This is a genomic window from Curtobacterium citreum, from assembly GCF_006715175.1.
Taxonomy (GTDB): Bacteria; Actinomycetota; Actinomycetes; order Actinomycetales; family Microbacteriaceae; genus Curtobacterium; species Curtobacterium citreum.
The window spans coordinates 3,255,795-3,313,465 of sequence record NZ_VFMQ01000001.1 but is presented as its reverse complement, the minus strand read 5'-3'; the positions used below and the strand labels follow the sequence as shown (position 1 = coordinate 3,313,465).

Below are 57,671 nucleotides of genomic sequence, written 5' to 3'. Positions count from 1 at the left end.
GGAGACCTCAGCATGACCCGCCACTTCCTCCGGGACGACGACCTCACCCAGGCCGAGCAGTCCGCGATCCTCGACCTCGCCGCGCGCATGAAGGCCGACCGCTGGGGCGAGAAGCCGCTCGCCGGCCCGCAGTCGGTCGCGGTGATCTTCGACAAGTCGTCCACCCGCACCCGGGTGTCCTTCCACGTCGGGATCTCCGACCTCGGCGGCAGCCCGCTCGTGATCACCACGGCGAACAGCCAGCTCGGCGGCAAGGAGACCCCGTCGGACACGGCTCGCGTGCTCGAGCGCATGGTGTCGGCGATCGTGTGGCGCACCTACGCCCAGTCCGGGCTCGAGGAGATGGCCGAGGGTACCCGCGTGCCCGTCGTCAACGCGCTGTCCGACGACTTCCACCCGTGCCAGCTCCTCGCCGACCTGCTCACCATCCGCGAGCACCGCGGTGCCCTGGCCGGACAGACGGTCGCCTTCGTCGGCGACGGCGCGAGCAACATGGCGCAGTCGTACCTGCTCGCGGGTGCCACCGCCGGCATGCACGTCCGCGTCGCCGCCCCCGCGGCCTTCAGCCCGGAAGCCGTGGTCGTCAGCGACGCCGAGCGCCGAGCCGCCGAGACGGGCGGGTCGGTCCTCGTCGTGACGGACCCGGTCGCCGCGGTCGCCGATGCGGACGTCGTCGTGACCGACACATGGGTCTCGATGGGCAAGGAGGACGAGAAGCAGTCGCGCCTCGAGACCTTCGCGGGCTACCGCGTGGACGACGAACTGCTCGCGCACGCCGCGGACGACGCCGTCTTCATGCACTGCCTGCCGGCGGACCGTGGGTACGAGGTGACCGCAGAGGTCATCGACGGTCCGCGCAGCATCATCTGGGACGAGGCGGAGAACCGGCTGCACGCCCAGAAGGCCCTGCTCGCCTGGCTGCTCGCCGCCGCCTGATCCGCCCCGCGGCACCAGCCCCGCGGAGCCAGCCCCGCAGACCCCGTCCCGCCCGTCCGGAAGGAGCCCCGTGACCGACCGCATCGTCGTGGCGGCCTCAGCCGGCGTCGATCCCGCCGAGGCCGTCGCCCGGCTCGCCCACAGCGGCCCCGCGGACGACCACACTGCGCTCGGCCCGTCCGACCGCGAGGTCATCGCGCTCGTCGTCGACGTCGGCGGGCGGAGCCGCGACGTCGATCAGGTGCGGGACCGCGCCCGAGCGGCCGGAGCCGTCGACGCGATCGTCGTCGACGCGAAGACGGAGTACGCCGAGCGGTACGTGGTTCCCGCCCTGCGCGCGAACGCCCTCGACACGGGGCGCTCGCTCGTCCCCGCGCTCCGACGGCCCCTCGTCGCCGCCCACCTGGTGACGACCGCCCGGCAGCTCGGCGCCGGGCTGGTCGCACACGCGACGGCCGCCCCGGACGAGCCGGCCCTCGCCGCCCTGGTCGGCGGCGTGGACCCGGACCTCGAGGTCGTGCCGGTGCCGCCGGACGCGGTCCCGACGGGGGCGGAGCAGGACCTGTGGGGCCGACTCGTCCCGGCGACCGGCACGACCGGCCCGGCGGCGGGACCGCCGACCGGCACGGCGACCGACCCCGCGGACGACCCCTGGACCGCGCCGACCGACACCGGGTGGCTGCGCACGCAGGACCCCGTCACCGTCCCGGACCCCGACGAGGTCACCGTGACGTTCGAGCACGGCGTCCCCGTCGCCCTGGACGGTCAGCGCTTCGGGATCGTCCGGCTCCTGCAGGAACTCGACGCCCTCGCGGGACGGCACGGGATCGGCCGGCACGACGTGGTCGTGGACCTGCGTGACGGCCGCAAGGCCCGGCACGTCGCCGAGACCCCGGCCGCGACGGCCCTGACGGTCGCGCACCGGGACCTCGAACGGCTCACGCTCGAGCGGGACGTCGCCGTGTTCTCCCGCGGTGTCGAAGCCGAGTGGGCACGGCTCGTCGTCGACGGCGCATGGAACTCGGGGCTCCGCCGGGGCCTCGACGCGTTCCTGGAGCAGACCCAGCAGCACGTCTCCGGCGAGGTCCGGCTCCGGCTGCACGGCGGCGGAGCGGTGGTCACCGGACGCCGCTCGGAGCAGAGCCTCTACGACTTCGAGCTCGCCGCGGCCCCGGGTGCGACGAGCCTCGCCGACGCCTGGGCCCGCCCGGGCAGGACCGCCGCCCGACGCAACCGGGCCAACTGACCCCCCCCGACCAGCGCCCGGCCAGAGCACGACACGACCACTCCAGACCCCGCACCACCGAACGACGCAGGACGACATGAGCGACGCGAACCAGCCGACCAAGACCGACGCCACCAACACGGGCGCCCTCTGGGGTGCCCGCTTCGCCGACGGGCCGAGCGCCGAGCTCGCCGCGCTGTCCCGATCGACGCAGTTCGACTGGCAGCTCGCCCCGTACGACATCGCCGGGTCCCGGGCTCACGCCCGTGCCCTGCACACCGCTGGGTACCTGACCGCGGACGAACTCGAGCGGATGCTCGCGGGACTGGACCGCCTCGAGACCGCCCACGCCGACGGCTCGCTGCAGCCCGCGGACGGCGACGAGGACGTGCACGGCGCCCTCGAACGCCTGCTCATCGCCGACCTCGGCCCGGAGCTCGGCGGCAAGCTCCGCGCCGGCCGCAGCCGGAACGACCAGATCGCGACGCTGGGGCGCATGCACATGCTCGACCACGCGCGCCGGATCGGGCACCTCGTGATCGACCTGGTCGACGCGCTCAGCCAGCAGGCCAACGAGCACCCCGGCGCGATCATGCCCGGCCGGACCCACCTGCAGCACGCGCAGCCCGTGCTCCTCGCGCACCACCTGCTCGCGCACGCGTGGCCGCTCGTCCGCGACCTCGAACGCCTCCGCGACTGGGCCGACCGCGCGAGCGTCAGCCCGTACGGCGCCGGGGCCCTCGCCGGCAGCTCGCTCGGGCTCGACCCGACGGCCATCGCGCACGAGCTCGGCTTCGCCCGCCCGGCGGACAACTCGATCGACGCCACGGCCGCTCGCGACGTCGTCGCCGAGTTCGCGTTCGTGCTCGCGCAGGTCGGCATCGACGTCTCCCGCCTGGCCGAGGAGGTCATCCTCTGGAACACGAAGGAGTTCGGCTTCGTCCGGCTGCACGACGCGTTCTCGACCGGGTCGAGCATCATGCCGCAGAAGAAGAACCCGGACATCGCCGAGCTCGCACGCGGCAAGTCCGGGCGCCTCGTCGGCAACCTCACCGGGCTGCTCGCGACGCTGAAGGGCCTGCCGCTCGCGTACAACCGTGACCTGCAGGAGGACAAGGAGCCCGTGTTCGACTCGGTCGCGCAGCTCGAGGTCCTGCTCCCGGCGTTCACCGGCATGATCGCGACGCTCACCTTCGACACCGACCGCATGGCCGCCCTCGCGCCGCAGGGCTTCTCGCTCGCGACCGACGTCGCCGAGTGGCTCGTCCGCCAGGGGGTGCCGTTCCGTGACGCGCACGAGGTCTCCGGCGCCCTCGTGCGGCACTGCGAGGAACGCGGCATCGAGCTCGACGAGCCGACCGACGACGAGTACCGCGCGGTGTCCCCGCACCTCACGCCCGAGGTCCGCGGCGTCCTGACGATCGAGGGCAGCGTCGCGTCGCGGTCCGGCGTCGGCGGCACCGCGCCCGACCGGGTCGCCGAGCAGCTCGCGTCGCTGACCCGGCGCGTCCACGACCTCGCCGCGGGGGCGCCGTTCGCGCGATGACCTCGCCGCTCCACGCCCTGCTCGAGCTGCCGGCGCCGACCTCGGCGCCGGCGCTCCTCGGCGCGACGATCACGGGCAAGGGCGTCGCCCTCCGCATCACCGAGGTCGAGGCGTACTGGGGTCCTTCCGACCCGGGCTCGCACGGGCACCGCGGCATGACCGAGCGCAACCGGCACCTGTTCGGCGCCCCGGGGACCCTCTACGCCTACCGCTCGTACGGCATCCACACGTGCGTCAACGTCGTGAGCGGCCCCGAGGGCACCTCCTCGGGGTCGCTCCTGCGGGCCGCCGAGGTCGTGGACGGCGTCCCGGTAGCGCGTGGCCGCCGCGGTGACCGCCCGGCGGACACGGCGTTGGCCCGTGGCCCCGGCAACCTCGGCACCGCGCTCGGCGCGGTCCTCGGGACGGACGACGGCACGTCACTGCTCGACGGCTCCGGCCCCTACGTGCTCGCCCTGGCACCCGGCCTGGAGGCGCGGATCACCGCCGACGGGCCCGCTGCGGTCGTCGACGCGCTCCTGTCCGCAGGATCCGGCGCGGCCGGGCCGCGCATCGCGCGCGGGCCGCGGACGGGCGTCGGCGGCGTCGCCGGCGGCGCCGCCTTCCCCTGGCGCTTCTGGCTGGCGGGCGACCCCACGGTGTCCGCGTACCGACGACACAAGGGTGCCCTCGACTGACGGAGCCGCCCCGTGCCTCCAGTCCGGATCCCGGTGCGCGCCCGCGCGCCGCTACGATCGTCGTGTGTCCAGCGCAACCGATCACGATGTCCTGACACGTCAGCGGAACGACCCCACCTTCGCCTCGGTGTGGGACGAACTGCGCTGGCGTGGTCTGGTGCACGTCTCCACCGACGAGACGGCACTCAAGGAGGCCCTCGACGGCGAGCCGGTCACCTACTACTGCGGCTTCGACCCGACCGCCCCGTCGCTGCACTGCGGCAACCTGCTGCAGCTGCTGACCATGCGGCGGCTGCAGCTCGCCGGGCACCGGCCCCTCGCGCTCGTCGGCGGGTCGACCGGACTCATCGGTGACCCGCGCCCGACGGCAGAGCGCACGCTGAACACCCGCGAGACCGTCGCGGACTGGGTGTCGCGGCTGCAGGCCCAGGTGTCGCGGTTCCTCAGCGCGGACGGCGACAACGGCGTCCGGCTCGTGAACAACCTCGACTGGACGTCGCCGCTGACGGCGATCGACTTCCTGCGCGAGGTCGGCAAGTACTTCCGCGTCAACAGCATGCTCAAGAAGGACGCCGTCGCCGCGCGCCTGAACTCCGATGCGGGCATCAGCTACACGGAGTTCAGCTACCAGATCCTGCAGGGACTCGACTACCGCGAGCTGTACCGGCAGTACGGGTGCACGCTCCAGACGGGCGGCTCCGACCAGTGGGGCAACCTGACGTCGGGCACGGAACTGATCCGGCGGTCCGAGGGTGCCTCGGTGCACGCCATCGGGACGCCGCTCATCACGAACTCCGACGGCACGAAGTTCGGCAAGAGCGAGGGCAACGCGATCTGGCTCGACCCGGAGATGACGTCGCCGTACGCCTTCTACCAGTTCTGGCTCAACACCGCGGACGCGGACGTGATCGACCGGCTGCGGGAGTTCACGTTCCTGTCCCGCGAGGAGATCGAGCGGCTCGAGCGCGCCGTCGCCGACGAGCCCTTCCGACGCGAGGCCCAGCGGACGCTGGCGTACGACGTCACCGCGACCGTGCACGGGCACGACGCCACCCAGGCCGCGATCGACGCCTCGGCCGCGCTGTTCGGCAACGGCGACCTCGCGGCACTGGACGCGGAGACCCTGGGGGCCGCGGTGGCCGAGCTGCCCGGTTCGGTGGCACTCGAGGGTGACGCCGACGTGGCACGCGCCCTCGTCGAGACCGGACTCGTCAAGTCCCTGGGCGAGGCGCGACGCGCGATCGACCAGGGCGGTGTGTACGTGAACAACGCACGCGCCGAGGACGCGACCGCACCGCTGTCCGGGCTCGCGCTCCCCGGTGGCGTGGTCGTCCTGCGCCGGGGGAAGAAGACGCTCGCCGGCGTGACCCTGTCCTGATCGGATCCCGGAGCGTGTTGCAGAACGCGACACGCCCGGGAGCGGACACGGTTGGCGCTCGTCGGGATCCCTGCGTAGAGTTCTTACTCGTCACCCCAAAGGTGCGGCGGAGCGGCTGGAGCGAGAGCCCAGAGCCTGCCGGCCTCAAGCGGGGGCCATCCTCCACCGAAGTTCGATCCGTGTCTTGTGCTCGGTCGCTTCGACGCTTAGGATGAACACTCCACCGGCCCTCTCCCACGGGATGAGCCACAGGACCTCGGTCCGACGCGTTGCCGGTGACAACCAAGATCGAAAGCCCCTCTGTTGAGGTCCGGTGTTTGTCGGGCTGATTGGTGGGTGCGTCTGGTCCTTGAGAACTCAACAGCGTGCACATTGTCAATGCCAATTATTTTGACCCCGTGCGATCGTGGCTCTTTTGGGGGCCACGGTTGTCGGAGACAATTCCTTTTGGATTGAATTGATTGTCAGTAGACAGTCTTTACGGTCAGTTTCAACTCGCTGACACTTTCGGGTGTTGGTTGTATTTTTTTACGGAGAGTTTGATCCTGGCTCAGGACGAACGCTGGCGGCGTGCTTAACACATGCAAGTCGAACGATGATGCCCAGCTTGCTGGGTGGATTAGTGGCGAACGGGTGAGTAACACGTGAGTAACCTGCCCCTGACTCTGGGATAAGCGTTGGAAACGACGTCTAATACTGGATATGACTGCCGGCCGCATGGTCTGGTGGTGGAAAGATTTTTTGGTTGGGGATGGACTCGCGGCCTATCAGCTTGTTGGTGAGGTAATGGCTCACCAAGGCGACGACGGGTAGCCGGCCTGAGAGGGTGACCGGCCACACTGGGACTGAGACACGGCCCAGACTCCTACGGGAGGCAGCAGTGGGGAATATTGCACAATGGGCGAAAGCCTGATGCAGCAACGCCGCGTGAGGGATGACGGCCTTCGGGTTGTAAACCTCTTTTAGTAGGGAAGAAGCGTAAGTGACGGTACCTGCAGAAAAAGCACCGGCTAACTACGTGCCAGCAGCCGCGGTAATACGTAGGGTGCAAGCGTTGTCCGGAATTATTGGGCGTAAAGAGCTCGTAGGCGGTTTGTCGCGTCTGCTGTGAAATCCCGAGGCTCAACCTCGGGCTTGCAGTGGGTACGGGCAGACTAGAGTGCGGTAGGGGAGATTGGAATTCCTGGTGTAGCGGTGGAATGCGCAGATATCAGGAGGAACACCGATGGCGAAGGCAGATCTCTGGGCCGTAACTGACGCTGAGGAGCGAAAGCGTGGGGAGCGAACAGGATTAGATACCCTGGTAGTCCACGCCGTAAACGTTGGGCGCTAGATGTAGGGACCTTTCCACGGTTTCTGTGTCGTAGCTAACGCATTAAGCGCCCCGCCTGGGGAGTACGGCCGCAAGGCTAAAACTCAAAGGAATTGACGGGGGCCCGCACAAGCGGCGGAGCATGCGGATTAATTCGATGCAACGCGAAGAACCTTACCAAGGCTTGACATACACCGGAAACGGCCAGAGATGGTTGCCCCCTTGTGGTCGGTGTACAGGTGGTGCATGGTTGTCGTCAGCTCGTGTCGTGAGATGTTGGGTTAAGTCCCGCAACGAGCGCAACCCTCGTTCTATGTTGCCAGCGCGTTATGGCGGGGACTCATAGGAGACTGCCGGGGTCAACTCGGAGGAAGGTGGGGATGACGTCAAATCATCATGCCCCTTATGTCTTGGGCTTCACGCATGCTACAATGGCCGGTACAAAGGGCTGCGATACCGTAAGGTGGAGCGAATCCCAAAAAGCCGGTCTCAGTTCGGATTGAGGTCTGCAACTCGACCTCATGAAGTCGGAGTCGCTAGTAATCGCAGATCAGCAACGCTGCGGTGAATACGTTCCCGGGCCTTGTACACACCGCCCGTCAAGTCATGAAAGTCGGTAACACCCGAAGCCGGTGGCCTAACCCTTGTGGAAGGAGCCGTCGAAGGTGGGATCGGTGATTAGGACTAAGTCGTAACAAGGTAGCCGTACCGGAAGGTGCGGCTGGATCACCTCCTTTCTAAGGAGCATCTGGCTCGTCCCCGTGTCTGCAGTAGGCAGGTGTGGGGTGGGTCCAGGCGCCTGGTTCGGACCGAACGTGTCCGACGGGTAGCTCATGGGTGGAACATTGACAGTGCAGTCGGGAGCGCAGCTTCCGGCCCTAGTACGCCAGCTTGCTGGTTGGGACGGGTCGGTGGTGAGCGGGTCGGCTGGTGCACGTTGTTGGGTCCTGAGGGACCAGGCTTCCCGGTCGCTGCCCCAGTGTGGGTGGTGGTGCCGGGGGTTGAGCCGGCGGAGTGATCCGTCAGGGTTCTTCGGTGGGCCACATGATGGCAGGCGGTTTCGTCTGGTGGAGTGTGGTGCCGATCGTATGTTGAGAACTACACAGTGGACGCGAGCATCTTTGAAATCGCTTGCAATGGTTGGTCGGCCTTCGGGTGGGCTTGTCGTTGTGAGTGGATTGCAATTTTTAATCTTTGTGGTCAAGTTTCTAAGAGCAAACGGTGGATGCCTTGGCATCTGGAGCCGAAGAAGGACGTAGAAATCTGCGATAAGCCTCGGGGAGCTGATAATCGAGCTGTGAGCCGAGGATTTCCGAATGGGGAAACCCCGCCAGGCGCTTTTGTGACCTGGTGACTCCCGCCTGAATATATAGGGCGGGTAGAGGGAACGTGGGGAAGTGAAACATCTCAGTACCCACAGGAAGAGAAAACAACATGTGATTCCGTGAGTAGTGGCGAGCGAAAGCGGATGAGGCTAAACCGATCATGTGTGATAGCCGGCGGGCGTTGCATGGTCGGGGTTGTGGGACACGTCGCTCAGTTCTGCCGGACTGGGGCGGTTACAGCGCATCATAGTCGAACCGGTTTGAAAGCCGGGCCGTAGTGGGTGCCAGCCCCGTAGACGAAATGGTGTTATGGCCGGATGTGTATCCCAAGTAGCACGGGGCCCGAGAAATCCCGTGTGAATCTGTCAGGACCACCTGATAAGCCTAAATACTCCCAGATGACCGATAGCGGACAAGTACCGTGAGGGAAAGGTGAAAAGTACCCCGGGAGGGGAGTGAAATAGTACCTGAAACCGTTTGCTTACAAACCGTCGGAGCCTCCTTGTAGGGGTGACGGCGTGCCTTTTGAAGAATGAGCCTGCGAGTTAGTGATATGTGGCGAGGTTAACCCGTGTGGGGCAGCCGTAGCGAAAGCGAGTCTGAATAGGGCGATACAGTCGCATGTCCTAGACCCGAAGCGAAGTGATCTATCCATGGCCAGGTTGAAGCGACGGTAAGACGTCGTGGAGGACCGAACCCACTTCAGTTGAAAATGGAGGGGATGAGCTGTGGATAGGGGTGAAAGGCCAATCAAACTTCGTGATAGCTGGTTCTCTCCGAAATGCATTTAGGTGCAGCGTTGCGTGTTTCTCGCCGGAGGTAGAGCTACTGGATGGCCGATGGGCCTCAACAGGTTACTGACGTCAGCCAAACTCCGAATGCCGGTGAGTGAGAGCGCAGCAGTGAGACGGTGGGGGATAAGCTTCATCGTCGAGAGGGAAACAACCCAGACTACCAACTAAGGCCCCTAAGCGTGTGCTAAGTGGGAAAGGATGTGGAGTTGCACAGACAACCAGGAGGTTGGCTTAGAAGCAGCCACCCTTGAAAGAGTGCGTAATAGCTCACTGGTCAAGTGATTCCGCGCCGACAATGTAACGGGGCTCAAGCACACCGCCGAAGTTGTAGATTTCGCACACCGATTAGCCTTCGTGGTTCAGTCGTGCGGAGTGGTAGGAGAGCGTCGTGTGGCGAGTGAAGCGGCGGAGTAATCCAGCCGTGGACGCCACACGAGTGAGAATGCAGGCATGAGTAGCGAAAGACGGGTGAGAAACCCGTCCTCCGAAAGACCAAGGGTTCCAGGGCCAGGTTAATCCGCCCTGGGTAAGTCGGGACCTAAGGCGAGGCCGACAGGCGTAGTCGATGGACAACGGGTTGATATTCCCGTACCGGCGAACAACCGCCCAAGCTAATCCAGTGGTGCTAAGAGTCCTAACCCGGGCTTACCGGATCCCTTCGGGGTGATGGTGTCCGGTCTAACGCTCGACCCCATGCTGGTGCGGCTAGCGTATGAACAGGTGTGACGCAGGAAGGTAGCTGAGCCAGGCGATGGTATCCGTAAGGTGAACCTGGTGTAAGGATGTAGGGCTGACGATAGGCAAATCCGTCGTCTGTGTGCCTGAGATCCGACGCGTACCCGTTTGGGGAAATCAGTGATCCTATGCTGCCGAGAAAAGCATCGACGCGAGGTTGCAGCCGCCCGTACCCGAAACCGACTCAGGTGGTCAGGTAGAGAATACCAAGGAGATCGAGAGAATCGTGGTTAAGGAACTCGGCAAAATGCCCCCGTAACTTCGGGAGAAGGGGGGCCGGACACGTGATACGAACTTGCTTTGTTGAGCGTTGAAGGCCGCAGAGACCAGTGGGAAGCGACTGTTTACTAAAAACACAGGTCCGTGCGAAGTCGCAAGACGATGTATACGGACTGACGCCTGCCCGGTGCTGGAAGGTTAAGAGGAAGGGTTAGCCTTTGGGCGAAGCTCTGAATTTAAGCCCCAGTAAACGGCGGTGGTAACTATAACCATCCTAAGGTAGCGAAATTCCTTGTCGGGTAAGTTCCGACCTGCACGAATGGCGTAACGACTTCCCAGCTGTCTCAACCGCGAACTCGGCGAAATTGCACTACGAGTAAAGATGCTCGTTACGCGCAGCAGGACGGAAAGACCCCGTGACCTTTACTACAGTTTGGTATTGGTGTTCGGAGTGGCTTGTGTAGGATAGGTGGGAGACTGTGAAGCGGGCACGCTAGTGTTCGTGGAGTCATTGTTGAAATACCACTCTGGTCACTTTGGATGTCTAACGTAGGACCCTGATCGGGTTCATGGACAGTGCCTGATGGGTAGTTTAACTGGGGCGGTTGCCTCCCAAAGAGTAACGGAGGCGCCCAAAGGTTCCCTCAACCTGGTTGGCAATCAGGTGGCGAGTGTAAGTGCACAAGGGAGCTTGACTGTGAGACTGACAGGTCGAGCAGGGACGAAAGTCGGGACTAGTGATCCGGCAGTGGCTTGTGGAAGCGCTGTCGCTCAACGGATAAAAGGTACCTCGGGGATAACAGGCTGATCTTGCCCAAGAGTCCATATCGACGGCATGGTTTGGCACCTCGATGTCGGCTCGTCGCATCCTGGGGCTGGAGTAGGTCCCAAGGGTTGGGCTGTTCGCCCATTAAAGCGGTACGCGAGCTGGGTTTAGAACGTCGTGAGACAGTTCGGTCCCTATCCGCTGCGCGCGTTGGAAATTTGAGAAGATCTATCCCTAGTACGAGAGGACCGGGATGGACGAACCTCTGGTGTGTCAGTTGTTCTGCCAAGGGCACCGCTGATTAGCTACGTTCGGACCGGATAACCGCTGAAAGCATCTAAGCGGGAAGCCGTCTTCGAGATGAGATTTCCATGCACCTTGAGTGTGAGAGGCTCCCAGCAGACTACTGGGTTGATAGGCCGGATGTGGAAGCGGGGACTAACGACCCGTGGAGCTGACCGGTACTAATAAGCCGAAGACTTGACAACACACTTTTTACCCACACCATTCGTGGTGTGGGGCTCGCGTCCACTTTGTGGTTCCCGACAGACGATCGGGAACATGAAACTGAACACCGCGCATGCGCGGGACAGCTTTCTTGATCCGATGGGTCAAGTCGAAGGTGTTCCGGTGGTCATAGCGAGAGGGAAACGCCCGGTCACATTCCGAACCCGGAAGCTAAGCCTCTCAGCGCCGATGGTACTGCAAGGGGGACCTTGTGGGAGAGTAGGACGCCGCCGGACTCAACGTTGGTAACACCAGGGAACCCCTGACCATGACTGGTCAGGGGTTTCCTGCGTTAACGGGGAAGTTGTCGCCCGGCAGCCAGGACGTCATCATCGATGCATGACGCACTTGGGGGACCTGTTCATCGACGAGCCCACCGCCTGGGGGAGTCGTGGCGATCCGTGGCTGTGGCGGGAGCTCGGCGATCGTTTCGCCGGCGTCGCGTTGCCCGCGCGTCGGGGGGCTCTGGCCGCTGCGATCCGACGTGCTGCCGCTGACGCGATCGGGGCGCCGCTGACGTCGCCGGACCCGGCGTCGGTTTTCGTCGAGCGGTTCGCCCACGGCGGGATGTCGTCCGGGATGGTGTCGCTGGCGTGGTGGCGGGAGACGGGGCTGCCGGTCTTGCTCGAGCGGGCGGGCTTCTCAGGCGACGCCGTCCGCCTGCGGGTCACGTACGAGGACGACTGGGCCGCGGTGCGTGACCTGCGGCTCCGCAATGCGTCGGAGAACCCGATCGCGTACGGTGCGACGTTCGTGACGACGCTCGGGATGACGGAGGACGACTGGCGGCTCCGCGCACGACGTGGGACCGCAGCGGACAGCACGAGCGTCGTGGCGGTCGCTGAGGACGGGCGCTGGCTCGGGATGATGGCCTGCCAGTCCGCCGTCGAGGGCGATGTGCTGCTCACGGGGGTGTACGTCGAACCGGATGCCCGAGGACCAGTACTGGGCGTCGCGGACGAACTGCTCGGTGAAGTCCTGGCGTGGGCATCGATGCACGGCGACCGGATGCGCCTGTGGGTCGATGCCGGCCGCGGTGGCACCCCTGCAAGATCCTTCTACGCGCGCAACGAGTTCCACGCGTCCGGGGCCCGGCAACCGCTGCAGGACGCGTTCTCCGGGGAGCAACTCGAGATGGTCCGGAGGACCGCGGGATGAGGCTGCGTCAGCAGCGGCGGAACCGGATCCTGCGGTCGATGCGCGTTCATCGGCGGGACGGGGCGGGTGGCGTCGGCTCCCGCTCGTCGCGCTTCCTGCTCGAGGTCGAGCGCGATCCTGGGTCTCCGGTCGGGGAGTGGCTCGTCCCGGAGCTGAGCACGAGGTCGGCGGACGTCCGTGGCAACCAGTACCGAGGCCGGGTGGTACGTCGGCGGTCCTGACCGGCGGTGAGGGTCGAGATGACGCGACCCACGACCGGTACCCCGATCCCCGGAGATCTGCAGGGAAGTCGGGCACGACACGCCCGGGAGTGAGCACGGTTGGCGATGGCGGGATGTGCCGCGTAAGGTTGTACCTCGTTGCCGCTGAGGCGGAGAACGGAACGGCCGGTTGGTTCGGTTCCGAGTCTCGCCCGGGCAGCGAACTTCCAGCCCCTCTGTTGAGGTCCGGTGTTTGTCGGGCTGATTGGTGGGTGCGTCTGGTCCTTGAGAACTCAACAGCGTGCACATTGTCAATGCCAATTATTTTGACCCCGTGCGATCGTGGCTCTTTTGGGGGCCACGGTTGTCGGAGACAATTCCTTTTGGATTGAATTGATTGTCAGTAGACAGTCTTTACGGTCAGTTTCAACTCGCTGACACTTTCGGGTGTTGGTTGTATTTTTTTACGGAGAGTTTGATCCTGGCTCAGGACGAACGCTGGCGGCGTGCTTAACACATGCAAGTCGAACGATGATGCCCAGCTTGCTGGGTGGATTAGTGGCGAACGGGTGAGTAACACGTGAGTAACCTGCCCCTGACTCTGGGATAAGCGTTGGAAACGACGTCTAATACTGGATATGACTGCTGGCCGCATGGTCTGGTGGTGGAAAGATTTTTTGGTTGGGGATGGACTCGCGGCCTATCAGCTTGTTGGTGAGGTAATGGCTCACCAAGGCGACGACGGGTAGCCGGCCTGAGAGGGTGACCGGCCACACTGGGACTGAGACACGGCCCAGACTCCTACGGGAGGCAGCAGTGGGGAATATTGCACAATGGGCGAAAGCCTGATGCAGCAACGCCGCGTGAGGGATGACGGCCTTCGGGTTGTAAACCTCTTTTAGTAGGGAAGAAGCGTAAGTGACGGTACCTGCAGAAAAAGCACCGGCTAACTACGTGCCAGCAGCCGCGGTAATACGTAGGGTGCAAGCGTTGTCCGGAATTATTGGGCGTAAAGAGCTCGTAGGCGGTTTGTCGCGTCTGCTGTGAAATCCCGAGGCTCAACCTCGGGCTTGCAGTGGGTACGGGCAGACTAGAGTGCGGTAGGGGAGATTGGAATTCCTGGTGTAGCGGTGGAATGCGCAGATATCAGGAGGAACACCGATGGCGAAGGCAGATCTCTGGGCCGTAACTGACGCTGAGGAGCGAAAGCGTGGGGAGCGAACAGGATTAGATACCCTGGTAGTCCACGCCGTAAACGTTGGGCGCTAGATGTAGGGACCTTTCCACGGTTTCTGTGTCGTAGCTAACGCATTAAGCGCCCCGCCTGGGGAGTACGGCCGCAAGGCTAAAACTCAAAGGAATTGACGGGGGCCCGCACAAGCGGCGGAGCATGCGGATTAATTCGATGCAACGCGAAGAACCTTACCAAGGCTTGACATACACCGGAAACGGCCAGAGATGGTTGCCCCCTTGTGGTCGGTGTACAGGTGGTGCATGGTTGTCGTCAGCTCGTGTCGTGAGATGTTGGGTTAAGTCCCGCAACGAGCGCAACCCTCGTTCTATGTTGCCAGCGCGTTATGGCGGGGACTCATAGGAGACTGCCGGGGTCAACTCGGAGGAAGGTGGGGATGACGTCAAATCATCATGCCCCTTATGTCTTGGGCTTCACGCATGCTACAATGGCCGGTACAAAGGGCTGCGATACCGTAAGGTGGAGCGAATCCCAAAAAGCCGGTCTCAGTTCGGATTGAGGTCTGCAACTCGACCTCGTGAAGTCGGAGTCGCTAGTAATCGCAGATCAGCAACGCTGCGGTGAATACGTTCCCGGGCCTTGTACACACCGCCCGTCAAGTCATGAAAGTCGGTAACACCCGAAGCCGGTGGCCTAACCCTTGTGGAAGGAGCCGTCGAAGGTGGGATCGGTGATTAGGACTAAGTCGTAACAAGGTAGCCGTACCGGAAGGTGCGGCTGGATCACCTCCTTTCTAAGGAGCATCTGGCTCGTCCCCGTGTCTGCAGTAGGCAGGTGTGGGGTGGGTCCAGGCGCCTGGTTCGGACCGAACGTGTCCGACGGGTAGCTCATGGGTGGAACATTGACAGTGCAGTCGGGAGCGCAGCTTCCGGCCCTAGTACGCCAGCTTGCTGGTTGGGACGGGTCGGTGGTGAGCGGGTCGGCTGGTGCACGTTGTTGGGTCCTGAGGGACCAGGCTTCCCGGTCGCTGCCCCAGTGTGGGTGGTGGTGCCGGGGGTTGAGCCGGCGGAGTGATCCGTCAGGGTTCTTCGGTGGGCCACATGATGGCAGGCGGTTTCGTCTGGTGGAGTGTGGTGCCGATCGTATGTTGAGAACTACACAGTGGACGCGAGCATCTTTGAAATCGCTTGCAATGGTTGGTCGGCCTTCGGGTGGGCTTGTCGTTGTGAGTGGATTGCAATTTTTAATCTTTGTGGTCAAGTTTCTAAGAGCAAACGGTGGATGCCTTGGCATCTGGAGCCGAAGAAGGACGTAGAAATCTGCGATAAGCCTCGGGGAGCTGATAATCGAGCTGTGAGCCGAGGATTTCCGAATGGGGAAACCCCGCCAGGCGCTTTTGTGACCTGGTGACTCCCGCCTGAATATATAGGGCGGGTAGAGGGAACGTGGGGAAGTGAAACATCTCAGTACCCACAGGAAGAGAAAACAACATGTGATTCCGTGAGTAGTGGCGAGCGAAAGCGGATGAGGCTAAACCGATCATGTGTGATAGCCGGCGGGCGTTGCATGGTCGGGGTTGTGGGACACGTCGCTCAGTTCTGCCGGACTGGGGCGGTTACAGCGCATCATAGTCGAACCGGTTTGAAAGCCGGGCCGTAGTGGGTGCCAGCCCCGTAGACGAAATGGTGTTATGGCCGGATGTGTATCCCAAGTAGCACGGGGCCCGAGAAATCCCGTGTGAATCTGTCAGGACCACCTGATAAGCCTAAATACTCCCAGATGACCGATAGCGGACAAGTACCGTGAGGGAAAGGTGAAAAGTACCCCGGGAGGGGAGTGAAATAGTACCTGAAACCGTTTGCTTACAAACCGTCGGAGCCTCCTTGTAGGGGTGACGGCGTGCCTTTTGAAGAATGAGCCTGCGAGTTAGTGATATGTGGCGAGGTTAACCCGTGTGGGGCAGCCGTAGCGAAAGCGAGTCTGAATAGGGCGATACAGTCGCATGTCCTAGACCCGAAGCGAAGTGATCTATCCATGGCCAGGTTGAAGCGACGGTAAGACGTCGTGGAGGACCGAACCCACTTCAGTTGAAAATGGAGGGGATGAGCTGTGGATAGGGGTGAAAGGCCAATCAAACTTCGTGATAGCTGGTTCTCTCCGAAATGCATTTAGGTGCAGCGTTGCGTGTTTCTCGCCGGAGGTAGAGCTACTGGATGGCCGATGGGCCTCAACAGGTTACTGACGTCAGCCAAACTCCGAATGCCGGTGAGTGAGAGCGCAGCAGTGAGACGGTGGGGGATAAGCTTCATCGTCGAGAGGGAAACAACCCAGACTACCAACTAAGGCCCCTAAGCGTGTGCTAAGTGGGAAAGGATGTGGAGTTGCACAGACAACCAGGAGGTTGGCTTAGAAGCAGCCACCCTTGAAAGAGTGCGTAATAGCTCACTGGTCAAGTGATTCCGCGCCGACAATGTAACGGGGCTCAAGCACACCGCCGAAGTTGTAGATTTCGCACACCGATTAGCCTTCGTGGTTCAGTCGTGCGGAGTGGTAGGAGAGCGTCGTGTGGCGAGTGAAGCGGCGGAGTAATCCAGCCGTGGACGCCACACGAGTGAGAATGCAGGCATGAGTAGCGAAAGACGGGTGAGAAACCCGTCCTCCGAAAGACCAAGGGTTCCAGGGCCAGGTTAATCCGCCCTGGGTAAGTCGGGACCTAAGGCGAGGCCGACAGGCGTAGTCGATGGACAACGGGTTGATATTCCCGTACCGGCGAACAACCGCCCAAGCTAATCCAGTGGTGCTAAGAGTCCTAACCCGGGCTTACTGGATCCCTTCGGGGTGATGGTGTCCGGTCTAACGCTCGACCCCATGCTGGTGCGGCTAGCGTATGAACAGGTGTGACGCAGGAAGGTAGCTGAGCCAGGCGATGGTATCCGTAAGGTGAACCTGGTGTAAGGATGTAGGGCTGACGATAGGCAAATCCGTCGTCTGTGTGCCTGAGATCCGACGCGTACCCGTTTGGGGAAATCAGTGATCCTATGCTGCCGAGAAAAGCATCGACGCGAGGTTGCAGCCGCCCGTACCCGAAACCGACTCAGGTGGTCAGGTAGAGAATACCAAGGAGATCGAGAGAATCGTGGTTAAGGAACTCGGCAAAATGCCCCCGTAACTTCGGGAGAAGGGGGGCCGGACACGTGATACGAACTTGCTTTGTTGAGCGTTGAAGGCCGCAGAGACCAGTGGGAAGCGACTGTTTACTAAAAACACAGGTCCGTGCGAAGTCGCAAGACGATGTATACGGACTGACGCCTGCCCGGTGCTGGAAGGTTAAGAGGAAGGGTTAGCCTTTGGGCGAAGCTCTGAATTTAAGCCCCAGTAAACGGCGGTGGTAACTATAACCATCCTAAGGTAGCGAAATTCCTTGTCGGGTAAGTTCCGACCTGCACGAATGGCGTAACGACTTCCCAGCTGTCTCAACCGCGAACTCGGCGAAATTGCACTACGAGTAAAGATGCTCGTTACGCGCAGCAGGACGGAAAGACCCCGTGACCTTTACTACAGTTTGGTATTGGTGTTCGGAGTGGCTTGTGTAGGATAGGTGGGAGACTGTGAAGCGGGCACGCTAGTGTTCGTGGAGTCATTGTTGAAATACCACTCTGGTCACTTTGGATGTCTAACGTAGGACCCTGATCGGGTTCATGGACAGTGCCTGATGGGTAGTTTAACTGGGGCGGTTGCCTCCCAAAGAGTAACGGAGGCGCCCAAAGGTTCCCTCAACCTGGTTGGCAATCAGGTGGCGAGTGTAAGTGCACAAGGGAGCTTGACTGTGAGACTGACAGGTCGAGCAGGGACGAAAGTCGGGACTAGTGATCCGGCAGTGGCTTGTGGAAGCGCTGTCGCTCAACGGATAAAAGGTACCTCGGGGATAACAGGCTGATCTTGCCCAAGAGTCCATATCGACGGCATGGTTTGGCACCTCGATGTCGGCTCGTCGCATCCTGGGGCTGGAGTAGGTCCCAAGGGTTGGGCTGTTCGCCCATTAAAGCGGTACGCGAGCTGGGTTTAGAACGTCGTGAGACAGTTCGGTCCCTATCCGCTGCGCGCGTTGGAAATTTGAGAAGATCTATCCCTAGTACGAGAGGACCGGGATGGACGAACCTCTGGTGTGTCAGTTGTTCTGCCAAGGGCACCGCTGATTAGCTACGTTCGGACCGGATAACCGCTGAAAGCATCTAAGCGGGAAGCCGTCTTCGAGATGAGATTTCCATGCACCTTGAGTGTGAGAGGCTCCCAGCAGACTACTGGGTTGATAGGCCGGATGTGGAAGCGGGGACTAACGACCCGTGGAGCTGACCGGTACTAATAAGCCGAAGACTTGACAACACACTTTTTACCCACACCATTCGTGGTGTGGGGCTCGCGTCCACTTTGTGGTTCCCGACAGACGATCGGGAACATGAAACTGAACACCGCGCATGCGCGGGACAGCTTTCTTGATCCGATGGGTCAAGTCGAAGGTGTTCCGGTGGTCATAGCGAGAGGGAAACGCCCGGTCACATTCCGAACCCGGAAGCTAAGCCTCTCAGCGCCGATGGTACTGCAAGGGGGACCTTGTGGGAGAGTAGGACGCCGCCGGACTCAACGTAAGTGATGTGGCCATCGGCCCTCCATCGAGAACTCGTAGGGGAGACCCTCGTTCTCGGGAGGCCGGTGGCCACATCTGTTTCTGCTGCAGGTCGCTCGACTCACCGGCCGGTTCGTGATGGACTGGGACGGTGCGGCGGCCCGACCGGCAGCGCCTGTACACACAACGACACAGTGGACGATTCCCAGGGCCTCGGGCCCGGGCACGCAACGAGGAGCAACGGTGGCGAACGACGACGAGCAGCGACGCAACGACGGGGATCGTACGGGCCGTCCCGACAACGGTCGTGGCCGTGGTCCTCGTCGGGACAACGGACCCCGTGGCTCCGGAGATCGCTGGGCTTCGGGCCCGCGTGACTTCGAGCGGCGTGAGGGTGACCGTGGGTCTCGCGACGGCGATCGTCCGGCCGGCGGCTCGGGCGGTCGGTCCTTCCGCGACGGCGACCGTTCGGTCCGGGACGGTGGGCGGCGCCCCGCGTGGCGCGGCGAGCGTGACGGGGCGCGTCCGCCCCGTGGGGACGGGCCCCGTGGCGCCGACCGCGGCGACCGCACCGACCGACCGCGCCGGGATGGCGACCGTCCGTTCCGCGGCGGGGATGACCGTCGTCCGCAGCGAGACGGTGAGCGTCGGCCGTTCCGCGGGGGTGACGATCGTCGCCCGCAGCGTGATGGCGACCGTGCGTTCCGTGGTGGTGACCGGCCGTTCCGGGGGAACGATGACCGTCGTCCGCAGCGTGATGGTCACCGTCCGTTCCGTGGAGGTGATGAGCGTCGTCCGCAGCGTGACGGTGAGCGTCGGCCGTTCCACGGTGGTGATGATCGTCGCCCGCAGCGTGATGGCGACCGTGCGTTCCGTGGTGGTGACCGGCCGTTCCGTGCTGGCGATGATCGTCGTCCGCAGCGCGATGGCGACCGGCCGTTCCGTGGTGGCGATGATCGTCGTCTGCAGCGCGATGGCGACCGGCCGTTCCGTGGTGGTGACGACCGTCGTCCGCAGCGCGATGGCGACCGGCCGTTCCGTGGTGGTGACGACCGTCGTCCGCAGCGCGATGGCGACCGCTCGTTCCGTGGTGGCGACGACCGCCCCCGTCGCGACGACCGCGGCGGCGACCGTCCGCGCTTCGGGGACGGCAGCCGTCACGCCGGCGCCAGGTTCGGCGAGGCCGCCCGTGACGACTGGGAAGACCGCGACCCGTACGGCACGCGTTCGATCCGCCCGCGGCACGACGACCCGGAGATCGACGAGAGCGTCAGTGCACGCGACCTCGACCCCGCGGCGCGTGCCGAGCTCAAGACGCTCAGCAAGGACAACGCCGAGTGGGTCGCGAAGCACCTCGTCATGGCGGCGCTGCTCGTGGACGAGGACCCGGAGACGGCCAACCTCCACGCGCTGAGTGCCGCACGTCGAGCCGGACGTGTCGCGGTCGTCCGCGAGACCGCTGCGATCACGGCCTACCGGACCGGTGACTTCGCGACGGCCCTCCGTGAGCTGCGGACCTACCGTCGGATCTCGGGGCGGAACGACCAGCTGCCGATGATGGTTGACTGCGAGCGGGGACTCGGCCGTCCGGAGCGCGCGCTCGAACTCGGGCGTTCGGTGGACCGCGCAGCACTGGAGACGCCGGTGCAGGTGGAGCTCGCGATCGCGATGTCGGGTGCACGACTCGACCTCGGGAACCCCACAGCCGCGCTCGGCGAGCTGGAGATTCCACAGCTCGACCCGAGCACGGCCTACAGCTGGTCACCGGCGCTCTACAGTGCTTACGCGGCCACGCTCGAGGAGCTCGGCCGCCAGGACGAGGCCGACGAGTGGTGGGCGCGGGTCGACCGCGCCGCCGCTGCGCTCGAGGAAGCGGCCGACGACAACGCATGGGAGACGGTTGATGTGGTCGAGGAAGAAGTCGAAGGACACGACGAGCACGGCGCCGGCGGGATCGACGACACCGAGCAGCTCGGGGACGACACCGACGAGCGTGACGACGCCGACCAGCTCGGCGGCGACACCGCCGAGCTCGACGATCCCGACGACGAGCTCGGCGAGATCGACGACGACAACCCCCGCGACGTCGAGGGATCCGCAGCCGACTGAGGCACGGCCGACGCCGCCGACGGACGGTGTGGACGTCGTCCTCACCGACCTCGACGGCGTGGTCTACCGCGGACGCAACGCGATCCCGCACGCGGTGGAGGCCCTGACGCGGGCGTCGCTCTCGGCACGCGTCGGCTACATCACGAACAACGCGTCCCGTCGCCCGGTCGACGTGGCGGAGCACCTCGAGCGCTTCGGGCTCGTGGTCGGTGCCGACGACGTCGTCACCTCGTCGCAGGCTGGCGTCCGACTGCTCGAGACGCTCGTGCCGGCCGGGTCGACGGTCCTCGTGACCGGCGGGCTCGGTCTGACGAGCATCGTCGAGGCCGCCGGCTTCACGGTGACGTCGAGCGCCGAGGACGCGCCGGCCGCGGTCATCCAGGGGTTCTCGCCGGACCTCGGCTGGACGCACCTGGCCGAAGCCGCCTTCGCGCTCGCTGACCCCGACGTGCCGTGGGTCGCGACGAACATGGACTGGTCGATCCCGGTCGAGCGCGGGATCGCGCCCGGCAACGGCACGCTCGTGTCCGCCGTGCACCAGGCCGTCGGTCGGATGCCGGTCGTGGCGGGGAAGCCCGAGCGCCCGATCTTCGACGCTGCCCTGGCCCGCTTCGGCGGGGAGCACCCGCTGTTCGTCGGGGACCGGCTCGACACCGACATCAAGGGCGCGAACGACGCCGGCATCTCGAGCGTGCTCGTCCTGACCGGCATCGACCAGGCGAAGCAGGTGCTCGCGGCGGACGTCCGGTCGCGGCCGACGTTCCTGCTCGAGGACCTCCGCGGACTGTCGGAGCCCTACCCGGTGACGCTCCGGCGCGAGGACGCCGACGGCACCCGGTACGTGACGGTCGGCGACGCGACGGTGGCCATGCACGGGCACCGGGTCCGTGTCCTCGACGGTGGGACCGCCATCGATCGACTGCGTGCCGGTGCCGCACTGATCTGGGAGTCCGGACTGGCCATCTACGGCCTCGACGTGGATCCGAAGCTGTACGGCGGCGAGTAGCCTGACCGACGTGTCGAACCACGAGCCGGGACCCGAGCCGGGCACCGCCCAGCCGATCCCGGTGCCGGGTGCCGCCCAAGCGATGCCGAAGCCGGGCCCCGCCCGGCACGGCGCGGAACCGGGCAGCGCGCACGAACCGGGCACCGCTCAGGGACCGGGCAGTGCTCAGGGACCGGGCAGTGCTCAGGGACCGGGCAGTGCTCAGGGACCGGGCAGTGCTCAGGGACCGGGCAGTGCTCAGGAACCGGGCACCGCACAGCAGGGTGCCGAGCCGGACGACGTCGCGGCGCGGACGGCCCGGGCAGAGTCGCTGCCGCTCGAGGAACGTGCTGACGCCTTCGCGGCCATGCACGACGAACTCCGCACCCGGCTCGAGAGCGGGCAGCAGGTGCCGCGTGCCTGAGACCGCTCCGGTCCGGCTCGACGCACTCCTGGCAGCCCGCGGTCTGGCGCGCTCCCGGACGGCGGCTGCGAAGCTCATCCAGGCCGGACGGGTGACGGTGGCGGGCGCCGCGGTCGTGAAGCCCTCCACGCCGGCCGACCCGGACGCGGAGATCGTGGTGGACACCGAGGACGAGTGGGTCTCGCGTGCGGCCCTCAAGCTCGTCCGCGCGCTCGACGAGTTCGCCGTCGACCCCGCTGACCGGGTCGTGCTCGACGTCGGCGCGAGCACGGGCGGCTTCACGCAGGTCCTCCTGCACCGGGGCGCCCGCCGTGTCGTGGCGCTCGACGTCGGACACGGGCAGCTCGACCCGGTCCTGGCCCTCGACGAGCGCGTACGCGTGGTGGAGGGGACGAACGCGCGGGAACTCACCGCCGAGGACTACGCGGCACTCGACCCCGAAGCCGCCGACACGAGCCTGGTCGTGGGGGACCTGTCCTTCATCTCACTTCGGCTGGTGCTCCCCGTGCTGGCCGAGGCGGTGCCGGCTGACGACTTCGTGCTGCTCGTGAAGCCGCAGTTCGAGGTCGGCCGCGGCGGTGTCCGCGAGGGCATCGTGCGGGACGCCGGGCTGCGGAACGACGCGCTCATGAACGTCCTCTGGTCGGCGTGGGACGCTGGCCTCGGAACCACCGGCCTCGCCGCCTCACCCATCGTCGGGACGCACGGGAACCACGAGTACCTCGCGCGCTTCCAGCGTCGTGTCGGTGGCGATCCGACAGAATGGGGGAACCCGACAGCGTGGATCGGTCGGGCGATCGAACTGACCGAAGGGGCTGCATGAGCGACCGGCACATCCTGCTCGTCTCCCACACGGGTCGCCAGGACTCCATCGAAGCCGCCGTCGAGGTCTGCGACCTCCTCCACGCGGCAGGGCTCGTCCCGGTGATGCCCTTCGACGAGTACGCCGACGTCCGGCGCGCCGAGGCGTCCGTCGGGCAGGTCGACATCCTGAACGTCGACGTGCAGGCCGACCAGCTCGAGATCGTCATCGTGCTCGGCGGGGACGGCACGATCCTCCGTGCGGCCGAACTCGTCCGTGGGACGGGGGCGCCGATCGTCGGCGTCAACCTCGGGCACGTCGGGTTCCTGGCCGAGAGCGAGCGCGACGGACTGCGCGCCACGGTCGAGCGGGCGTTGTCCGGCGACTACAAGGTCGAGGAACGCGTCACCCTGCAGGTCGACGTGGTCGTCGGGCACGAGGTCGTGTACTCGTCCTGGGCCCTCAACGAGGCCACCATCGAGAAGGCATCGCGCGAGCGCATGCTCGAGGTCGTGACGGAGGTCGACGGCCGCCCGCTGTCCTCGTTCGGCTGCGACGGGGTGGTCGTCTCGACCCCGACCGGTTCGACCGCGTACTCGTTCTCCGGCGGCGGCCCGGTCGTCTGGCCGGACGTCGACGCGCTCCTGATGGTGCCGCTCAGTGCCCACGCCCTGTTCTCGCGGCCGATCGTCGTCGGCCCCGACCGCGTGCTCGCGGTCGAGGTCCTGCGCCGAACGAGCGGCGTCGGTGTGCTCTGGTGCGACGGCCGCCGCACCCACGACCTGCCGCCGGGCGCCCGGGTCGAGGTCCGTCGCTCGCCCGACCCGGTGCGCGTCGCACGGCTCAAGGACGCCCCGTTCACCGACCGCCTCGTGGCGAAGTTCCAACTGCCCGTCGCCGGGTGGCGCGGGCCGGCGACCGAGGACGACGCATGATCGAGGAGATCGTCATCTCCGACCTCGGCGTGATCGGTGAGACCACACTCGAGCTCGGCCCGGGCTTCACGGTCGTCACGGGGGAGACCGGTGCGGGCAAGACGATGATCGTCACCGCGCTCGGACTCCTGCTCGGCGCGCGTGCGGACGCGGGCTCGGTCCGTCGCGGTGCCCCGAGCGCCGTGGTCGAGGGGCGTTGGCACGTGCCGGAGCACGACGCCGTGGCCGAACGCGTCGAGGACGCCGGCGGGACCGTCGAGGACGGCGAGCTCATCCTCACCCGCACGGTGTCCGCGGAGGGCCGCAGCCGCGCCACGGTCGGTGGCCGCAGCGCCCCGGTCGCGGTGCTCGGCGAACTCGCCGACCAGCTCGTCACGGTGCACGGGCAGTCCGACCAGATCCGCCTGACCTCGTCGAGCGCCCAGCGCGCCGCGCTCGACGGCTTCGGCGGTCGGGCCGTGCAGCGCGCCCTCGACGCCTACGTCGCGGCGTACGACACGTGGCAGGCCCACACCGGCGAGCTCGAGACCCTCGTGCGGGACCGGGACGACCGCGTCGCCGAAGCCGAGCGGATCCGCGCGGCCTCGGCCGAGATCGAGGCCGCCGACCCACAGCCGGGCGAGGACGCCGAACTCGCCGAGCGTGCCGAGCGCCTCGGGAACCTCGAGGACCTGCGGCTGTCCGCCGGTCTCGCGCACGAGGCGCTGTCGAGCGAGTCCCTCGACGACAGCCCGGACGTCGTCGGCCTGGTCGAGTCGGCCCGCCGCGCGATCGAGCGGGTGGCCGGCTCCGACGCGGCCCTGCAGCCGGTGCTCGAGCAGCTCACCGAGCTCGGCATCCAGGCGGCCGAGGCGTCGGCATCCCTGTCGAGCTACCTCGGTTCGCTCGAACCGGACGCCGGGCACGACCTCGAGCTCATCAACGAACGACGGGCGCTCCTCGCGGGGCTCACGCGCAAGTACGGCGACACCGTCGACGACGTCATCGCGTACGGGCAGCGGGCGAGCGACCGGCTGCTCGAGCTCGACGGCGACGACGACCGCATCGTCGCGCTGCAGCAGGCCGTCGAACACGACGAGCAGGCGCTGGAGCAGGCCGCGACGACCCTCACGGCCGCGCGGGCGAAGGCGGCGGCTGACCTCGCGAAGCGGGTCACCGCCGAGCTCAAGACCCTCGCGATGGCCGGTGCCACACTGGTGGTCGAGGTCACCGACGGCGGCGAGTACCGCCGGCACGGGCGCGACCAGGTCGCGATCCTGCTGCAGCCGCACTCCGGCACGGACCCGCGGCCGATCGGCAAGGGCGCCTCCGGTGGTGAGCTCTCCCGCGTGATGCTCGCGATCGAGGTCGTCATGGCCGGCAGCACGACGGTCCCGACGTTCGTCTTCGACGAGGTCGACGCGGGCGTCGGCGGTGCCGCGGCGATCGAGATCGGTCGGCGCCTCGCCAAGCTCGCAGAGCGCACGCAGGTCATCGTCGTCACCCACCTGGCGCAGGTGGCCGCGTTCGCGAACAACCACCTGAACGTCGTGAAGGACGCCAGCGGTGCGGTGACCTCGTCGAGCGTGCGACGGCTCGAGGGCGAGGAACGGCTGCAGGAGATGGCTCGGCTGCTCTCCGGGCTCGGCGACAGCGCGAGCGGCATGGAGCACGCGCGGGAACTCCTCGACGTCGCCGGCCAGCGCGCGTAGTCCCCGGCCTCGGACGCGGACACGGAGGCACGCCTCGCGCCCGTCCCACACCGCCGTCTCCACGACGCAACGTCGGCGGCTCCTCGCAGCGCTGTACCGCTGCGAGGAGCCGCCGACGTTGCGTCCCGCGGAACGGCAGACCGGCCACCCGCCGTGGACCCGGCCACGCGGCGGGCGCAACGCCCGCGGCGAACGCGGGTCGCGCCTCCCGGCAGTTCTGACGTACGATGGAACCCCGTGGCGGACACTTCAAGCGGCGGAACCAATTCTTCGAACGCGACCCCGAAGGTGACGAAGCAGATCTTCGTGACCGGCGGGGTCGTCTCGTCCCTGGGCAAGGGCCTGACGGCGGCCAGCCTCGGCAACCTGCTCACGGCGCGCGGCCTCAAGGTCGTCATGCAGAAGCTCGACCCGTACCTCAACGTGGACCCGGGCACCATGAACCCGTTCCAGCACGGCGAGGTCTTCGTGACCGACGACGGCGCCGAGACGGACCTCGACATCGGGCACTACGAGCGCTTCCTCGACATCGACCTGTCGCAGTCGGCGAACGTCACGACCGGCCAGGTCTACTCGACGGTCATCGCCAAGGAGCGTCGCGGCGAGTACCTCGGCGACACGGTCCAGGTCATCCCGCACATCACCGACGAGATCAAGCGTCGGATGCGCGAGCAGGCCGACAACGACCCGCAGCCCGACGTCATCATCACCGAGGTCGGCGGCACGGTCGGCGACATCGAGTCCCAGCCGTTCATCGAGTCGGCCCGCCAGGTCCGCCACGAGCTCGGCCGCAACAACGTGTTCTTCGTGCACGTCTCGCTGGTGCCGTTCATGAGCGCCTCGGGCGAGCAGAAGACCAAACCGACGCAGCACAGCGTCGCCGCGCTCCGCTCGATCGGCATCCAGCCGGACGCGCTCGTGCTCCGGAGCGACCGCCCCGTGTCGGACTCGAACAAGCGCAAGATCGCGCTGATGTGCGACGTGGACGAGGACGCCGTGGTGAACGCCGTCGACGTCCCGTCGATCTACGACCTCCCGACGCTGCTGCACGACCAGGGCCTCGACCAGGTGATCATCGACGCGCTGAAGCTCGACGCGCACGACGTCGACTGGTCCGCGTGGAAGCCCGTCCTCGACGCCGTGCACGAGCCGAAGAAGGAGGTCACGATCGCCCTCGTCGGCAAGTACATCGACCTCCCCGACGCCTACCTGTCGGTGACCGAGGCCCTGCGCGCCGGCGGCTTCGCGCACAGCGCCAAGGTCCGGCTCAAGTGGGTCGTCTCGGACGACTGCACCACGCCCGAGGGGGCTGCGAAGCACCTCGGGGACGTCGACGGCATCTGCGTGCCCGGCGGGTTCGGCGTGCGCGGCATCGAGGGCAAGCTCGGCGCGCTCCGCTTCGCGCGTGAGCAGGGCATCCCGACGCTCGGCCTGTGCCTCGGCCTGCAGTGCATGGTCATCGAGTACGCCCGCCACGAGGCCGGTCTGACCGACGCGTCGAGCACCGAGTTCGACCCGGAGACCTCGACGCCGGTCATCGCGACCATGGCGGAGCAGGTGGACATCATCGCCGGTGGCGACCTCGGCGGCACTATGCGTCTGGGCCTGTACCCGGCGCACTTCTCCGACGGCTCGCTCGCCGCGGAGCTGTACGGCGCGTCCGAGGCGTCGGAGCGTCACCGTCACCGCTACGAGGTGAACAACGCCTACCGTCAGCAGATCGCGGACGCCGGCCTGGTGTTCTCGGGCACCTCGCCCGACGGCACGCTCGTCGAGTACGTCGAGCTGCCCCGCGACGTGCACCCGTTCTACATCGCGACGCAGGCGCACCCCGAGCTGCGCTCGCGGCCGACGGACGCCCACCCGCTGTTCGCGGGGCTGGTCGACGCGGCGATCGCGCGCCACGAGGCGTCGAGCCTGTTCGACCCGGCGGACGAGCAGGCGGAGGTCGTCGCGTAACGCGACCCACGGTCGGACTGGCGCGCCCCGCTCAGAGGCAAGGCGAAGCCTTGCGCGGGGCGCGCCGACCGAGCCTGCGAGGGAGGACGGTGCCAGCTGGCACCGCGTCTCCCGTCCGTTCTGGGCCCGGCCCGGCGGGACCGGTGCGGGTCCGTCGGACCCGCGTGCTTGGATGGCAGACGTGACTGACGCTGCCGCCCCCATCGCCGACGAACCGACCTCGTTCCCCGTCACCGACTCGACCGTCGTGTACGAGGGGATGGTCTGGGACGTGCGCCGGGACACCGTCGACCACCACGGGCAGGACATGGTCCGGGAGTACATCGACCACACCGGAGCCGTCGCCGTGTTCGCGGAGGACGACGAGGGTCGCGTGCTCGTCATCCAGCAGTACCGACACCCGGTGGGCCTGCGCGACTGGGAGCTGCCGGCGGGGTTGCTCGACCACGAGGGGGAGGACCACCTCGAGGCGGCGAAGCGCGAGCTCGGCGAAGAGGCCGACCTGCAGGCGGAGCACTGGGAGCCGCTGATCCGGTACAACACTTCGTCCGGCGGCAGCGACGAGTTCATCGAGATCTTCCGCGCGAGCGGCGTCAGCGCCACCGACAGCGCGTTCGAACGCGAGGCCGAGGAAGCCGACATCGTCACCCGGTGGGTCCCGCGCGAGGAACTCGTGGCGGCGATCCTGGCCGGTCGCCTGCAGAACTCGGCGCTGGTCGTCGCGACGCTCGCGGTCGACGCACGGTCGCGGCGCTCCGCCTGACACCGGATGCGCCTGACCGGATGACCACGCTCGACCGCGCCGTCGACACGTACCTGCGGCACGTCGCCGTGGAGCGAGGGCTGTCGCGGCACACGGTGTCGGCCTACCGGCGCGATCTGACCGTGTTCGCGGAGTGGCTCGCGACCACGCCCGAGGTCCGCTCCGAGAGCGCCGACCGGGCCGGCGGTGCGTCGGCCACGGCGGACGTCGGACGGCTGGCACGCGCCGACGTCGCCGGGTTCGTGGCGCACCTGACGACCCGGCCGGAGGGGCCGCTCGCACCGCGCTCGGTCGCGCGGATGCTCAGCTCGGTCCGGTCGTTCACCGCGTTCGCCGCCGCCGAGGGGTGGGTGCCGCTCGACCCCGCCACCGCGGTCCGTCCGCCGAAGGCGCCGAGCCGGCTGCCGAAGGCGATCTCGGTGCACGACGTCGAGCGGCTGCTCGAAGCGGCTGGTGGCGCGGACGACGACCCGGTGGGGCTGCGGGACCGGGCGCTCCTGGAGCTGCTGTACGCCACGGGGGCGCGGATCTCCGAGGCCGTGGGACTGTCGGTGGACGACGTCACGACGCTGTCCGATCCCGACGACGGCGGAGGCGCGCCCGGCGCCGGGCCCGGCGACGATGTCGCGGTCGTGAAGGTCACGGGCAAGGGGAACAAGCAGCGCATCGTGCCGCTCGGGAGCTACGCCCGTGCCGCGGTCGCGGCCTACCTGGTGCGGGCGCGTCCGGTGTTCGCGGCGCGGGGGCCGTCGACGCCGGCGCTGTTCCTCGGTGCCCGGGGCGCCCGGCTGTCCCGGCAGAGCGCCTGGCTCGTCATCCAGGCAGCAGCGGAGCGCGCCGGCTTGGCCGAGCACGTGTCGCCGCACACGTTCCGGCACTCGTTCGCGACGCACCTGCTCGAGGGCGGGGCCGACGTCCGCGTCGTGCAGGAGCTGCTCGGGCACGCGAGCGTCGCGACGACGCAGATCTACACGCTGGTGACGGCCGACATGCTGCGGGACGTGTACCAGACGGCGCACCCGCGGGCGCGGCGGTAGGGCGGGCGCGGCGCGGCGCGGCGTGGTGGTGCTGTTGCGGTGTCTCGGTGTCGTTTGATGGAGCAGTAGCTGTCGGGTGCGCCGGGCGGACCCGACGTCTTCTGCTCCATCGAGGGGATGGGCGACGAGGGTCAGGAGGGCGATGAGGGGGACGGGCGCCGGCCGCGCGTCAGGACGCGAGCTGGGCGGCCACGGCCACGGCGGCTGTCGCGACCGCGACCACGAGGGCGCTCGCCGCAGCGCTCCGTGCCACCACGCGGCGCGCGCCGGAGGCCCCTGGTCGCACGACCCCGACGACGCCGAGGACGATCGCGACGACGCTGACGGCCCCGAACGGGTTCCAAGCCACCGACACGACCGCGAGCACGACGGCCACGAACGCGGTGAGCCCGATCCGCGGCGCGGCGCTGCCCGACGCCCAGGAGCCCGTCCGCAGGGCGCCGCCCTGCACGGAGAACGAGGGGCCGACCGGTGCGACGACGACCGGGACGACGGGCCCCGTCCGCGTCGGCATCGCGTGCGTTGCGGTGCCCCAGGCGTGCCCGTCCCACCAGCGCAGGCGGTTCGCGTCCTGCGGGTCGGGGAACCAGCCGGCGGCCGGCAGTGTCACGGGGTGCTCCTGGAGGGTGCGGTGGACGGTGCGCTTCGACGCTACGCGCTCGGGAGGCACGGCCGCGGCCCCAAGGCGGGTGTCGGCAGGAAAGGGGACCAGCGGGTGCGCTACGGTCAGCGGGTGATCACCGCCGACGAGACGCTGACCGACTTCTGGGCCGCCCGACGGGCCGAGGAACCCTCCCTGCCCGAGACCGTGCCGGAGGCGTGGGCGTTCGGCGCGACGCCCGAGCACGCCGACGGCCTGCTCGAGCTCGTGCTCAGCGGGACGAAGGACGGTACGGCGTCGTCGATGTGGGACTACGAGGCCACGGGCGACCCGCTGCCCGAGGTCGGCGAGCTCAGCGTGATCCTGGACGGCCGCGGAGCGCCGCGCGCCGTGATCGAGACCACGGCGCTCGCCGTCGTGCCCTTCGACCAGGTCGACGCCGAGCACGCCCGGGCCGAGGGCGAGGGCGACCAGACGCTCGAGCACTGGCGCGCGGTGCACGAGCGGTACTGGCGCGAGCACTCCGAGAACCCGCGGGGCTTCGAGCCGGACATGCCGGTGTTGTGCGAGCGCTTCCGTCTGCTGTGGCCGGGAGCGCCCGCCGGGGCGTGACCTAGGCGGGGACGAGCGCGGCGTCGACCTCGTCCATCACGGCGCGGGTGGCCGCGAGCAGCCGGGCGTTGAAGTCGACGCCGAGCTGGTTCGGCACCGTCACGAGCACGGTGTCGGCGGCGCGGACGGCCGCGTCGGCCGCGAGCTCCGCGACGAGCTGCTCCGGCTCGCCGATGTACGAGCGGCCGAAGCGGGCCAGTCCGCCGTCGAGGTGGCCGACCTGGTCCTGCCCCTCGACCTGCGCACGGACGCCGAAGTAGTGCCGCGACTCGTCGTCGGTGATCGGGATGATGCTCCGCGACACGGACACCCGCGGTTCGCGCTCCCAGCCCATCTCGGCCCAGGTCGACCGGAAGCGGGCGATCTGCTCGGCCTGCAGCTGGTCGAACGGCACGCCGGTGTCCTCGGTGAGGAGCGTCGACGACATCAGGTTGAGCCCCTGCTCGGCGGTCCACTCGGCGGTGGCCCGGGTGCCGGCGCCCCACCAGATGCGCTCCGGCAGGGTCTCCGACAACGGGGACACCGCGAGCGACCCGGCCGAACCGGTCATCTGCGGGTTCGCGTGCGCCATCGGCTCGCCGGCGATCGCGCGACGGAAGACGTCGGTGTGGGCCCGCGCCATGTCGCCGCCGTTGGTGTCGTGTGCCTCGGGCACGTAGCCGAACTGCTGGTACCCGGCCAGGGCGGTCTCGGGTGACCCCCGCGAGACGCCGAGCTGCAGTCGGCCGCCGGCGATGAGGTCGGTCGCCGCCGCCTCCTCGGCCATGTAGAGCGGGTTCTCGTAGCGCATGTCGATCACGCCGGTGCCGATCTCGATGCGGCTGGTCCGGGCGGCGATCGCGGCGAGGAGCGGGAACGGTGCAGCCTGCTGCGGTGCGAAGTGGTGCACGCGGAAGTACGCGCCGTCCACCCCGGCCTCCTCGGCGGCGACGGCGAGGTCGATCGCCTGCACGAGCGCCTCGCGGCCGCTCCGCACGCGCGAGCCCGGCACGTCGCGCCAGTGCCCGAAGGACAGGAACCCGATCTTCGTCATGCCGATGCGAACGCATGGTGCGCGGGCTCCATTCCGCCCCGACTACCTTGGCCGCCATGGACGATCCCCGCACGGCGCTCACGACGGAACGGCAGCGCAACGAGCGGCTGCTCGCCGACGTGGAGCGGAGCATGCGGGACGTCAGCGACGCCCGGCTCGACGCGAACTCCGACGACGAGCACGACCCCGAGGGCGCGACCCTCGCGTGGGAGCGCGGGTCGCTCGGCGCGGTCCGCGACGCCGCGCGGGAGCGGATCCGCCTGGTCGACGCCGCGCTCGCGCGGCTCGACGCCGGCACCTACGGACGGTGCGCCGTCGGCGGCGAACCCGTCCCGGAGGCCCGCCTGGCCGCCGTCCCGTGGGCGGCGACGTGCGTCGCCCACGCGTGACGCGCCTCCAGGCCGGGTGGGAGCCGCCACGGGGCGGACGTGGGCCGGGCCGCCGGGTGGGAGCCGGACGTGGGCCGGGCCGGGAGGCACGTGGCGCGTCCGTCCCGCCGCTCACGGCACGTGGACCGGTTGCGCCGCCGTTTCCCAGCCGCGCGCCCTACGGTGCCGACATGGACGGCGACACCCACGAGCGACCCGACGCGGTCGTGCGTGCCGAGGCCCAGCAGACCGACGAAGGGTCCCACCGCTTCCGGTGGTTCCGCGACCTGCGCACGTGGATCCACGCGCGGCCGGGGCTGCACCTGTTCTACAAGGTGCTCGTCGGCATCGTCGGCGGGCTGGTCGTGGTGATCGGGCTCATCCTCGTGCCGCTCCCGGGGCCTGGTTGGCTCGTGGTGTTCATCGGTCTGACGATCCTGGCGAGCGAGTTCCACTTCTTCCACCGCATCATCACGTGGCTCCGCGCCCAGCTGCACCGCTTCTGGGACTGGGCGAAGGCGCACGGACCGCGGTGGCTCCGTCGCGCGGCGGACCGCGGCAAGGCCGACGTCGACGCCGCACACGCCGACGCGCACCGGAGCACCGGGGTCCGCGCGCACCAGCGGCCGAACCGGGCGCGCCCGGGGCACTGACCTCGGGCCGGCCGCGGCGTCAGTCGGCGGTGGGCGTGGGGCAGGTCCGCACGGGACCGGTCCCGGCACGTTCCTCGGCGTCGGCGGCACTCCGTGAGACCAGCTGGAGGACGAGGGCGACCGTCGCCGCGAGGACGATGAACGCGCCGTACCCGGCGAGGACGGGCACGAAGCCGAACGTCGGCTCGAGGAGACCGGCCACGACCGCGGGGACGCCGAACGCCAGGTAGCTCACGACGTAGACCGACGACAGCAGTCCGGCGCGGTGCGTCGGTGCGGCGGTCGCGAGGAGCATCCGCAGCGGCGCCTGGAACCCGGCCCCGAAGCCCACCCCGGCGATCGCACTGCCGACGACCAGGCCGGGCAGCGAGTGCGCGAACACGAACGACACGGTGACGACCGGTCCGGCGACGAGTGCGACGAGCCCGATGAGCAGGCTCCGGCGGGTGTCGAGCCGCTGGATCGCCAGGCCGGTGAGTCCGCCCACGCCGGTGACGACGGCGATCAGGGCGCCGGCGGCGAAGTGGTCCTCGATGCCGAACACGGCGCGGAGCGCGGAGGGCACGAGCGACAGGAACAGCCCACCGAGGGCCCAGCTGGCGACGAGGGCGCCCGCGACGCCTCGGAACAGGGCGCGGGAGGCACGGGGGACCGAGACGGTAGGGCGCAGGGAGCGCAGCGCTCCCGGACGACGGGTGACGCGCTCGGGGACGACGACGAGCGCCACGACGAGCAGCAGCAGGAGGGCGCCGAACACCACGTACACGAGCTGTTCGGGCGCGGGACCCCACTCCACCAGGGCGCCGCTCGTGAGGGCACCGGTGGCGAGGGCGAACGGCGGCACGGCACCGTTCAGGACCCCGGCGAGGGACGGGAAGCGCTCGAGCGAGTTGTCGATGAGGGCCGCACCGAGCGCGCCGATGAGCAGCCCGACGGCGACGCCCTGCACGATGCGGTCCACCACGAGGGCGACGGGGCCGTCCGCGCCGGCGAACAGCACGAGGGAGAGCACGAGGAGCAGCCCACCGGCGACGAGCACTGGCTTCCGGCCGACGTGGTCGGACAGCCGCCCGGCGACGAGCATCGTGACGAGGAGCCCGGCGACGTAGATCGCGAACACGGCGGTCAGGGCGAGCGGGGTGAGGTGCCACTCGGCGGCGTAGACGGGGTAGATCGGCGACGGCACCGCGGACGAGGCCATCGCGACGAGGAGCATGGCGGCGAGGATCCAGAACCCCGCGACCGATCGTGCTGACTGCATGCGTTCCTCCGGGGTCGTTGCTGGCTGCTGTCGGCTGCCGGCTGCTGCTGGCTGTCGCTCCTGTGGCTGCTGTACGACTGTATTCGTACAGCACGCTCGCTGTACGACGCAAGTCGTACTGGAACCGAACGGTGCTACCGTCGCGGTCATGCCCGCGAACGTGGATGCCCCGGAACGGCTGCCCCAACCGGCCGTCGCCGAGATGGACCTGCCGACGGTCCTCGACGCGATGAGCGACCCGATCCGCCTCGCGATCCTGCACCGCTACCTGGTCGACGCGGCCGGCGGGGTGCGCAGCTGCGGGTGGGTCGGGCTCGACCGACCGAAGTCCACGCTGACGCACCACTTCCGCGTCCTGCGCGAGGCCGGGCTGCTCGAGCAGCACCAGGAGGGGCTCGTGCGGTCGAGCCGCGTCCGGGTCGAGGACGTGCAGCAGCGGTTCCCCGGGCTGCTCGACCTGGTCGCCGACTGGCAGGTGCCCGCCGCGCTCCTGCTCGACGAGGTCCCCGCGTGAGCGCCGCCGCGCCGAACGGGCAGCCGCACCACGTCCTGCCGACCGTCACGACCGACCCCGTCGTCGTCGCCGCGATCGCCGCGGACCTGGACGCCGCCGGGTTCACCGTCGAGCGGGTCGACGCGCTCTGGGGAGCCGAGGCAGCGGCGTCGCTGCACCGCGGCACCCGGGTCGCCGCGCTCCGGGCCCTGGCCGCGCGGGAGACCTCACCGCTGACGACCCTCGCGACGCTGTTCGTGCTCGGCCTGCCGGTCTCGCGGTCGGACGCTGAGCGAGCCTTCCCCATCGCGGGTCTCGACGGTGTGCTCGCCGTGGGGCTGCTGCGCGAGGGCGACGACGGTCGCGTCTTCCCGACCGTCGACCTGCGCCCGTACGCGTTCGTGGACGACCTCGGTGCCGGCAGCTGGTGGATCGTCTCCGACCTCGGCGAGCTCGCGCTCGGCACGGCCCTCGGCGAGGAGCACGTGCTCGGCATCGGTGGCGCGTCCACGACGCTGTCCGGGCTGCAGGTTCCCGTGCGGGTGCGGCGGGTGCTCGACCTCGGCACCGGGTGCGGCATCCAGGCACTGCACGCCCGCCGCTTCGCCGACCAGGTGGTCGCGACCGACATCTCGCAGCGAGCCCTGGACATCGCGCGGTTCAACGCCGTGCTGAACGGCGTCGACGGGATCGAGCTCCGGCTCGGGTCGCTGTTCGAGCCCGTCGTCGGTGAGCGCTTCGACCGCATCGTGTCGAACCCGCCGTTCGTGATCACCCCGCGACGTGCGGGCGTCCCGTCGTACGAGTACCGCGACGGCGGCATGGTCGGCGACGCACTCGTCGAGACCGTGCTCCGCGGACTCGTCGACCACCTGGAACCCGGCGGGACCGCCCAGCTGCTCGGCAACTGGGAGTACCACTGGGGTGTCGACGGCCTCGACCGCGTGCGCTCGTGGTTCGCTGACGCCCCCGCCGCGTCGGAGCTCGACACGTGGGTGGTCGAGCGGGAGCGCGAGGACCCGCCCGCCTACGCCGAGACCTGGATCCGGGACGGCGGCACGAAGCCCGGGACGCCGGAGTACGACGTGCTCGTGGACGCCTGGCTCGACGACTTCGCGGCACGGCGGGTCACCGGGGTCGGCTTCGGGTACGTCGTGGTGCGGCGCGCCCAGCCTGGAGGCGCGGGTCGCCTCCGTCGGTTCGAGCGCGTCCCCGAGACGCTCGGCTCCAACCCCGCGGGGCTCGGTGCGACGGTCGCGCGGGTGCTCGACGCAGCGGCGTGGCTCGGGGTGCACGACGACGAGGCGCTCGCCGCCGCGCACCTCCGGGTCGCCGGCGACGTCACCGAGGAGCGGCACTACTGGCCCGGCAACGACGACCCGACCGTGATCACGCTCGTGCAGGGCGGCGGGTTCGGCCGACGGGTGGACGCCGACACGGCGCTCGCCGCGTTCGTCGGGGCCTGCGACGGCGAGCTGTCCGTCGCCGCGATCGTCGGGGCGATCGCGCAGATCACCGGCGTGGACGAGGAGGCCCTGCGCGCGGACCTGCTGTCGCGGGCGCGGGACCTGGTGCTCGACGGCCTGCTGCTGCCCGCCTGACCCTGCCCGGCCTGGCCCGGCCCGTCGCGTCTCGCAAGACGCAAGGTGAGCGGTTCCTCGCAGCGACGTTCCGCTGCGAGGAACCGCTCCCGTTGCGTTCCGCGGGAATGGGGAGGGGGGTCAGCTCGTGCGGTGGTTGCGCCAGGTGTGCTCGGGGGCGTAGCCGAGGAGCTCGCGAGCCTTGTCGGACGACAGGAGCGAGCTCGTGCCGTCGATGTCCGCCCGGCGCTCGATGTCCGGTACGAAGCGGTCGACGAGCTCGATGGTCGGGGTGTCCATCACGGTGTCGGGGCTCGCGATGACGAACGCCTCGAACCCGGTCAGGTCTGCCTCGAGCGACTTCCGCACCGCCTGGGCGCCGTCGCGGGAGTCGATGTACGACCACAGGTTGAACGTCTTCGCCTCGGGGGAGGCATCCCACGGGAACGCCGGGTAGTCGGTCTCGTCCATCACGTTCGAGAACCGCAGACCGATCATCTTGAGCTCCGGGTCCCAGCGGGTGAAGTGGCGGGCCATCTCCTCCTCCACCGCCTTGCCGAGCGAGTACGAGGACTGCGGGCGCACCGCGAACTCCTCGTCGACGGGCAGGTACGGCGGGTGGTGCTCGCCCATCGGGATCCCGAGCAGGGTCTCGCTCGACGCCCACACCAGGTTCTTGACCTTCGCGACCCGGGCGGCGTGGAAGACGTTGATCGACGCGGTCACGTTGTTCGTGATGAGGGCCACGTCGGGCACCTGGCCGGGGGCAGGTACGGCCGCCAGGTGCACCACGGCGTCGACCGAGTCGTAGCGGTCGTCGATGCCGGTGAGGGCGCCGAGCACCTGGCCGTAGTCGCTCAGGTCGATGCGGACGAACGGCACCCGCTCGGGCTTGTCGGGGGAGGGGACCCGGTCGAGCAGGACCACGTCGTACCCGTGCTCGTCGAGGTCGCGGACGACCGCCCGTCCGAGCTTGCCGCTGCCTCCGGTCACCACAACACGCGTCATCGCGTCACTCCACATCGTCGTCGGACGGCCTGGTCGGCCGGGTCCCATCCTGCCGCGCGGGTGCTGGGCGGGACCAGGCACTGGCGGTACCTGTCCCGGCGACGCAGCCCTCCGGTGGATCGCCGAACCGGCGTGTCAGCGGGCCGGGGCCGCCGCCTGGGTGATGGCGAGCTGTGCGACGAGCTCCACGTGCTCGGCCATGTCGCGCGACGGGTCGTACAGCCACTGGATCTGCATGCCGTCCGACACCGCGAGCATCACGCTGGTGAGCCGCTCGGCGTCGACGTCCGCGCGCAGCCGACCGTCCTGCTGCATGTCGCGGAACTGGCGGGTCATGTCCGCCCGGGTGAAGTCGTAGCGCTGGCGGAAGTACTCGTGCGCCGGGTGCTCCGGGTCCGTGGCGGCCGCGGCGGACAGGTTCACGAACATCTGCACCAGCCCCGGGACCTCGGCGTTGTGCCGGACCACGGCGGCGAGGAGCTCGGCCGGGTTCGAGGCGTTCCAGTCCTGCGCGTTGTCGTGCTCGTCGCGGCGGCGGAGGATCTCGACCCAGAGCTCGTCCTTCGAGTCGAAGTAGTGCAGCAGCCCGGCCTGCGTGAGCCCCACCGCGTCGGCGATGTCCTTGATGCTCGTGCGGCGGAAGCCCTGCTGGGCGACGAGTTCGAGCGCGACGGTGAGGATCTCCTCGCGCTTGGCGATGCCCTTCGCGTACGAACCCCGTCGTGCCATGGCGCGAGCGTACCGCCCGCGGACGGACGGCAAAACCGAGTACAGAAAGGTTTTGGATGCTACGCTGACGCCAGCCGCCGACGATGGCGCGCGGAGGTCGTGCCCCCGTCGCCCGTCGCACAACGAAGGGACCGACCATCGTGACCACCGTGGAAGAAACGCCCCGCGCCTCCAGTGCGTCGCCGTTGACCGAGCGCATCGACGCGCTCGTCGGACAGCTGACCACCGAGGAGAAGGTCCAGCTGCTGACCGGACGCGACTTCTGGACCACCTGGCCGATCGAGAAGATCGGCCTACGCCGGATCCTGATGTCCGACGGGCCCTCCGGCGTCCGTGGCGAGGTGTGGGACGAGCGCGACCCGTCGCTCAACCTGCCGTCCGCGACCGCCCTGTCGGCGAGCTGGGACCGCGCGATCGCGAAGCGCTACGGCGCCGCCGCCGCGGTGGAGGCGCGGCGCAAGGGCGTCGACGTCGTCCTCGGGCCGACCATCAACCTGCACCGTTCCCCGCTCGGCGGCCGGCACTTCGAGGCGTTCAGCGAGGACCCCGTGCTGACCGGCGACCTCGCCGCGAGCTACGTCGCCGGCGTCCAGGAGAACGGCGTCGCCGCGACCCCGAAGCACTACATCGCGAACGACTACGAGACCGACCGCTTCACCGCGTCGACCGAGGTGTCGGACCGGGCGCTCCGTGAGCTGTACCTGCTCGCGTTCGAGAAGGCCGTGACCGAGGCGCACGCGTGGGCGGTGATGTCGTCGTACAACGCGATCAACGGCGTCACCGCGTCGGAGAACGACCTGCTCGAGACGCCGCTGAACTCGGAGTGGGGCTTCGACGGCATCGTCGTGTCGGACTGGACGGGCGTGCGCTCGGTCGAGTCCGCCAAGGCGTCGCAGGACGTCGCGATGCCCGGACCGAACCCGTGGTGGAGCGAGGGCCCCCTGCTGCAGGCGGTCGAGTCGGGTGAGGTGCCGATGGCCGCGATCGACCGGAAGGTCCACCGCATCCTGACGCTCGCCGCCCGGGTCGGTGCGCTCGAGGGCTTCGAGCCCGTCGCCGAGCGCCCCGTGCACGTGGAGGACGGGGTCGCCTTCGTCCGCGCCGCCGAGGCCGAGGGCACCGTGCTCGTCCGCAACGAGGGCGTGCTGCCGCTCGACGCCGCCGCGGTGTCCCGCATCGCGCTCGTCGGCCACAACGCCGACCAGGCCCGCACTCAGGGCGGCGGCTCCGCCACGGTCGTCCCGGAGCGGGTCGTCACGCCGATCGAGGGCCTCCGCGCCGCGTTCCCCGGCGCGACGGTGGACTACGCCATCGGTGCCGTGGTGCAGGAGGGCATCGCCGAGTTCCCGCTCGCGAGCATCACGAACCCGGGCACCGGCGAGCCCGGCGCCCGCGTCGCCTTCGTCAAGGACGGCGAGGAGCTGTACGTCGAGGACCGCCGCGCCACCGCGCTGTTCTGGTTCGGTGGCGACGCCCCGACGCGCGAGGCCGACCGGCTCGACATCACCACGACCTACACCGCCGAGTCGACCGGCACCGTCCGGATCGGCATCGGCGCCGCCGGCCACTCGCGCCTGTGGATCGACGGCGAGCTCCTGCTCGACGAGACCGTGCCGTACGAGGGCGACCAGCTCGGCGCCGCGTTCCTCAACCCGCCGGCGCGCTCGGTGCCCGTGCAGGTGCAGGAGGGGCAGCAGGTCGCGATCCGCATCGAGTACGACATCGTGCAGGACGAGGCACTCGGCGGCGTGCTCGCCTACCAGTTCGGCACCGAGCCGAGCGACGCCGACCCCGCCGCACTGATCGAGGCCGCCGTCGCGACCGCCACCGGCGCTGACGTCGCGATCGTCGTCGTCGGCACGAACAGCAAGGTGGAGTCCGAGGGCTACGACCGCTCGTCGCTCGTGCTCCCCGGACACCAGGACGACCTGGTCCGGGCCGTCGCCGCCGCCAACCCGAACACCGTCGTGGTGGTCAACTCCGGGTCCCCGGTCGAGATGCCCTGGCGGGACGACGTCGCCGCGGTGCTCCTGACCTGGTTCGGCGGTCAGGAGTACGGCAACGCCCTGGCCGACGTCCTCACCGGCGCGGCCGAGCCCGGTGGACGCCTGCCCACCACCTGGCCGACGACGCTCGAGGACGTCCCGGTCGCGAACGTCACGCCCATCGACGGCAAGGTCGTGTACGACGAGGGGGTGCACGTCGGCTACCGTGCCTGGCTCCGCGCCGGCACCGAGCCCGCGTACCCGTTCGGCCACGGCCTCGGGTACACGACGTGGTCGATCGACGGCATCAGCGCGACGCCGACGGTGTCCGAGGGGGACGCGGTCATCGTCACCGCGACCGTCGCGAACACCGGCGACCGTGCGGGCAAGCACGTCGTGCAGGTCTACGCCTCGCGCGAGGGGTCGACCGTCGACCGTCCGGTGCGGTGGCTCGTCGGCTTCGCACCCGTACGGCTCGCTGCGGGCGAGTCGACCGAGGTCTCGATCGAGGTCCCGGCCCGGGCATTCGCGCACTGGGACGGCGCCTGGCGCTACGAACCCGGCACCTTCACGCTGCACGTCGCGGAGTCCGTGGCCGCCGAGGTCGGGACGACGACCCTCGAACTGGAGTGATCCGGTTTGCGTGCGTTGGGTTGTTGCATTGAGTAGCATCGATGCGCGCCTGTCGGCTGGTTACCGTCGGCGCGCGTACCGATACGGGGTCGCTGTGTGAGCGACGCGGTCTCCTGATCCGGCCGTCGGAGCCCCTGCGATCCCGGTGCGTCAGAATGCGCCTCCGCGTCCGCGCGGGGGCGCATTCGTCGTCCGGGGTCAATGGTCCCGAGGGGGATCATTGACCACTTCACGCATCGGATGACGAACTGTCATTTTCCCCCCGGAGCGATGATGACAAATTCTTCGAGAAGTGAAAGACTCGGCGCACCATCCCCTCCGGATCAGGGATGAGATGGTCATCCGGCCAGGGCTCCGGGGCTTCACCAACCCCGTCGAAGCCCGGCCGGGTGCACCTCTCCCAGCCCGATCCGCTGCTGCGCAGGGATCACCGCAGGTGCGGCAGGACCTCCTCGGCGACGACGCGCAGGATCCGCTCGTGTGCGGCCGCGTCGCCGTTCGCCGGCAGGGTGACGACGAGCTCGTCCGTCGCGGTCACGGCGGGGTCCGCGGCGAGGGCGTCGACGATCTCCGCGACCCCGCCCGCGACCACCTTGCTGAAGCGGAACGGCGGCCCGGAGCGCGGTCGGCCCTCGTCGTCCATGCCGCTCGCGTACCCGGTCAGGAACTCCTCGTGCACCGCGCGGTCGTGGTCGTCGAGGAGCGGGACCACGATGCGGCCGACGGCGACCTTCGCGGTCCGGTCCGGGTGCTGCGCCGCGAAACGCTCCCGGTACGCCGCGATCTGCGCCGCCTGGGCGACGGCGAACGGCTCGCCCGTGTCCTCTGTGTTCAGGGTCGAGCAGTGCAGCAGCAGGCCCTTGTCCGCCGTGCGCTCGGCCGTCCCCAGGCTGCCCCCGCCCCACCAGACGCGGTCGAGCAGGCCGGGGCTCTGCGGCTGCAGCGTCAGCTCGGTGTCGGCAGGGATGCTCTCGTAGCCCTTGCCCGAGGTCCCGAGCGGCTCGCCACGCAACACCTCGAGCAGCCGGGCGGCCCGGGCCTCGGCCTCGTCGCGGAAGCTCCGCTCGGTGCCGCCGAACACCGGGTCCAGGATCGGCCCGTACCCGGCGATGCCCGTGCTGATGCCGAGCTGCACGCGGCCGCCGCTCAGCAGGTCGACCGTGCTGGCGTCCTCGGCCAGGCGCACCGGGTCCTCGTAGCGCATGCCGAGCACGGCCGTGCCGAAGCCGATCGTGCTCGTGCGCTGGGCCGCGGCGGCGAAGAAGGTCATGGGGCTGGTGAGGAACGGCTCGAAGTGTCGGCCGCGCACCCAGCCCGTGCCGTAGCCGAGAGTCTCGGCGGTCTCGAAGAGCCGCAGGCCGTCCTCGAGGGCGCCGGCAGCGCCGGCCGGTCCGCCGTGGTTCGGGACGAAGGAGAGGAATCCGAGTTCGCGCACGTCTCGAGTGTATGCATGCGCATCCACACGCCGGCCGGGAGGATCGTGGCGGGCCCGACCCGATCCTCCCGTCCGTCTCCTGGTCACCACCCACCTGGGAGGATGGACGCATGACCGACGTCACCTCCGTCCCGCCGCTCGTCGCTGCCCTGCCGGCGGCGGTCGACGGCGTCGTCGACCCCGACGCGGTCTACGAGGCCTTCGTCGACTGGGCCGCCTCGGGCGGCCGCCCGCTCTACCCGGCGCAGGACGAGGCGGTCATCGAGCTCGTCTCCGGCGCGAACGTGGTGCTCAGCACGCCGACCGGCACCGGGAAGTCGCTCGTCGCGGCCGGCGCGCACTTCGCGGCGCTCGCCGAGGGGAAGCGGAGCTACTACACCGCCCCGATCAAGGCGCTCGTGTCCGAGAAGTTCTTCCAGCTCGTCGACCTGTTCGGCGCGCAGAACGTCGGGATGGTCACCGGCGACTCGAGCGTGAACGCCGACGCCCCGATCGTGTGCTGCACGGCCGAGATCCTCGCGAACCTCGCTCTGCGACAGGGGCCGGACGCCGAGGTCGACGTCGTCGTGATGGACGAGTTCCACTTCTACGGCGACCCCGACCGCGGGTGGGCGTGGCAGGTGCCGCTGCTCGTGCTCGAGCGGGCGCAGTTCCTGCTCATGTCGGCGACCCTCGGCGACGTGACGACCATCGCCGACGACCTGTCCCGGCGGACCGGACGCCCGACCGCCCGGGTGACCGGTGTCTCGCGGCCGGTGCCGCTGTCCTACGAGTACGTCATGACGCCCGTGCAGGAGACCGTCGAACGGCTGCTCGAGGAGGGCAAGGCGCCGGTCTACATCGTGCACTTCTCGCAGGCGGCGGCGCTCGAGCGGGCGCAGGCGCTGATGTCCGTGCGCGTCGCCGATCGTGCTCGTCGGGACGAGATCGCCGACGCGATCGCGCAGTTCCGGTTCAGTGCCGGGTTCGGGCAGACGCTGTCCCGCCTGATCCGGGCCGGCATCGGTGTGCACCACGCGGGCATGCTGCCGAAGTACCGGCGGCTCGTCGAGCAGCTTGCCCAGCGCGGCCTGCTGCCGGTGATCTGCGGCACCGACACCCTGGGGGTCGGGATCAACGTGCCGATCCGGTCGGTGCTGCTGACCGGGCTGACCAAGTTCGACGGCACCAAGATGCGCCAGCTGTCCGCGCGCGAGTTCCACCAGGTCGCCGGACGTGCCGGTCGCGCGGGCTACGACACCGAGGGCGACGTCGTCGCCGAGGCCCCCGAGCACGAGATCGAGAACGCCCGCGCCGTCGCCAAGGCCGGGGACGACCCGAAGAAGAAGAACAAGGTCAAGAAGAAGAAGGCGCCGGAGGGGTTCGTCTCCTGGGGGCAGGCGTCCTTCGAGCGACTCATCGCGGCGGAGCCCGAACCGATGGTGTCACGGATGCGGATCACGCACGCGATGGTGCTCGCCGTCGTCGCGCGCGGCGGCTCGCCGTTCGACGAGATCCGCGCGCTGGTGTTCGAGAACCACGAGCCGCGGGCACGCCAGTACGCGATGGCCCGGCGCGCGCTCACCATCGCGCGGACCCTGGTCAACGCGCGGGTCATCGAGCGGGTGGACGGCGTGTACCGGCTGGCGGTCGACCTGCAGCAGAACTTCGCGCTCAACCAGCCGCTGTCGCCGTTCGCGCTGGCCGCGTTCGAGTTGCTCGACCCCGAGTCGCCGACGTACGCGCTGGACATGGTCTCCGTCGTCGAGGCGACCCTCGATGATCCACGGGCGATCCTGTCGCAGCAGCAGTTCAAGGAGCGCGGCGAGGCCGTCGCCCGGATGAAGCAGGAGGGGATCGAGTACGAGGAGCGGATGGAGCTGCTCGAGGAGGTCACCTGGCCGCGCCCGCTGGCCGAACTGCTGGAGGCCGCGTACGAGGCCTACGCCGCGGAGCAGCCGTGGGTGCTCGACTTCGCGCTGTCGCCGAAGGCCGTCGTCCGTGACCTGTACGAGCGGGCGATGACGTTCGGGGACTTCGTGCGGTTCTACGACCTCACCCGCTCCGAGGGACTCGTGCTCCGGTACCTGTCCGACGCGTACCGGACCATGCGGCAGACCATCGCCGAGGAGCAGCGGACACCCGAGCTCGAGGCCCTGATCGAGTGGCTCGGCGAGGTCGTCCGGCAGACGGACTCCTCGCTCGTCGACGAGTGGGAGGCGCTCGTCAACGGCGACGTCGCTCGTGCCGAGGCGGAAGCTGGCTCGTCCTCCACGGGCGAGATCGCCCCTCCGCAGCCCGCGCGCCTGACCGGGAACCCGCGGGCGTTCCGGGTGCTCGTGCGGAACGCGCTGTTCCAGCGGGTGCTGCTCGCGGCGGCGGACGACCCGGCGGGACTCGGAGCGCTCGACGCCACGAGTGGCTTCGACCGCTCGGCCTGGGACGACGTGCTCGAGGAGTACTACGACGCGCACGACACGATCGGCACGGACGCGGACGCGCGGTCGATGCAGTACCTGGTGCTGTCCGAGGAGGGACGGACGTGGCGTGCTCGGCAGATCTTCGCCGACCCGGCGGGTGACAAGGACTTCGGGTTCTCGGCGACGATCGACCTCGACGCGTCGGACGCCGCGGGCGAGGCCGTCGTCCGGGTCACCGAGATCGGCCGGTTCGACGGCTGGACGGACGTGGACGTCGACTGATGTGCGCGGTCACCGATCCGGTCTTCCGGTCGCTCGACGGCGACGCTGACGTCGCCGCGCTGCAGGACCTGCTCGAGTCCGCGCCGGACTACACCGAGCGGATCACCGGGTACCCGCCCGGGCCGTCGGACGCCCTGAGCGCGCTGATCAGCGTGCCCGAGGGCTTCGACCCGGTGGGCAAGCACGGTTGGGGGCTGTTCGACGGGGACCGGCTCGTGGCGTTCGCGGACGTGCTGCTCGGCTACCCGGACCCGGGAGCGGCCTTCGTCGGACTGCTGCTCGTCCGCGGGGACCGGCAGGGGCAGGGACTCGGCCGCGCGCTGCACGAGGCCGTCGTCGCCCGGGTGCGCTCGGTGCCGGGGATCGGTCGGCTGCGCCTCGGGATCGTCGCGACGAACGCCGCCGTCGCGGAGCCGTTCTGGCGGGCGCTCGGCTACACGCCCACCGGGGAGACGAAGCCGTACCGGTACGACCACCTGGAGAGCACCGTCGCCCTGTGGGAACGTCCACTCTGACGGACGGGTACGTTCGACGGCAGCCCGGACAGCCGGGTCCGTCGAGAGGAACTCCCATGCGCATCGGATCGAGCATCGCCCTGATCGTCATCGGCGCCATCGTGGCGTTCGCCCTGGACATCCAGCTCGCCGGGGTCGACCTGCGCCTGATCGGGTACATCCTGATGGCCGCGGGCGTCGTGCTGCTCATCATCAGCCTGGCCGTCGGGTTCGGCGGTCGCCGGACGACCACCACGACGCGGTCGGGGATCGACCCGGCGTCGGGGGAGCAGATCACCCGTCAGGACCGGCGCGACGGGACGTACTGACCGCGCTGCGACCCGCTCGCTGGTCGCGTCGGTCCGGTGGTCGCCTTGGTCCGCTTCTAGAACAGGGTCGCGGGCGGTTCGACCTGCACCGGCTCGGGTGCCGGGTCGACCTGCTTGCCCGGCCAGCCCGGGCCCGTCGGAACTTCGGTGTGGTTCTGGTACGCGGTCGCGGCACCACGGGCGCGGACGTCCGCGGCCTCGTTCATCTCGTGGCCGACGTGCCCGCGGACCCACTCGAACGTGACCTTGCGGCCCTGCAGCTCGGCGTCGAGCTCCTTGATGATCTCGACGTTCAGGACGGGCTTGCCGTCGGCCTTCCGCCAGCCCTTCCGCTTCCACCCGGCGAGCCACTCGGTGCACGCCTTGATCGCGTACTGGCTGTCGCACAGGATGTGGAGCGGTTCGCCGGCGTCCTTCGTCGCGCGGAGCAGCTGCAGGACGGCGGTGAGCTCGCCGATGTTGTTCGTGGCACGCGGCCAACCGCCTGCGGCCCAGCGGTCGTCGTCGACGTACCAGGCCCAGCCGGCCGGGCCGGGGTTGCCGAGGGCAGATCCGTCTGCGGCGGCGACGATCGTCACGGGGTGACCTCCAGGGTGGTGCGGGTGCGGGGTCGAGCGTAACGGACCGGGCGGTGCCGCCGTGGTCAGCGTCCGGCGGGGTCGAGGTTCAGGTCGGTGTCCTCGTACAACCAGCCGTTGCCGTGCACCCGCATCGTGGGGTTCAACCAGCGGAGCTGCGCCAGGGTCAGGCCGAAGCGCTTCGCGACCGTGGTCTGGTCGTCGCCGTGGGACACCCGGTACGACGTCGGCACACCGCTGCCGGGCGCGGTGAGCTTGTCGCCCGCCGCGTCGAACACCCAGCCGTAGGCGCCGGCACGGGCGGCGCCGACCTGGACGTGCAGGTCCGGGTACGGGCTCGGGATGTGCCACTGCAGGGTCGCCGCCGCCAGGACGCTCCCGACCCACGGTCGGTCCGCGTCGATGGAGCCGTCCGAGTCGTCGGTGTCGGCTGCCTGCGTGGTCGCCGCGGGCACGAGGACGACGCTGTGCAACCAGTCGGGGAAGGATCCCGCGTCGGAGAGGCTGACGGACGAGGGCGCCGGGGCGTCCGCCTGCCAGGTCGTCGAGGCGACCGACTCCCAGTCGAACCCGTCGCCGGGCGAGGCAGCCGACCGGCGGAACTCGACCGTCATCGGCTGGGGGTTCGTGGTGCGGTAGCCGGAGAGCTGCGCGTCGAAGGTGCCCGCGTCGTCCGCCACGACGCGCACGTGCACGGCGGTGTCGCCCGACTTCGAGACGAGGTCCGTCTCGGCGACGACGGTGCCCGCGGGGACCGCCTGCTTCGTCACGACCTGCTGGGCGGTGCCGCCGGTGCCGCTGCCGTCCGTGCCGCTGTCCGGGCGCGCCGATGCGCTCGGTGCTGCGTGCCCGGTGGGCTTCGGCAGCGGGTCGTCCCCGCCGAACACCGAGCAACCGGTGAGCACCAGCGCCGTCACCCCCGCGATCGCGATCGATGCCGTGACCGTCCTGCGTCCCATGTCGGACCCCCTCGCGTCGACCGTAACGGAGCGGGAAGCGGATCACGAGCGCCGTGACCGAACCGGTACCGGAGGTCACCGGCCTACTGTGCAGCCCATGAGCGACAGCATCCCGGACGCACCCGGCCCCGAAGGTTCCGACGACCGCGCACGGAGCGACGCCCTCCGCGACGCTGCGCACCACGAGGGTGCCGACGGCGTGAGCGCGTCCGAGCAGGAGGCCGCGGACACGTCCTACAGCCCGTCGAGCGAGCGGGAGACCGTGGCGGCGCAGACGGACCAGCGCAGCCGCGAGGACCTGGAGGCGGACGGCATCGATCCGTCCCGCGTCGTGGCAGCGCCCGGGACCGGTGGTGCCGACGACGCCGGCGACGTCGAGCCCGAGCCGGGCGACCTGCACCTGCCCTGGCAGTCCGAGGAGGACCGCGAGGGCTGAGCGAGGCCGGGCCTGGTCGGGTGCGCTCAGGACACGCTGTCCGGGTGGGAGCCGGTGCGCTGCCCGGACTCGAGCGTGGTGATCGCCGCGAGGTCGTCCTCGGTCAGCGCGAAGCCGTCGACGTCGAGGTTCGACCGGATCCGCGCGGGCGTGACCGACTTCGGCAGCACCACCACGCCCTGCTGCACGTTCCACCGGACGAGCACCTGCGCGACGCTGACCCCGTGCGCGTCCGCGATGCCCGTGAGCACCGGTTCGTCGACGAGCCGACCGCGGCCGAGCGGTGACCACGCCCCCGTGGCGATGCCGTGCTGCTCGTGGAACGCGATGAGCTCGCGCTGGGGCAGCCACGGGTGCCGTTCGACCTGGTTCAGCGCGGGGACCTCGCCCGTCTCGTCGATCAGCCGCTGCAGGTGCGACACCTGGAAGTTCGAGACGCCGACGCTCCTCGCACGGCCCTGCTCGCGCAGCTCGACCAGCGTCCGCCAGGTCTCGACGTAGCGGTCGTTCGCCGCGGCCGGCCAGTGGATGAGGTACAGGTCGACCGTGTCGGTCCCCAGCCGCTCGAGACTCGCGTCGAACGCCCGCAGCGTCGCGTCGCGCCCCTGGTGGTCGTTCCACACCTTGGTGGTCACGAAGACGTCGTCACGGTCGAGCCCGGAGGCGCGGATCGCCTTCCCGACACCGGCTTCGTTGCCGTACATCTCGGCGGTGTCGACGTGCCGGTAGCCGGCGTCGAGCGCGAGGCCGACCGCCGTCTCGGCCTGGGCGTCGTCGACCTTGTAGACGCCGAAGCCGATCGCGGGGATGCTGCCGCCGTCGCGGAGGGGGATCGAGGTGACCATGCACCCATCCTGCCGATCGTGGTGGGGGCATGCCCTGCCCCGCGGCGTCAGCTCGGCAGCGTCACCGGCTCGGTGTCGGGGATGGGACTCGCGTCACGGCCGCGCAGGTCGGGCAGCCACCGCTTCGCGACGAGCGGCAGCACCACGCCGGCCGCCGCCATCACCGCGCCGACGGTCATGCCGCCCGAGGGCCCGTTCGCGTCGATGAGGAACCCGGCCACCGCCGAGCCGCCCGCGGCGCCGATGAGCTGCCCGGTGCCCATCCAGCCGTAGGCCTCTGCCGTGTCGGAGAACTTCACGGTCGCGGACACCGAGCCGAACATCACCGCGAGGGCAGGGGCGATGCCGGCGCCGGCGATCACGAGCGCCAGGCAGAGCCACCAGAAGTTCGTGCCGCCCACGGCCAGCGCGAGTCCGACGAACACGATGCACATGCGCGCCCACAGGGTGTTCGGGGAGATCGGACGGTGTCCGAGCGCGAGCCCGCCGGCCAGCGACCCGACGGCGAACACCGCGAGGACGATGCCGGCGTTCGGGCTGCCCTCGCCGAAGACGCTCGTGACGCTGGCCTCGACCGCGGCGCACGCACCGATGAGCAGCAGACCGGTCAGGGTCGCCACCACGACCGAGGGGCGGCGCAGCACGACGCCGAACGCACGCTTCGAGCGAGGGATGCGGACGCGGCCGAGCTCGGGGGAAGCGATGAACCACACGCCACCGACGACCAGGAACACCATCGCCACGACGATCGCCTGCACGGTGCCGACCTGTGTCGCGACGAACGTCGTGATGACCGGGCCGGCGACCCAGATGAGCTCCTGTGCGCTGGCGTCCAGGGAGAACAGGGGCGTGAGCTGCAACGAGGTCACCATCTTGGGGTAGATGGTGCGGACCGCGGGCTGCACGGGCGGGACCGCGAGGCCGCCGAGGAACCCGACGACCACGTACGCCCAGAGCGGCATGGTGGCGAACGCGACGACACCCATGCTCAGCAGCGCGACGATGCTCGTCAGCACCAGGACCGGCCGCATGCCCCAGCTGCCCATCCACCGACTGGTGAGCGGACCGGCGATGGCCTGACCGATGCTCGTCGTCGCGAGCACGAGCCCGGCGGCGCCGTACGAGTGGAAGACGTGCTCGACGTGCAGCAGGTACGCGAGCGAGAGCATGCCGAACGGGAACCGCGCGGTGAGCTGCGCTGCGATGACGCGACCGACTCCGGGGGTCTTCAGCAGGGGTCCGTAGGCGCTCACGAGACGAGTGTACGGACCGGACGGACGGGGCCGTCACCCGTCCGGGGGTGGTGTGGACGAGCGGCCTCCGGAGCCCCGTGTGGAGGACCGTCCGCGACACGCCGACGCGCTGATTCCACACATGTGGATCGAGGCTGTCCACCGGTGTGGGGAAGTGTCGGTGGTGGGCCGCAGACTGGCGTGATTCCGGGCCTCCCGGGAATCCACAGACTGTGGAGGGCGTTGTGGAGAACTACACGGCTGTAACACTTCCTCTTGTGGTCGGTGCCTCGGCCAGCCACTAGATGTAGTGTGGAGCCACCGCAGCGGCCCCTTCCCGGACACGTCTGCGTAGGTGCCAGCGGGCAGGTGCAAGCGGCACCAGACACCAGCACCACTCCACAGCACGAACAACCAGCAAGAACCAGGGGAGATCATGGCCGTCACCGTCTACACCAAGCCGTCCTGCGTCCAGTGCACCGCGACGTACCGCGCGCTCGACAACAAGGGCATCCAGTACGAGGTGCTCGACGTCTCCGCCGACGAAGCCGCGCTCGAGCACGTCAAGAGCCTCGGCTACATGCAGGCCCCCGTCGTCGTGACCGACGACGACCACTGGTCGGGCTTCCGTCCCGACAAGATCGCGACGCTCAGCGCCGAACTCGCGTGAGCCGTGCGGGTCCCGTCCCGGGACCCGCACCTCCGCCGGCCTGGAGGCACGCAGCGCCTCCGACAGGCCACTCCTGATCTGCTGTCCGCACCTCTCACAAGGAGCGCGCACATGAGTCGCCTCGTCTACTTCTCGAGCGTGTCCGGGTACACCGCACGCTTCGTCGAGAAGCTCGGCCGTGACGCGGACCGCATCCCGCTCTACCCGAACGAACCGTTCCTGCGCGTGGACGAGCCGTACGTGCTCGTCCTGCCGACGTACGGCGGCGGCAACGGGCAGGGCGCGGTGCCCAAGCAGGTCATCAAGTTCCTCAACGACGAACAGAACCGCTCGCTCATCCGCGGAGTGGTCGTCGGGGGCAACACGAACTTCGGCGAGGCCTACGGCCTGGCCGGGGACGTCATCGCACAGAAGTGCGGCGTCCCGCTCCTCTACAGGTTCGAACTCTTCGGAACGCCGGACGACGTCCGCGCGGTCAACTCAGGATTGGATGCATTTTGGACGCAGCAGTTGCAGACGTCGATCTGACGTCGCCGCAGACGGGGATGGACTACCACTCCCTCAACGCGATGCTCAACCTCTACGACGCGGACGGGAACATCCAGTTCGACAAGGACCGTGAGGCCGCGAAGCAGTTCTTCCTGCAGCACGTCAACCAGAACACCGTCTTCTTCCACAACCTGAAGGAGCGGCTGGACTACCTGGTCGAGAACGAGTACTACGAAGCGGCGACGATCGAGCAGTACTCGCTCGAGTTCATCCAGAAGCTCAACGACCTGGCGTACTCCAAGAAGTTCCGGTTCCAGACGTTCCTCGGTGCGTTCAAGTACTACACGAGCTACACGCTCAAGACGTTCGACGGCAAGCGCTACCTGGAGCGCTTCGAGGACCGCGTCGTGATGACCGCCCTCGGCCTGGCGCAGGGCAACGAGCAGCTCGCGATCGACCTCGTCGAGGAGATCATCGCCGGCCGCTTCCAGCCCGCGACCCCGACGTTCCTCAACACCGCGAAGGCGCAGCGCGGGGAGCTCGTCTCCTGCTTCCTCCTCCGCATCGAGGACAACATGGAGTCGATCTCGCGCGGCATCAACTCCTCGCTGCAGCTCTCGAAGCGCGGCGGCGGCGTGGCCCTGCTGCTCTCCAACATCCGCGAGGCCGGCGCCCCGATCAAGCAGATCGAGAACCAGTCCTCGGGCATCATCCCCGTGATGAAGCTGCTGGAAGACTCCTTCTCGTACGCGAACCAGCTCGGTGCGCGTCAGGGTGCCGGTGCCGTCTACCTGTCGGCCCACCACCCCGACATCATGAAGTTCCTCGACACCAAGCGCGAGAACGCCGACGAGAAGATCCGTATCAAGACGCTGTCGCTCGGCGTCGTCGTGCCGGACATCACGTTCGAGCTCGCGAAGAACAACGAGGACATGTACCTGTTCTCGCCGTACGACGTCGAGAAGGTCTACGGGATGCCCTTCGGCGACGTCCCGATCTCCGAGAACTACCGCGCGATGGTCGACGACTCGCGCATCAAGAAGACGAAGATCAAGGCGCGTGACTTCTTCACGACCATCGCCGAGATCCAGTTCGAGTCGGGCTACCCGTACATCGTGTTCGAGGACACGGTGAACAAGGCCAACCCGATCAAGGGGCGGATCAACATGTCCAACCTGTGCTCGGAGATCCTGCAGGTCAACACGCCGACCACCTTCAACGAAGACCTCTCCTACAAGGAGATCGGCAAGGACATCTCCTGCAACCTCGGCTCGCTGAACATCGCGCTGACGATGGACTCGCCGGACTTCGGCAAGACCATCGAGACCGCGATCCGCGGCCTGACCTCGGTCTCGCAGATGTCGCACATCTCGTCGGTCCGCTCGGTCGAGGACGGCAACGACAAGTCGCACGCCATCGGCCTCGGCCAGATGAACCTGCACGGCTACCTGGCTCGTGAGCGCGTCTTCTACGGCTCCGAAGAGGGCATCGACTTCACGAACATCTACTTCTACACGGTGCTGTTCCACGCCCTGCGCGCCTCGAACACCATCGCGATCGAGACGGGGGAGACGTTCGACGGCTTCCGCGACTCGAAGTACGCGTCGGGCGAGTTCTTCGACAAGTACACCGACCAGGAGTGGACGCCGGCGACCGAGCGTGTCCGCGAGCTCTTCGCGAACGCGAACGTGACGATCCCGACGCAGGACGACTGGAAGGCGCTGAAGGCGTCCGTCCAGGAGCACGGCATCTACAACCAGAACCTGCAGGCCGTCCCGCCGACCGGTTCGATCTCGTACATCAACCACTCGACGTCGTCGATCCACCCGATCGCGTCGAAGATCGAGATCCGCAAGGAAGGCAAGCTCGGCCGCGTCTACTACCCGGCGCCGTTCATGACGAACGACAACCTGGACTACTACCAGGACGCGTACGAGATCGGTGCCGAGAAGATCATCGACACGTACGCTGCGGCGACGCAGCACGTCGACCAGGGTCTGTCGCTGACGCTGTTCTTCAAGGACACCGCCACCACCCGCGACATCAACAAGGCCCAGATATACGCATGGCGCAAGGGCATCAAGACGATCTACTACATCCGTCTGCGCCAGCTCGCCCTCGAGGGCACCGAGGTCGAAGGTTGCGTCAGCTGCATGCTGTAGCGGTCGGTCGCTGAAGCGACTGCCCACATCCTGGAGGCCCGCACAAGTCCACAAAGAGCTCAGGACCAGGTTCGCGAAAACCTGGTCCTGAACAGCCCCTTAGCAGGGACTCCAACTGAGAGCTGGAGCGTCCACTGTACATGAGTCGAACTGGCCGTCCGGGCCAGGCTCTCGGGGCTGAACCAGTCCCGAGAGGAGGTGAAGACAGTGGGCAAGAGTGTCAACCGAAGTGCCGCAAGCGGTCGCTTCGTCAGCGCAGCTGCCGCCGCTCGTTGGCCGTCGAAGACGACAACGGAGCGTGTGGGTAGTGGCACAAGCAACTCCCGCACGGTGAATCGTTCCGCTAGCTCCGGTCAGTTCGTGACCGCGGCAAGCGCAAGGCGAAACCCCGACGGCACCATCACCCAGCGCGTCTAGCGCTGGAGGCGGGGCAGGTGAAGGCCTGCCCCGCCCACATCGACGGCAAGCTACCTTCAGGAAGAGACCATGACCCTCACCGACCCGGTCCACGCAACGGGCAAGTCCATCCCGCTGATCAGCGCGGTCAGTGCAATCAACTGGAACCGCATCCAGGACGACAAGGACGTCGAGGTCTGGAACCGGCTGGTCAACAACTTCTGGCTGCCCGAGAAGGTGCCGCTGTCGAACGACGTGCAGTCGTGGAACACGCTCACGCCCGAGGAGCAGCAGCTGACCATGCGGGTCTTCACGGGCCTGACGCTGCTCGACACCATCCAGGGCACCGTCGGCGCGATCAGCCTGATCCCCGACGCGATCACCCCGCACGAAGAAGCCGTCTACACGAACATCGCCTTCATGGAGTCGGTGCACGCGAAGAGCTACTCGTCGATCTTCTCGACGCTCGCCTCGACGCCCGAGATCGACGACGCGTTCCGCTGGTCCACGGAGAACCCGAACCTGCAGAAGAAGGCGCAGATCGTCCTCGACTACTACACCGGTGACGACCCCCTGAAGCGCAAGGTCGCGTCGACGCTGCTCGAGTCGTTCCTGTTCTACTCCGGCTTCTACCTGCCGATGTACTGGTCCTCGCGGGCGAAGCTCACGAACACCGCTGACCTGATCCGCCTGATCATCCGCGACGAAGCCGTCCACGGGTACTACATCGGCTACAAGTTCCAGAAGGGCCTGGAAGGCGCTTCCGAGGAGCGCAAGCAGGAGATCAAGGACTACACGTTCAACCTGCTGTTCGAGCTCTACGAGAACGAGGTGCAGTACACGCAGGACCTGTACGACGGTGTCGGGTTGACCGAGGACGTCAAGAAGTTCCTGCACTACAACGCCAACAAGGCGCTGATGAACCTGGGCTACGAGCCGATGTTCCCGAAGGAGACGACGGACGTGAACCCGGCGATCCTGTCGGCGCTGTCGCCGAACGCGGACGAGAACCACGACTTCTTCTCGGGGTCCGGCTCGTCGTACGTCATCGGCAAGGCGGTCGTGACGGAGGACGAGGACTGGAACTTCTGATCCTGGTCTGACTCGTGTGGGGACGCCCCGCTGGCTTCGGCCGGCGGGGCGTTCTTGCACTTCGGCGGCGTTCGTCTGGCGTGCCCGCATTGAGACCGATCGCGGACGGGTCATCTGAGACACATGCTTCCGATCGTGGAAGAGAAGTGGTCGTGCGTTCGGTGAAGGATCGGCTATCGGTACGGGCTGCGCATAGGCCGGTCGGACCTGTCGACCGATCCGAGACCCTCTACCGCATCTTCGAATCGATGTCTCCCGATGTCGCGGGCCTCATCGACCAACTTCGGGTACTGCGGATCGTGCGATAGCCGATCCGCGAGCGAACACACGCCTGGGCAACGCCGCCACCACACCGACCATCGACGCCCTTACCGCAATGCACAACGGATCCGACGCAAGCGTCGCCACGCGAACTGGGGCGATGTCAGCAGGCAACTTCGCGACAGACTTGTCGTGCAGAGCGAGCACCTTGCTCGCGCGCCGAAGGGCAAGGGAGCCGCAGATGCAGTACGTCGTCGTGCAGGTCATTCTGAAGGAGAGGCTTTGGGGAACGGGGTCCGGTAATTTGACCTCTCTCGAGAAGGCGATCAACGACCAAGCCGCAAAGGGCTACCGTCTGCACACCATCACCACGGCCAGCAGCGGAAGCAAGGGATTGGGCGGCGGAGACCGCATTCAGGCGACGATGGTGTTCGAGAGCCTTGGCTGACACTTCTGAGCGAGCGGCTCTCGCAGCGGGTGTATCGGTGTGCGGCCATATGCTCCCCGGGTTCGAGCGTGCCGTCTCTCTTCGTCGTGAGCATCTGGGCGTACACGGCGTCTCGATCGGACACGTCACTACGGTGAAGACATGATCGAGCGGTACGGCACCTCTGCCCAGACGGCGCGCGTGGATCGAGCACGGGTGCACGCCTGGCTGAGTCAGCAGTCGTACTGGGCGCAAGGACGATCCCGCGAGACCCAGGACGCGGCCATCGACGGGTCACGGAACTACGGCGTCTACGACGAGGACACCGGTGATCAGGTCGCGTACGCCCGAGTGGTGACTGACGGCGTGACCTTTGCGTGGCTCTGTGACGTCTTCGTCGCGCCGGAAGTACGTGGGCGAGGCGTAGGCAAGATGCTCGTCGCTGCCGTGATCGAGGACCTTGAACCTCTCGGCCTCAAGCGCACGCTCTTGTCAACAGGGGATGCGCATGGGCTCTACGCGCAGTTCGGCTTCGCACCCCTTGCCGACCCGTCGAAGATGATGGCGCTCGTCCTGTAGCCGACCGATCACTGGACCGCATCCGCCAGCACTTCTTCGATCCACTCGTGATGGTCGAGCCGAGCAAGTTCGGCGAAAGTGACCCATCGGGTTTCGAGTACTTCATGGTCGTCGAGGGTGAACGATGACGCGTGCAGTGTGCAGAGGTACGCCACGGTCACGTACCCGACGCGATCGCCGTTGAGGTAGACGTTCTCGAGAGCGGAGCCGCCGTACGCTCCGATGATCCGGACGATGTCGATGCCCACGCCGAGTTCTTCTCGCACTTCGCGCGCAAGTGCCGAGCGTGGCTCCTCGCCTGGTTCGACGCCGCCACCGATCAGGCTCCATCGGCCGGAGTCGCGCTGCCGCGCGAGGAGGAAGCGATCGCCGTCCTGCACGACCGCGGTCACTCCGGGAAGGAGGAGGTAACTCCTGCCGATCCGCTTCCTCAAGGATCGGACGTACTCGGAGGCCGGCATGTTCCGAAGCTACCGCCGGTCCCGCGCGGAGTGAGGGCCGTTCGGTAGAACCCCAGCAGACTGGAGCGTCCGTAGTCTCAGCTCATGGCTGATGTCCTGTTCCCGATTGCGAGCCTGGCGGTGCTCGTACTGACGGCTGCAGGCGTTGTCTGGCGTGCCGGGAACGAGCGGTGGATTGGTGACGCGCAGCTCGCGCTGAATGCTCGGCCCTTTCTGGCTCTCATCCCTGCCGCCTTCCTCGCGCTGGTCGCTGCGGTGCTCGTGATCCTCGGGGTTGCCTCGCTCGTGGCTGGCTTCGGCGCGGGGTGGGGCTTCTTCCCTCTGGCCCTCGAAGCGGTGATCATCGCGGGGTTTACCCTATGGATCGCGGGACGTCCGTTCCCTCCGGCTTGATGTGGTGTGCCAAGAGGCCACGCATAAGGCTTGCGCCGCCGGACGCGGGCCGGCGGCGCGGACTCGCCCCGCGCCTCCAGGCCGTGATCGAACCGACTACGCCGTTTGCCGAACCGGCGTCGACTACCGCCCCCGCACCAACCCCGGGATCCGCTCCCGGAACGGGAAGAACCCCCGCGACGCGTACGGCCACGCCCGCCCGTCCCACCGCCGACGCACGGTGACGAGCGCGACGCCCTCCGCGCCGAGCCGTATGCGCAACGGGTCCAGGCGCTCCCGGACGGGGCCGACGGGCGCGTACGGGACGACCACCGTGTCCAGGTCCGCAGCGCTTGCCCAGTCGAGGACGGCGGAGGGCTCGACCGAGTCGAGCACCGTCGCGTCGGTCGTCCGCGACGCAGCGTCCGCGACCGCACCGGCGGTGAAGGCCGTGACCGCGGTCGGCACCTCGGCGGGGGAGCGCTGCCCGGGGTCCGCGGCCACGGCGACTGCGCGGATCGACGAAGCAAGGGACGGGTGCTCCGCGAGCAGGCTCTCGGGCTCCAGGTCCTCCTCGTGCAACAGCAACCCGACGCGCTCGCCGACCCGGCCGTCGACGTCGTCGGCCGGCACCGGCACGGCGGGCGGGAAGGGCTCCTCGTCAAGCGCTCGGGCCTCGGTCGCGAGGCCGGTCGGCGCGAAACGGCCGTCGGTGTACCGCGCGATGTTCTCCGTCGTCGCCAGGTACGTCTTCCCCTGGGTCTGCAGTCCGGCGACCCAGCGCCACGACAGGGTGTTGGAGGCGGCGTCACCGTCGAGCAGGTGCCGGTAGAAGAAGTCGGCACCGAGCTGCCACGGTAGCTCGAGGGTGAAGACCCAGATGCTCGCGAACCACATCCGCGTGTGGTTGTGCAGGTAGCCGGTCTCGACGAGCTCACGCACCCACGCGTCCATCGCCTCGATCCCGGACCGCCCGGCGACCACGTCCTCGTAGTGCGCGGGCAGGTCGCCGGCGAGCAGGTCACGGACCTCTTCGCGGTAGCGGCGCCAGACCTCGGGACGCTGCTCGAGCCACCCCTTCCAGTAGGTGCGCCAGAAGACCTCCTGCACGAACTTCTCCGCGGTGTGCAGGCTGTGTCGCTCGAGCACGGCGTCGACGACCTCCTGCTCGGTGACGAGCCGGTGCCGGATGTACGGCGACAGACCCGAGACGTTCGTCCGTGCCGGACCGGTGTCGTGGTTGCGGTCGCGCCGGTAGTCGGCGCCGGCGTGCGGGACGAACGCGCGCAGGGCGTCGAGGCCGGCGGCGCGGGTGGGTGTGGTCACCTCGTCATCCTGCGCCTGGCGGCGCCGGGGGAGCCGTGTGCCGGGGTGACACGGCTGGAAGGTGAGCGGCGGGGCGGACGGCTGCCGCGCCTCCAGTCCGGCCTGGAGGCACGCATCCCGCGGGCGCGACGGCTCACGTCCGTCGCGTGGTCGCAGGACCGAGTCGCGTCGAAGAATTCCTGGAGTCACCGC

The 57,671-nt window shown here is 68.3% G+C and carries 45 protein-coding genes and 6 rRNA genes (1 of these 51 only partly in view); 39 read left to right on the top strand and 12 right to left on the bottom strand.

Translation table 11 applies throughout. The features are described from left to right. The 22 genes from FB462_RS15690 to FB462_RS15585 all read left to right on the top strand — a co-directional run. Window positions 1-16 carry the 3' end of an acetylornithine transaminase gene (locus FB462_RS15690; protein ID WP_141862908.1) on the top strand. 1,205 nt of this gene lie to the left of the window's left edge, so the window shows 16 of its 1,221 coding nt (coding positions 1,206-1,221); its start codon lies off the left edge, out of view; it ends in the stop codon at window positions 14-16. Then, entirely contained in the window at window positions 13-936 is a 924-nt protein-coding gene (gene argF / locus FB462_RS15685) for an ornithine carbamoyltransferase (protein ID WP_114849518.1), read from the top strand. The genes FB462_RS15690 and argF overlap by 4 nt, the downstream gene beginning before the upstream one ends. A gap of 70 nt (window positions 937-1,006) precedes the next feature. Next, window positions 1,007-2,182: an argininosuccinate synthase domain-containing protein gene (locus FB462_RS15680; RefSeq protein ID WP_141862906.1), complete on the top strand. Its 1,176-nt coding sequence runs from the start codon at window positions 1,007-1,009 to the stop codon at window positions 2,180-2,182. A 76-nt stretch (window positions 2,183-2,258) separates the two neighbouring features. Continuing rightward, window positions 2,259-3,707, top strand: a complete 1,449-nt coding sequence (gene argH / locus FB462_RS15675; RefSeq protein WP_141862904.1) for an argininosuccinate lyase — start codon at window positions 2,259-2,261, stop codon at window positions 3,705-3,707. After that, window positions 3,704-4,384: a DNA-3-methyladenine glycosylase gene (locus tag FB462_RS15670; RefSeq protein WP_114849521.1), complete on the top strand. Its 681-nt coding sequence runs from the start codon at window positions 3,704-3,706 to the stop codon at window positions 4,382-4,384. The genes argH and FB462_RS15670 overlap by 4 nt, the downstream gene beginning before the upstream one ends. Window positions 4,385-4,448: 64 nt before the next feature. After that, window positions 4,449-5,762, top strand: coding sequence for a tyrosine--tRNA ligase (gene tyrS / locus FB462_RS15665; protein ID WP_114849522.1), 1,314 nt, complete (start codon window positions 4,449-4,451; stop codon window positions 5,760-5,762). Between the two features lie 527 nt (window positions 5,763-6,289). Next, window positions 6,290-7,811: ribosomal RNA gene (locus FB462_RS15660) — 16S ribosomal RNA — on the top strand. A gap of 461 nt (window positions 7,812-8,272) precedes the next feature. Continuing rightward, window positions 8,273-11,401: ribosomal RNA gene (locus FB462_RS15655) — 23S ribosomal RNA — on the top strand. A 138-nt stretch (window positions 11,402-11,539) separates the two neighbouring features. Continuing rightward, window positions 11,540-11,656: ribosomal RNA gene (gene rrf, locus FB462_RS15650) — 5S ribosomal RNA — on the top strand. A 103-nt stretch (window positions 11,657-11,759) separates the two neighbouring features. Beyond that, the gene (locus FB462_RS17575) at window positions 11,760-12,578 is read left to right on the top strand and encodes a GNAT family N-acetyltransferase (RefSeq protein ID WP_188868886.1); all 819 of its coding nucleotides are present in this window, start codon (window positions 11,760-11,762) and stop codon (window positions 12,576-12,578) included. A gap of 663 nt (window positions 12,579-13,241) precedes the next feature. Continuing rightward, window positions 13,242-14,763 (top strand): 16S ribosomal RNA (locus FB462_RS15640). Between the two features lie 461 nt (window positions 14,764-15,224). Further along, window positions 15,225-18,353: ribosomal RNA gene (locus tag FB462_RS15635) — 23S ribosomal RNA — on the top strand. Between the two features lie 138 nt (window positions 18,354-18,491). Beyond that, a 5S ribosomal RNA gene (gene rrf / locus FB462_RS15630) occupies window positions 18,492-18,608 on the top strand. Together the 16S, 23S and 5S rRNA genes form the textbook arrangement of a ribosomal RNA operon. Window positions 18,609-19,953: 1,345 nt before the next feature. Beyond that, window positions 19,954-20,703 (top strand): tetratricopeptide repeat protein, encoded by a 750-nt coding sequence (locus tag FB462_RS15625; RefSeq protein WP_114851443.1) that lies wholly within the window; start codon window positions 19,954-19,956, stop codon window positions 20,701-20,703. Window positions 20,704-20,731: 28 nt separating this feature from the next. After that, complete coding sequence (locus FB462_RS15620; protein ID WP_229666952.1) at window positions 20,732-21,709, top strand: HAD-IIA family hydrolase; 978 nt, start codon at window positions 20,732-20,734, stop codon at window positions 21,707-21,709. Window positions 21,710-21,719: 10 nt separating this feature from the next. Further along, a complete protein-coding gene (locus FB462_RS15615) occupies window positions 21,720-22,112 on the top strand; it encodes a hypothetical protein (RefSeq protein ID WP_141862902.1) in 393 nt (130 codons plus the stop codon). Continuing rightward, window positions 22,105-22,935, top strand: coding sequence for a TlyA family RNA methyltransferase (locus FB462_RS15610; protein WP_141862900.1), 831 nt, complete (start codon window positions 22,105-22,107; stop codon window positions 22,933-22,935). The genes FB462_RS15615 and FB462_RS15610 overlap by 8 nt, the downstream gene beginning before the upstream one ends. After that, window positions 22,932-23,849 (top strand): NAD kinase, encoded by a 918-nt coding sequence (locus FB462_RS15605; protein WP_141862898.1) that lies wholly within the window; start codon window positions 22,932-22,934, stop codon window positions 23,847-23,849. Before FB462_RS15610 ends, FB462_RS15605 begins: the two co-directional genes overlap by 4 nt. Next, a complete protein-coding gene (gene recN / locus FB462_RS15600) occupies window positions 23,846-25,540 on the top strand; it encodes a DNA repair protein RecN (protein ID WP_141862896.1) in 1,695 nt (564 codons plus the stop codon). The genes FB462_RS15605 and recN overlap by 4 nt, the downstream gene beginning before the upstream one ends. 237 nt (window positions 25,541-25,777) lie before the next feature. Continuing rightward, complete coding sequence (locus FB462_RS15595; RefSeq protein ID WP_167510147.1) at window positions 25,778-27,499, top strand: CTP synthase; 1,722 nt, start codon at window positions 25,778-25,780, stop codon at window positions 27,497-27,499. A 181-nt stretch (window positions 27,500-27,680) separates the two neighbouring features. Then, on the top strand, window positions 27,681-28,262 hold the full coding sequence (locus FB462_RS15590) for an NUDIX domain-containing protein (protein ID WP_229666953.1): 582 nt from the start codon (window positions 27,681-27,683) through the stop codon (window positions 28,260-28,262). A gap of 20 nt (window positions 28,263-28,282) precedes the next feature. Beyond that, the gene (locus tag FB462_RS15585; protein WP_141862894.1) at window positions 28,283-29,299 is read left to right on the top strand and encodes a site-specific tyrosine recombinase XerD; all 1,017 of its coding nucleotides are present in this window, start codon (window positions 28,283-28,285) and stop codon (window positions 29,297-29,299) included. Between the two features lie 169 nt (window positions 29,300-29,468). Here FB462_RS15585 and FB462_RS15580 read toward each other — a convergent pair whose 3' ends face one another. Continuing rightward, window positions 29,469-29,909 (bottom strand): DUF2510 domain-containing protein, encoded by a 441-nt coding sequence (locus FB462_RS15580; protein ID WP_083520144.1) that lies wholly within the window; start codon window positions 29,907-29,909, stop codon window positions 29,469-29,471. Between the two features lie 126 nt (window positions 29,910-30,035). Here FB462_RS15580 and FB462_RS15575 point away from each other — a divergent pair, with 126 nt between their 5' ends. Continuing rightward, entirely contained in the window at window positions 30,036-30,512 is a 477-nt protein-coding gene (locus FB462_RS15575; protein WP_141863389.1) for an ASCH domain-containing protein, read from the top strand. Window position 30,513: 1 nt separating this feature from the next. On the opposite strand, the gene FB462_RS15570 is transcribed toward FB462_RS15575, so the two are convergent. After that, window positions 30,514-31,545 carry an LLM class flavin-dependent oxidoreductase gene (locus FB462_RS15570; RefSeq protein ID WP_373286879.1) on the bottom strand — a complete coding sequence of 344 codons (1,032 nt, stop codon included), beginning with the start codon at window positions 31,543-31,545 and terminating at the stop codon, window positions 30,514-30,516. A gap of 56 nt (window positions 31,546-31,601) precedes the next feature. On the opposite strand from FB462_RS15570, the gene FB462_RS15565 reads away from it, so the two are divergent. Both FB462_RS15565 and FB462_RS15560 read left to right on the top strand, forming a co-directional pair. Next, the gene (locus tag FB462_RS15565; protein ID WP_058743259.1) at window positions 31,602-31,934 is read left to right on the top strand and encodes a TraR/DksA family transcriptional regulator; all 333 of its coding nucleotides are present in this window, start codon (window positions 31,602-31,604) and stop codon (window positions 31,932-31,934) included. A 170-nt stretch (window positions 31,935-32,104) separates the two neighbouring features. Beyond that, window positions 32,105-32,566 carry a TIGR02611 family protein gene (locus tag FB462_RS15560; protein WP_141862888.1) on the top strand — a complete coding sequence of 154 codons (462 nt, stop codon included), beginning with the start codon at window positions 32,105-32,107 and terminating at the stop codon, window positions 32,564-32,566. Window positions 32,567-32,585: 19 nt separating this feature from the next. On the opposite strand, the gene FB462_RS15555 is transcribed toward FB462_RS15560, so the two are convergent. Further along, on the bottom strand, window positions 32,586-33,827 hold the full coding sequence (locus FB462_RS15555) for an MFS transporter (protein ID WP_141862886.1): 1,242 nt from the start codon (window positions 33,825-33,827) through the stop codon (window positions 32,586-32,588). A gap of 148 nt (window positions 33,828-33,975) precedes the next feature. Between FB462_RS15555 and FB462_RS15550 the strand changes: the two genes are divergently transcribed. Further along, a complete protein-coding gene (locus FB462_RS15550; RefSeq protein ID WP_114851421.1) occupies window positions 33,976-34,341 on the top strand; it encodes an ArsR/SmtB family transcription factor in 366 nt (121 codons plus the stop codon). Next, window positions 34,338-35,921 (top strand): DUF7059 domain-containing protein, encoded by a 1,584-nt coding sequence (locus tag FB462_RS15545; RefSeq protein ID WP_373286880.1) that lies wholly within the window; start codon window positions 34,338-34,340, stop codon window positions 35,919-35,921. The genes FB462_RS15550 and FB462_RS15545 overlap by 4 nt, the downstream gene beginning before the upstream one ends. 120 nt (window positions 35,922-36,041) lie before the next feature. Here FB462_RS15545 and FB462_RS15540 read toward each other — a convergent pair whose 3' ends face one another. Both FB462_RS15540 and FB462_RS15535 read right to left on the bottom strand, forming a co-directional pair. Then, on the bottom strand, window positions 36,042-36,908 hold the full coding sequence (locus tag FB462_RS15540; RefSeq protein WP_167510146.1) for an NAD-dependent epimerase/dehydratase family protein: 867 nt from the start codon (window positions 36,906-36,908) through the stop codon (window positions 36,042-36,044). 135 nt (window positions 36,909-37,043) lie between these two features. Further along, a complete protein-coding gene (locus FB462_RS15535) occupies window positions 37,044-37,637 on the bottom strand; it encodes a TetR/AcrR family transcriptional regulator (RefSeq protein WP_114851419.1) in 594 nt (197 codons plus the stop codon). Window positions 37,638-37,720: 83 nt separating this feature from the next. Here FB462_RS15535 and FB462_RS15530 point away from each other — a divergent pair, with 83 nt between their 5' ends. After that, window positions 37,721-40,255, top strand: coding sequence for a glycoside hydrolase family 3 protein (locus tag FB462_RS15530; protein WP_141862885.1), 2,535 nt, complete (start codon window positions 37,721-37,723; stop codon window positions 40,253-40,255). A gap of 427 nt (window positions 40,256-40,682) precedes the next feature. On the opposite strand, the gene FB462_RS15525 is transcribed toward FB462_RS15530, so the two are convergent. After that, entirely contained in the window at window positions 40,683-41,690 is a 1,008-nt protein-coding gene (locus FB462_RS15525; RefSeq protein WP_167510145.1) for an LLM class flavin-dependent oxidoreductase, read from the bottom strand. Between the two features lie 110 nt (window positions 41,691-41,800). On the opposite strand from FB462_RS15525, the gene FB462_RS15520 reads away from it, so the two are divergent. Genes FB462_RS15520 through FB462_RS15510 form a run of 3 tightly spaced genes read left to right on the top strand, consistent with a single transcriptional unit; the run spans window position 41,801 to window position 45,194 of the window. After that, window positions 41,801-44,371 (top strand): DEAD/DEAH box helicase, encoded by a 2,571-nt coding sequence (locus FB462_RS15520; RefSeq protein WP_141862881.1) that lies wholly within the window; start codon window positions 41,801-41,803, stop codon window positions 44,369-44,371. Beyond that, window positions 44,371-44,886, top strand: coding sequence for a GNAT family N-acetyltransferase (locus FB462_RS15515; protein ID WP_141862879.1), 516 nt, complete (start codon window positions 44,371-44,373; stop codon window positions 44,884-44,886). Before FB462_RS15520 ends, FB462_RS15515 begins: the two co-directional genes overlap by 1 nt. A 56-nt stretch (window positions 44,887-44,942) precedes the next feature. After that, on the top strand, window positions 44,943-45,194 hold the full coding sequence (locus tag FB462_RS15510) for a DUF6458 family protein (protein WP_058741116.1): 252 nt from the start codon (window positions 44,943-44,945) through the stop codon (window positions 45,192-45,194). 56 nt (window positions 45,195-45,250) lie between these two features. Here the strand turns inward: FB462_RS15510 and FB462_RS15505 are convergent, their stop codons facing one another. Both FB462_RS15505 and FB462_RS15500 read right to left on the bottom strand, forming a co-directional pair. Then, window positions 45,251-45,772, bottom strand: a complete 522-nt coding sequence (locus FB462_RS15505; protein WP_141862877.1) for a ribonuclease H family protein — start codon at window positions 45,770-45,772, stop codon at window positions 45,251-45,253. A gap of 65 nt (window positions 45,773-45,837) precedes the next feature. Next, window positions 45,838-46,731, bottom strand: a complete 894-nt coding sequence (locus FB462_RS15500) for a hypothetical protein (protein WP_141862875.1) — start codon at window positions 46,729-46,731, stop codon at window positions 45,838-45,840. A 97-nt stretch (window positions 46,732-46,828) separates the two neighbouring features. On the opposite strand from FB462_RS15500, the gene FB462_RS15495 reads away from it, so the two are divergent. Next, window positions 46,829-47,167 (top strand): hypothetical protein, encoded by a 339-nt coding sequence (locus FB462_RS15495; RefSeq protein ID WP_141862873.1) that lies wholly within the window; start codon window positions 46,829-46,831, stop codon window positions 47,165-47,167. Window positions 47,168-47,193: 26 nt separating this feature from the next. On the opposite strand, the gene FB462_RS15490 is transcribed toward FB462_RS15495, so the two are convergent. Beyond that, entirely contained in the window at window positions 47,194-48,012 is an 819-nt protein-coding gene (locus FB462_RS15490) for an aldo/keto reductase (protein WP_141862872.1), read from the bottom strand. Window positions 48,013-48,059: 47 nt separating this feature from the next. Continuing rightward, window positions 48,060-49,265: an MFS transporter gene (locus FB462_RS15485; RefSeq protein WP_141862870.1), complete on the bottom strand. Its 1,206-nt coding sequence runs from the start codon at window positions 49,263-49,265 to the stop codon at window positions 48,060-48,062. Window positions 49,266-49,680: 415 nt separating this feature from the next. Here FB462_RS15485 and nrdH point away from each other — a divergent pair, with 415 nt between their 5' ends. The 6 genes from nrdH to FB462_RS15450 all read left to right on the top strand — a co-directional run bounded on the left by nrdH (window position 49,681) and on the right by FB462_RS15450 (window position 55,320). Next, window positions 49,681-49,914, top strand: a complete 234-nt coding sequence (nrdH, locus tag FB462_RS15480; RefSeq protein ID WP_058727719.1) for a glutaredoxin-like protein NrdH — start codon at window positions 49,681-49,683, stop codon at window positions 49,912-49,914. A 111-nt stretch (window positions 49,915-50,025) separates the two neighbouring features. Further along, complete coding sequence (gene nrdI, locus FB462_RS15475) at window positions 50,026-50,442, top strand: class Ib ribonucleoside-diphosphate reductase assembly flavoprotein NrdI (protein ID WP_058741109.1); 417 nt, start codon at window positions 50,026-50,028, stop codon at window positions 50,440-50,442. Window positions 50,443-50,459: 17 nt separating this feature from the next. Continuing rightward, entirely contained in the window at window positions 50,460-52,565 is a 2,106-nt protein-coding gene (gene nrdE / locus FB462_RS15470) for a class 1b ribonucleoside-diphosphate reductase subunit alpha (RefSeq protein ID WP_141862868.1), read from the top strand. A gap of 486 nt (window positions 52,566-53,051) precedes the next feature. Beyond that, on the top strand, window positions 53,052-54,053 hold the full coding sequence (gene nrdF, locus FB462_RS15460) for a class 1b ribonucleoside-diphosphate reductase subunit beta (protein ID WP_141862864.1): 1,002 nt from the start codon (window positions 53,052-53,054) through the stop codon (window positions 54,051-54,053). 502 nt (window positions 54,054-54,555) lie between these two features. Then, window positions 54,556-54,762 carry a DUF4177 domain-containing protein gene (locus FB462_RS15455; RefSeq protein WP_058741108.1) on the top strand — a complete coding sequence of 69 codons (207 nt, stop codon included), beginning with the start codon at window positions 54,556-54,558 and terminating at the stop codon, window positions 54,760-54,762. A gap of 141 nt (window positions 54,763-54,903) precedes the next feature. Continuing rightward, window positions 54,904-55,320, top strand: coding sequence for a GNAT family N-acetyltransferase (locus tag FB462_RS15450; RefSeq protein ID WP_141862862.1), 417 nt, complete (start codon window positions 54,904-54,906; stop codon window positions 55,318-55,320). Between the two features lie 8 nt (window positions 55,321-55,328). Here the strand turns inward: FB462_RS15450 and FB462_RS15445 are convergent, their stop codons facing one another. Next, complete coding sequence (locus FB462_RS15445) at window positions 55,329-55,781, bottom strand: NUDIX domain-containing protein (protein ID WP_141862860.1); 453 nt, start codon at window positions 55,779-55,781, stop codon at window positions 55,329-55,331. An 84-nt stretch (window positions 55,782-55,865) separates the two neighbouring features. Here FB462_RS15445 and FB462_RS15440 point away from each other — a divergent pair, with 84 nt between their 5' ends. Further along, a complete protein-coding gene (locus tag FB462_RS15440; protein WP_141862858.1) occupies window positions 55,866-56,174 on the top strand; it encodes a hypothetical protein in 309 nt (102 codons plus the stop codon). Window positions 56,175-56,297: 123 nt separating this feature from the next. Here FB462_RS15440 and FB462_RS15435 read toward each other — a convergent pair whose 3' ends face one another. Continuing rightward, window positions 56,298-57,479 (bottom strand): FAD-binding domain-containing protein, encoded by a 1,182-nt coding sequence (locus FB462_RS15435; protein WP_141862856.1) that lies wholly within the window; start codon window positions 57,477-57,479, stop codon window positions 56,298-56,300. Window positions 57,480-57,671: the final 192 nt, after the last annotated feature.

What these genes read in the sequence shown, in the direction of transcription:
- nrdF (WP_141862864.1), top strand. Translation starts at nt 53,052, where the DNA reads ATGACCCTCACCGACCCGGTCCACGCAACGGGCAAGTCCATCCCGCTG.
- FB462_RS15565 (WP_058743259.1), top strand. Translation starts at nt 31,602, where the DNA reads ATGGACGATCCCCGCACGGCGCTCACGACGGAACGGCAGCGCAACGAG.
- FB462_RS15455 (WP_058741108.1), top strand. Translation starts at nt 54,556, where the DNA reads ATGCAGTACGTCGTCGTGCAGGTCATTCTGAAGGAGAGGCTTTGGGGA.
- FB462_RS15555 (WP_141862886.1), bottom strand. Translation starts at nt 33,827, where the DNA reads ATGCAGTCAGCACGATCGGTCGCGGGGTTCTGGATCCTCGCCGCCATG.
- FB462_RS15560 (WP_141862888.1), top strand. Translation starts at nt 32,105, where the DNA reads ATGGACGGCGACACCCACGAGCGACCCGACGCGGTCGTGCGTGCCGAG.
- nrdH (WP_058727719.1), top strand. Translation starts at nt 49,681, where the DNA reads ATGGCCGTCACCGTCTACACCAAGCCGTCCTGCGTCCAGTGCACCGCG.
- FB462_RS15495 (WP_141862873.1), top strand. Translation starts at nt 46,829, where the DNA reads ATGAGCGACAGCATCCCGGACGCACCCGGCCCCGAAGGTTCCGACGAC.
- nrdE (WP_141862868.1), top strand. Translation starts at nt 50,460, where the DNA reads ATGGACTACCACTCCCTCAACGCGATGCTCAACCTCTACGACGCGGAC.
- FB462_RS15535 (WP_114851419.1), bottom strand. Translation starts at nt 37,637, where the DNA reads ATGGCACGACGGGGTTCGTACGCGAAGGGCATCGCCAAGCGCGAGGAG.
- argF (WP_114849518.1), top strand. Translation starts at nt 13, where the DNA reads ATGACCCGCCACTTCCTCCGGGACGACGACCTCACCCAGGCCGAGCAG.
- FB462_RS15515 (WP_141862879.1), top strand. Translation starts at nt 44,371, where the DNA reads ATGTGCGCGGTCACCGATCCGGTCTTCCGGTCGCTCGACGGCGACGCT.
- FB462_RS15550 (WP_114851421.1), top strand. Translation starts at nt 33,976, where the DNA reads ATGCCCGCGAACGTGGATGCCCCGGAACGGCTGCCCCAACCGGCCGTC.
- FB462_RS15520 (WP_141862881.1), top strand. Translation starts at nt 41,801, where the DNA reads ATGACCGACGTCACCTCCGTCCCGCCGCTCGTCGCTGCCCTGCCGGCG.
- FB462_RS15510 (WP_058741116.1), top strand. Translation starts at nt 44,943, where the DNA reads ATGCGCATCGGATCGAGCATCGCCCTGATCGTCATCGGCGCCATCGTG.
- FB462_RS15530 (WP_141862885.1), top strand. Translation starts at nt 37,721, where the DNA reads ATGGCGCGCGGAGGTCGTGCCCCCGTCGCCCGTCGCACAACGAAGGGA.
- FB462_RS15450 (WP_141862862.1), top strand. Translation starts at nt 54,904, where the DNA reads ATGATCGAGCGGTACGGCACCTCTGCCCAGACGGCGCGCGTGGATCGA.
- FB462_RS15445 (WP_141862860.1), bottom strand. Translation starts at nt 55,781, where the DNA reads ATGCCGGCCTCCGAGTACGTCCGATCCTTGAGGAAGCGGATCGGCAGG.
- FB462_RS15625 (WP_114851443.1), top strand. Translation starts at nt 19,954, where the DNA reads ATGGCGGCGCTGCTCGTGGACGAGGACCCGGAGACGGCCAACCTCCAC.
- FB462_RS15500 (WP_141862875.1), bottom strand. Translation starts at nt 46,731, where the DNA reads ATGGGACGCAGGACGGTCACGGCATCGATCGCGATCGCGGGGGTGACG.
- FB462_RS15605 (WP_141862898.1), top strand. Translation starts at nt 22,932, where the DNA reads ATGAGCGACCGGCACATCCTGCTCGTCTCCCACACGGGTCGCCAGGAC.
- FB462_RS15585 (WP_141862894.1), top strand. Translation starts at nt 28,283, where the DNA reads ATGACCACGCTCGACCGCGCCGTCGACACGTACCTGCGGCACGTCGCC.
- FB462_RS15490 (WP_141862872.1), bottom strand. Translation starts at nt 48,012, where the DNA reads ATGGTCACCTCGATCCCCCTCCGCGACGGCGGCAGCATCCCCGCGATC.
- FB462_RS15670 (WP_114849521.1), top strand. Translation starts at nt 3,704, where the DNA reads ATGACCTCGCCGCTCCACGCCCTGCTCGAGCTGCCGGCGCCGACCTCG.
- FB462_RS15540 (WP_167510146.1), bottom strand. Translation starts at nt 36,908, where the DNA reads ATGACGCGTGTTGTGGTGACCGGAGGCAGCGGCAAGCTCGGACGGGCG.
- FB462_RS15440 (WP_141862858.1), top strand. Translation starts at nt 55,866, where the DNA reads ATGGCTGATGTCCTGTTCCCGATTGCGAGCCTGGCGGTGCTCGTACTG.
- FB462_RS17575 (WP_188868886.1), top strand. Translation starts at nt 11,760, where the DNA reads ATGACGCACTTGGGGGACCTGTTCATCGACGAGCCCACCGCCTGGGGG.
- nrdI (WP_058741109.1), top strand. Translation starts at nt 50,026, where the DNA reads ATGAGTCGCCTCGTCTACTTCTCGAGCGTGTCCGGGTACACCGCACGC.
- recN (WP_141862896.1), top strand. Translation starts at nt 23,846, where the DNA reads ATGATCGAGGAGATCGTCATCTCCGACCTCGGCGTGATCGGTGAGACC.
- FB462_RS15570 (WP_373286879.1), bottom strand. Translation starts at nt 31,545, where the DNA reads ATGACGAAGATCGGGTTCCTGTCCTTCGGGCACTGGCGCGACGTGCCG.
- argH (WP_141862904.1), top strand. Translation starts at nt 2,259, where the DNA reads ATGAGCGACGCGAACCAGCCGACCAAGACCGACGCCACCAACACGGGC.